The organism is Paracoccus laeviglucosivorans (assembly GCF_900182695.1).
Lineage (GTDB): Bacteria > Pseudomonadota > Alphaproteobacteria > Rhodobacterales > Rhodobacteraceae > Paracoccus > Paracoccus laeviglucosivorans.
In genome coordinates, this window is record NZ_FXTK01000023.1 from 1 (window position 1) to 54,926 (window position 54,926).

60 protein-coding genes, 1 tRNA gene and 1 riboswitch are annotated in these 54,926 nt (G+C 62.1%); of the genes, 28 read left to right on the forward strand and 33 right to left on the reverse strand.

What is annotated here, in order from left to right; all coding sequences use genetic code 11:
- The first annotated feature begins 238 nt into the window (after nucleotides 1-238).
- From FN835_RS17720 to FN835_RS17775, 12 genes are all read left to right on the forward strand, one after another.
- Nucleotides 239-1,405 (forward strand): nucleotide sugar dehydrogenase, encoded by a 1,167-nt coding sequence (locus FN835_RS17720; protein WP_142664573.1) that lies wholly within the window; start codon nucleotides 239-241, stop codon nucleotides 1,403-1,405.
- Complete coding sequence (locus FN835_RS17725) at nucleotides 1,402-2,400, forward strand: NAD-dependent epimerase/dehydratase family protein (RefSeq protein ID WP_142664574.1); 999 nt, start codon at nucleotides 1,402-1,404, stop codon at nucleotides 2,398-2,400. The genes FN835_RS17720 and FN835_RS17725 overlap by 4 nt, the downstream gene beginning before the upstream one ends.
- 44 nt (nucleotides 2,401-2,444) lie before the next feature.
- Nucleotides 2,445-2,548: riboswitch (TPP riboswitch) on the forward strand.
- 72 nt (nucleotides 2,549-2,620) lie between these two features.
- Entirely contained in the window at nucleotides 2,621-3,424 is an 804-nt protein-coding gene (gene thiD, locus FN835_RS17730) for a bifunctional hydroxymethylpyrimidine kinase/phosphomethylpyrimidine kinase (protein WP_142664575.1), read from the forward strand.
- Nucleotides 3,421-4,383 carry an FAD-dependent oxidoreductase gene (locus FN835_RS17735; RefSeq protein WP_142664576.1) on the forward strand — a complete coding sequence of 321 codons (963 nt, stop codon included), beginning with the start codon at nucleotides 3,421-3,423 and terminating at the stop codon, nucleotides 4,381-4,383. The genes thiD and FN835_RS17735 overlap by 4 nt, the downstream gene beginning before the upstream one ends.
- Nucleotides 4,367-4,561 carry a sulfur carrier protein ThiS gene (thiS, locus tag FN835_RS17740; RefSeq protein ID WP_142664577.1) on the forward strand — a complete coding sequence of 65 codons (195 nt, stop codon included), beginning with the start codon at nucleotides 4,367-4,369 and terminating at the stop codon, nucleotides 4,559-4,561. Before FN835_RS17735 ends, thiS begins: the two co-directional genes overlap by 17 nt.
- 1 nt (nucleotide 4,562) lies before the next feature.
- Nucleotides 4,563-5,327, forward strand: coding sequence for a thiazole synthase (locus tag FN835_RS17745; RefSeq protein ID WP_142664578.1), 765 nt, complete (start codon nucleotides 4,563-4,565; stop codon nucleotides 5,325-5,327).
- Entirely contained in the window at nucleotides 5,324-5,920 is a 597-nt protein-coding gene (locus tag FN835_RS17750; protein WP_142664579.1) for a thiamine phosphate synthase, read from the forward strand. The genes FN835_RS17745 and FN835_RS17750 overlap by 4 nt, the downstream gene beginning before the upstream one ends.
- Nucleotides 5,899-6,876 (forward strand): HesA/MoeB/ThiF family protein, encoded by a 978-nt coding sequence (locus FN835_RS17755; RefSeq protein WP_142664580.1) that lies wholly within the window; start codon nucleotides 5,899-5,901, stop codon nucleotides 6,874-6,876. Before FN835_RS17750 ends, FN835_RS17755 begins: the two co-directional genes overlap by 22 nt.
- The gene (locus FN835_RS17760; RefSeq protein ID WP_142664581.1) at nucleotides 6,873-7,808 is read left to right on the forward strand and encodes an ABC transporter substrate-binding protein; all 936 of its coding nucleotides are present in this window, start codon (nucleotides 6,873-6,875) and stop codon (nucleotides 7,806-7,808) included. Before FN835_RS17755 ends, FN835_RS17760 begins: the two co-directional genes overlap by 4 nt.
- On the forward strand, nucleotides 7,805-8,476 hold the full coding sequence (tenA, locus tag FN835_RS17765; RefSeq protein WP_142664582.1) for a thiaminase II: 672 nt from the start codon (nucleotides 7,805-7,807) through the stop codon (nucleotides 8,474-8,476). The genes FN835_RS17760 and tenA overlap by 4 nt, the downstream gene beginning before the upstream one ends.
- On the forward strand, nucleotides 8,473-9,171 hold the full coding sequence (locus FN835_RS17770) for an ABC transporter ATP-binding protein (RefSeq protein WP_185958740.1): 699 nt from the start codon (nucleotides 8,473-8,475) through the stop codon (nucleotides 9,169-9,171). The genes tenA and FN835_RS17770 overlap by 4 nt, the downstream gene beginning before the upstream one ends.
- A complete protein-coding gene (locus FN835_RS17775) occupies nucleotides 9,168-9,899 on the forward strand; it encodes an ABC transporter permease (protein ID WP_142664584.1) in 732 nt (243 codons plus the stop codon). Before FN835_RS17770 ends, FN835_RS17775 begins: the two co-directional genes overlap by 4 nt.
- Before the next feature lie 38 nt (nucleotides 9,900-9,937).
- On the opposite strand, the gene FN835_RS17780 is transcribed toward FN835_RS17775, so the two are convergent.
- From FN835_RS17780 to FN835_RS17815, 9 genes are all read right to left on the reverse strand, one after another.
- Nucleotides 9,938-11,197, reverse strand: a complete 1,260-nt coding sequence (locus FN835_RS17780) for an Nramp family divalent metal transporter (RefSeq protein WP_142664585.1) — start codon at nucleotides 11,195-11,197, stop codon at nucleotides 9,938-9,940.
- 140 nt (nucleotides 11,198-11,337) lie between these two features.
- The gene (gene mobA / locus FN835_RS17785) at nucleotides 11,338-11,940 is read right to left on the reverse strand and encodes a molybdenum cofactor guanylyltransferase MobA (protein ID WP_142664586.1); all 603 of its coding nucleotides are present in this window, start codon (nucleotides 11,938-11,940) and stop codon (nucleotides 11,338-11,340) included.
- The gene (locus FN835_RS17790) at nucleotides 11,937-12,527 is read right to left on the reverse strand and encodes a hypothetical protein (RefSeq protein WP_142664587.1); all 591 of its coding nucleotides are present in this window, start codon (nucleotides 12,525-12,527) and stop codon (nucleotides 11,937-11,939) included. The genes mobA and FN835_RS17790 overlap by 4 nt, the downstream gene beginning before the upstream one ends.
- On the reverse strand, nucleotides 12,524-13,330 hold the full coding sequence (locus FN835_RS17795; RefSeq protein WP_142664588.1) for an ABC transporter permease: 807 nt from the start codon (nucleotides 13,328-13,330) through the stop codon (nucleotides 12,524-12,526). The genes FN835_RS17790 and FN835_RS17795 overlap by 4 nt, the downstream gene beginning before the upstream one ends.
- Complete coding sequence (locus FN835_RS17800) at nucleotides 13,327-14,040, reverse strand: ABC transporter ATP-binding protein (protein ID WP_142664589.1); 714 nt, start codon at nucleotides 14,038-14,040, stop codon at nucleotides 13,327-13,329. Before FN835_RS17800 ends, FN835_RS17795 begins: the two co-directional genes overlap by 4 nt.
- 40 nt (nucleotides 14,041-14,080) lie before the next feature.
- Nucleotides 14,081-14,233: a hypothetical protein gene (locus tag FN835_RS21330; protein ID WP_185958741.1), complete on the reverse strand. Its 153-nt coding sequence runs from the start codon at nucleotides 14,231-14,233 to the stop codon at nucleotides 14,081-14,083.
- Nucleotides 14,234-14,276: 43 nt separating this feature from the next.
- Complete coding sequence (locus FN835_RS17805) at nucleotides 14,277-14,843, reverse strand: cupredoxin domain-containing protein (RefSeq protein ID WP_142664590.1); 567 nt, start codon at nucleotides 14,841-14,843, stop codon at nucleotides 14,277-14,279.
- 23 nt (nucleotides 14,844-14,866) lie between these two features.
- Complete coding sequence (locus FN835_RS17810) at nucleotides 14,867-15,838, reverse strand: YVTN family beta-propeller repeat protein (protein WP_142664591.1); 972 nt, start codon at nucleotides 15,836-15,838, stop codon at nucleotides 14,867-14,869.
- Nucleotides 15,839-15,849: 11 nt separating this feature from the next.
- Nucleotides 15,850-17,043 (reverse strand): ABC transporter substrate-binding protein, encoded by a 1,194-nt coding sequence (locus FN835_RS17815; protein WP_142664592.1) that lies wholly within the window; start codon nucleotides 17,041-17,043, stop codon nucleotides 15,850-15,852.
- 180 nt (nucleotides 17,044-17,223) lie between these two features.
- Here FN835_RS17815 and FN835_RS17820 point away from each other — a divergent pair, with 180 nt between their 5' ends.
- Together FN835_RS17820 and FN835_RS17825 are read left to right on the forward strand one after the other, a co-directional pair.
- Nucleotides 17,224-17,772, forward strand: a complete 549-nt coding sequence (locus tag FN835_RS17820) for an SRPBCC family protein (protein WP_142664593.1) — start codon at nucleotides 17,224-17,226, stop codon at nucleotides 17,770-17,772.
- Complete coding sequence (locus FN835_RS17825) at nucleotides 17,769-18,683, forward strand: YncE family protein (RefSeq protein ID WP_142664594.1); 915 nt, start codon at nucleotides 17,769-17,771, stop codon at nucleotides 18,681-18,683. Before FN835_RS17820 ends, FN835_RS17825 begins: the two co-directional genes overlap by 4 nt.
- Here the strand turns inward: FN835_RS17825 and FN835_RS17830 are convergent.
- The 14 genes from FN835_RS17830 to rph all read right to left on the reverse strand — a co-directional run bounded on the left by FN835_RS17830 (nucleotide 18,664) and on the right by rph (nucleotide 30,563).
- Complete coding sequence (locus FN835_RS17830; protein WP_142664595.1) at nucleotides 18,664-19,194, reverse strand: PQQ-dependent catabolism-associated CXXCW motif protein; 531 nt, start codon at nucleotides 19,192-19,194, stop codon at nucleotides 18,664-18,666. The two genes, FN835_RS17825 and FN835_RS17830, sit on opposite strands and share 20 nt — an antisense overlap.
- Complete coding sequence (locus FN835_RS17835; RefSeq protein ID WP_142664596.1) at nucleotides 19,191-20,003, reverse strand: substrate-binding domain-containing protein; 813 nt, start codon at nucleotides 20,001-20,003, stop codon at nucleotides 19,191-19,193. The genes FN835_RS17830 and FN835_RS17835 overlap by 4 nt, the downstream gene beginning before the upstream one ends.
- On the reverse strand, nucleotides 20,003-20,773 hold the full coding sequence (locus FN835_RS21855; RefSeq protein ID WP_142664597.1) for a c-type cytochrome, methanol metabolism-related: 771 nt from the start codon (nucleotides 20,771-20,773) through the stop codon (nucleotides 20,003-20,005). Before FN835_RS21855 ends, FN835_RS17835 begins: the two co-directional genes overlap by 1 nt.
- A 110-nt stretch (nucleotides 20,774-20,883) precedes the next feature.
- Nucleotides 20,884-22,686 (reverse strand): methanol/ethanol family PQQ-dependent dehydrogenase, encoded by a 1,803-nt coding sequence (locus FN835_RS17845; protein ID WP_142664598.1) that lies wholly within the window; start codon nucleotides 22,684-22,686, stop codon nucleotides 20,884-20,886.
- A 186-nt stretch (nucleotides 22,687-22,872) separates the two neighbouring features.
- The gene (gene fghA, locus FN835_RS17850) at nucleotides 22,873-23,712 is read right to left on the reverse strand and encodes an S-formylglutathione hydrolase (protein ID WP_142664599.1); all 840 of its coding nucleotides are present in this window, start codon (nucleotides 23,710-23,712) and stop codon (nucleotides 22,873-22,875) included.
- The gene (locus tag FN835_RS17855; RefSeq protein ID WP_142664600.1) at nucleotides 23,709-24,224 is read right to left on the reverse strand and encodes a GNAT family N-acetyltransferase; all 516 of its coding nucleotides are present in this window, start codon (nucleotides 24,222-24,224) and stop codon (nucleotides 23,709-23,711) included. The genes fghA and FN835_RS17855 overlap by 4 nt, the downstream gene beginning before the upstream one ends.
- Complete coding sequence (locus FN835_RS17860; protein ID WP_142664601.1) at nucleotides 24,221-24,850, reverse strand: ATP-dependent Clp protease proteolytic subunit; 630 nt, start codon at nucleotides 24,848-24,850, stop codon at nucleotides 24,221-24,223. The genes FN835_RS17855 and FN835_RS17860 overlap by 4 nt, the downstream gene beginning before the upstream one ends.
- Nucleotides 24,851-24,925: 75 nt before the next feature.
- On the reverse strand, nucleotides 24,926-26,056 hold the full coding sequence (locus FN835_RS17865; protein ID WP_142664602.1) for an S-(hydroxymethyl)glutathione dehydrogenase/class III alcohol dehydrogenase: 1,131 nt from the start codon (nucleotides 26,054-26,056) through the stop codon (nucleotides 24,926-24,928).
- A gap of 126 nt (nucleotides 26,057-26,182) precedes the next feature.
- The gene (gene gfa / locus FN835_RS17870; protein ID WP_142664603.1) at nucleotides 26,183-26,767 is read right to left on the reverse strand and encodes an S-(hydroxymethyl)glutathione synthase; all 585 of its coding nucleotides are present in this window, start codon (nucleotides 26,765-26,767) and stop codon (nucleotides 26,183-26,185) included.
- A 570-nt stretch (nucleotides 26,768-27,337) separates the two neighbouring features.
- Entirely contained in the window at nucleotides 27,338-27,691 is a 354-nt protein-coding gene (locus FN835_RS17875; RefSeq protein ID WP_142664604.1) for a YbaN family protein, read from the reverse strand.
- A complete protein-coding gene (hemW, locus tag FN835_RS17880; protein WP_425467485.1) occupies nucleotides 27,691-28,884 on the reverse strand; it encodes a radical SAM family heme chaperone HemW in 1,194 nt (397 codons plus the stop codon). The genes FN835_RS17875 and hemW overlap by 1 nt, the downstream gene beginning before the upstream one ends.
- Nucleotides 28,881-29,255 carry a RidA family protein gene (locus FN835_RS17885; RefSeq protein ID WP_142664606.1) on the reverse strand — a complete coding sequence of 125 codons (375 nt, stop codon included), beginning with the start codon at nucleotides 29,253-29,255 and terminating at the stop codon, nucleotides 28,881-28,883. The genes hemW and FN835_RS17885 overlap by 4 nt, the downstream gene beginning before the upstream one ends.
- On the reverse strand, nucleotides 29,248-29,853 hold the full coding sequence (rdgB, locus tag FN835_RS17890) for an RdgB/HAM1 family non-canonical purine NTP pyrophosphatase (RefSeq protein WP_142664607.1): 606 nt from the start codon (nucleotides 29,851-29,853) through the stop codon (nucleotides 29,248-29,250). The genes FN835_RS17885 and rdgB overlap by 8 nt, the downstream gene beginning before the upstream one ends.
- Nucleotides 29,850-30,563 carry a ribonuclease PH gene (rph, locus tag FN835_RS17895; RefSeq protein ID WP_142664608.1) on the reverse strand — a complete coding sequence of 238 codons (714 nt, stop codon included), beginning with the start codon at nucleotides 30,561-30,563 and terminating at the stop codon, nucleotides 29,850-29,852. Before rph ends, rdgB begins: the two co-directional genes overlap by 4 nt.
- Nucleotides 30,564-30,642: 79 nt before the next feature.
- On the opposite strand from rph, the gene hrcA reads away from it, so the two are divergent.
- Together hrcA and FN835_RS17905 are read left to right on the forward strand one after the other, a co-directional pair.
- A complete protein-coding gene (gene hrcA, locus FN835_RS17900) occupies nucleotides 30,643-31,692 on the forward strand; it encodes a heat-inducible transcriptional repressor HrcA (RefSeq protein ID WP_142664609.1) in 1,050 nt (349 codons plus the stop codon).
- Between the two features lie 4 nt (nucleotides 31,693-31,696).
- A complete protein-coding gene (locus FN835_RS17905; protein WP_142664610.1) occupies nucleotides 31,697-32,236 on the forward strand; it encodes a nucleotide exchange factor GrpE in 540 nt (179 codons plus the stop codon).
- A 96-nt stretch (nucleotides 32,237-32,332) separates the two neighbouring features.
- On the opposite strand, the gene FN835_RS17910 is transcribed toward FN835_RS17905, so the two are convergent.
- The 9 genes from FN835_RS17910 to FN835_RS17950 form a co-directional block, all read right to left on the reverse strand.
- Complete coding sequence (locus FN835_RS17910) at nucleotides 32,333-33,205, reverse strand: ParB/RepB/Spo0J family partition protein (RefSeq protein WP_142664611.1); 873 nt, start codon at nucleotides 33,203-33,205, stop codon at nucleotides 32,333-32,335.
- A 12-nt stretch (nucleotides 33,206-33,217) separates the two neighbouring features.
- Nucleotides 33,218-33,994, reverse strand: coding sequence for a ParA family protein (locus FN835_RS17915; protein WP_142664612.1), 777 nt, complete (start codon nucleotides 33,992-33,994; stop codon nucleotides 33,218-33,220).
- Nucleotides 33,987-34,565, reverse strand: coding sequence for a 16S rRNA (guanine(527)-N(7))-methyltransferase RsmG (gene rsmG, locus FN835_RS17920; RefSeq protein WP_142664613.1), 579 nt, complete (start codon nucleotides 34,563-34,565; stop codon nucleotides 33,987-33,989). Before rsmG ends, FN835_RS17915 begins: the two co-directional genes overlap by 8 nt.
- Nucleotides 34,562-36,430: a tRNA uridine-5-carboxymethylaminomethyl(34) synthesis enzyme MnmG gene (gene mnmG / locus FN835_RS17925; protein ID WP_185958742.1), complete on the reverse strand. Its 1,869-nt coding sequence runs from the start codon at nucleotides 36,428-36,430 to the stop codon at nucleotides 34,562-34,564. Before mnmG ends, rsmG begins: the two co-directional genes overlap by 4 nt.
- A gap of 1 nt (nucleotide 36,431) precedes the next feature.
- Complete coding sequence (gene mnmE / locus FN835_RS17930) at nucleotides 36,432-37,691, reverse strand: tRNA uridine-5-carboxymethylaminomethyl(34) synthesis GTPase MnmE (protein WP_142664615.1); 1,260 nt, start codon at nucleotides 37,689-37,691, stop codon at nucleotides 36,432-36,434.
- 17 nt (nucleotides 37,692-37,708) lie between these two features.
- Entirely contained in the window at nucleotides 37,709-38,980 is a 1,272-nt protein-coding gene (rho, locus tag FN835_RS17935) for a transcription termination factor Rho (protein ID WP_142664616.1), read from the reverse strand.
- Between the two features lie 121 nt (nucleotides 38,981-39,101).
- Nucleotides 39,102-39,548: a CopD family protein gene (locus tag FN835_RS17940; protein WP_142664617.1), complete on the reverse strand. Its 447-nt coding sequence runs from the start codon at nucleotides 39,546-39,548 to the stop codon at nucleotides 39,102-39,104.
- A 402-nt stretch (nucleotides 39,549-39,950) separates the two neighbouring features.
- A complete protein-coding gene (locus tag FN835_RS17945; RefSeq protein ID WP_246098792.1) occupies nucleotides 39,951-40,931 on the reverse strand; it encodes a TAXI family TRAP transporter solute-binding subunit in 981 nt (326 codons plus the stop codon).
- A 20-nt stretch (nucleotides 40,932-40,951) separates the two neighbouring features.
- Entirely contained in the window at nucleotides 40,952-41,137 is a 186-nt protein-coding gene (locus FN835_RS17950; protein ID WP_142664619.1) for a hypothetical protein, read from the reverse strand.
- A gap of 60 nt (nucleotides 41,138-41,197) precedes the next feature.
- On the opposite strand from FN835_RS17950, the gene FN835_RS17955 reads away from it, so the two are divergent.
- The 12 genes from FN835_RS17955 to FN835_RS18000 all read left to right on the forward strand — a co-directional run bounded on the left by FN835_RS17955 (nucleotide 41,198) and on the right by FN835_RS18000 (nucleotide 54,735).
- Entirely contained in the window at nucleotides 41,198-42,436 is a 1,239-nt protein-coding gene (locus tag FN835_RS17955; RefSeq protein ID WP_142664620.1) for an aromatic ring-hydroxylating oxygenase subunit alpha, read from the forward strand.
- Entirely contained in the window at nucleotides 42,436-43,512 is a 1,077-nt protein-coding gene (locus tag FN835_RS17960) for an FAD-binding oxidoreductase (protein ID WP_142664621.1), read from the forward strand. The genes FN835_RS17955 and FN835_RS17960 overlap by 1 nt, the downstream gene beginning before the upstream one ends.
- A 147-nt stretch (nucleotides 43,513-43,659) precedes the next feature.
- On the forward strand, nucleotides 43,660-44,259 hold the full coding sequence (locus tag FN835_RS21945) for a molybdopterin-dependent oxidoreductase (RefSeq protein ID WP_221930469.1): 600 nt from the start codon (nucleotides 43,660-43,662) through the stop codon (nucleotides 44,257-44,259).
- Nucleotides 44,260-44,271: 12 nt separating this feature from the next.
- Nucleotides 44,272-46,743 carry a formate dehydrogenase-N subunit alpha gene (fdnG, locus tag FN835_RS17965; protein ID WP_484217489.1) on the forward strand — a complete coding sequence of 824 codons (2,472 nt, stop codon included), beginning with the start codon at nucleotides 44,272-44,274 and terminating at the stop codon, nucleotides 46,741-46,743.
- Nucleotides 46,740-47,717, forward strand: coding sequence for a formate dehydrogenase subunit beta (gene fdxH / locus FN835_RS17970; protein WP_142664623.1), 978 nt, complete (start codon nucleotides 46,740-46,742; stop codon nucleotides 47,715-47,717). The genes fdnG and fdxH overlap by 4 nt, the downstream gene beginning before the upstream one ends.
- A complete protein-coding gene (locus FN835_RS17975; protein WP_142664624.1) occupies nucleotides 47,717-48,403 on the forward strand; it encodes a formate dehydrogenase subunit gamma in 687 nt (228 codons plus the stop codon). Before fdxH ends, FN835_RS17975 begins: the two co-directional genes overlap by 1 nt.
- 34 nt (nucleotides 48,404-48,437) lie before the next feature.
- Complete coding sequence (gene fdhE / locus FN835_RS17980) at nucleotides 48,438-49,334, forward strand: formate dehydrogenase accessory protein FdhE (RefSeq protein WP_142664625.1); 897 nt, start codon at nucleotides 48,438-48,440, stop codon at nucleotides 49,332-49,334.
- Entirely contained in the window at nucleotides 49,334-50,665 is a 1,332-nt protein-coding gene (selA, locus tag FN835_RS17985) for an L-seryl-tRNA(Sec) selenium transferase (RefSeq protein ID WP_142664626.1), read from the forward strand. The genes fdhE and selA overlap by 1 nt, the downstream gene beginning before the upstream one ends.
- Nucleotides 50,662-52,539, forward strand: a complete 1,878-nt coding sequence (selB, locus tag FN835_RS17990; protein ID WP_142664627.1) for a selenocysteine-specific translation elongation factor — start codon at nucleotides 50,662-50,664, stop codon at nucleotides 52,537-52,539. The genes selA and selB overlap by 4 nt, the downstream gene beginning before the upstream one ends.
- Before the next feature lie 7 nt (nucleotides 52,540-52,546).
- A tRNA-Sec gene (locus tag FN835_RS21335) sits at nucleotides 52,547-52,642 on the forward strand.
- 14 nt (nucleotides 52,643-52,656) lie between these two features.
- On the forward strand, nucleotides 52,657-53,712 hold the full coding sequence (locus FN835_RS17995; protein ID WP_142664628.1) for an aldo/keto reductase: 1,056 nt from the start codon (nucleotides 52,657-52,659) through the stop codon (nucleotides 53,710-53,712).
- A gap of 66 nt (nucleotides 53,713-53,778) precedes the next feature.
- Nucleotides 53,779-54,735, forward strand: a complete 957-nt coding sequence (locus FN835_RS18000; protein ID WP_142664629.1) for an NAD(P)H-dependent flavin oxidoreductase — start codon at nucleotides 53,779-53,781, stop codon at nucleotides 54,733-54,735.
- On the opposite strand, the gene FN835_RS18005 is transcribed toward FN835_RS18000, so the two are convergent.
- A partial coding sequence (locus FN835_RS18005; protein ID WP_281285422.1) for a glycerol-3-phosphate dehydrogenase C-terminal domain-containing protein occupies nucleotides 54,732-54,926 on the reverse strand: 195 nt, incomplete at its 5' end. The genes FN835_RS18000 and FN835_RS18005 overlap by 4 nt on opposite strands.

Consider the following 54,926-nt stretch of genomic DNA (forward strand, 5'->3'; position numbering starts at 1 on the left):
GGGTGCGATGGGCCAGAGGCCGGCTCAGACGCAAATGTCGCGCCGCCCCCAACCCAGGAACCCGCGATCAGATGCTTGCCGTGCGGGGTGTATGTCATGGCGGGCTCCTCTCCCATAATGTGATCGGGTGTTTGATGGCAGATTGATATATCAGTTACAAGACCGCTTGCCGAAACGGCCTTTCTGCTGGTGCCCCGGCTGTGCTAGGTCTTGCCCAAACAACAGGCGGATGCCTCAGATGAAGATTGCCGTAGCAGGGCTTGGTTACGTCGGCATGTCGATTGCCGTGCTTTTGTCCCAAGCCAACAAGGTTGTGGCGCTGGACGTGAATGCGGCAAGGGTCGCACAGGTCAACGAACGCCGCTCTCCCATCGAAGATGCCGAAATCTCGGACTGGCTGGCCAGCAAGACGCTGGACCTGACCGCCACCACCGACCCCGCCGAGGCGTTGGAGGGGGCAAGCTTCGTCATCGTGGCGACGCCCACGAATTACGACGCCCGTTCGCACCACTTCGACACCTCTAGCGTCGAACAGGTCATCGCTCTGGCGCGCACCTACGCCCCCGAGGCGACGATCGTCGTCAAATCTACCGTCCCCGTCGGCTTCGTCACCGAGATGCGCGGGCTGACCGGCTATGACGGCATCCTGTTTTCGCCCGAGTTCCTGCGCGAAGGCCGGGCGCTTTACGACAACCTGCACCCCTCGCGCATCGTGGTCGGCGACCACGGCCCTGCTGCGCATCAACTGGCCGATCTGCTGGTCGAAGGCGCGATCCGCAAGGACATGCCCGTCTTGTTCACCGGCGCGGTCGAGGCCGAGGCGATCAAGCTGTTCTCCAACACCTATCTTGCGCTGCGCGTGGCCTATTTCAACGAGCTGGACAGCTATTCCATGTCGCGCGAACTGAACACGCGCGAGATCATCGAAGGCGTCAGTCTGGACCCGCGCATCGGCGATCACTACAACAATCCCAGCTTTGGTTATGGCGGCTATTGCCTGCCCAAGGACACCAAGCAGCTTTTGGCGAACTATGATCAGGTACCGCAGAACCTGATTGCGGCGGTCGTGGAATCGAACCGCACCCGCAAGGATTTCATCGCCGACCAGATCATCGCGCGTCAGCCCCGGCTGGTGGGTGTGCATCGGCTGGTGATGAAGGCAGGATCCGACAATTTCCGCGACAGCTCGATCCAAGGCATCATGAAGCGGATCAAGGCCAAGGGCATCCAGTGCATCGTCTATGAGCCGGTGCTTCAGGATGACCATTTCTTTCACAGCCCCGTCATCCGCGACCTTGCCGAATTCAAGGAAAAGGCCGATCTGATCATCGCGAACCGCCTGACCAGCGAACTGATGGATGTGCGCGACAAGGTCTATACCCGCGACCTGTTCGGGATCGACTGATGCGTGTGCTGATTACCGGATCGGCGGGTTTCATCGGCTATCATCTGGCCGAACTGCTGCTGGACGAAGGCGCGCAGGTGATCGGTCTTGATGCCCATGAAGCCTATTACGACACCGCGCTGAAAGCCGCGCGCGAAGACCGCCTGACGTGTCGCCCCGGCTTCACCCCGATCCACGCCCGGATCGAGGAGCCGGGGCTTCTGGCCGACATCTTCGCCACGCATCGTCCCGACATGGTGGTGCATCTGGCGGCGCAGGCGGGCGTGCGCCATTCCATCGACAATCCGCGCGCCTATCTGCAATCGAACATCATCGGCACGTTCGAACTGCTTGAGGCAGCGCGGGCGCATCCGCCGCGGCATATGCTGCTGGCCTCAACCAGTTCGGCATATGGCGCGAATACGCAGATGCCTTATCGCGAAACCGACAAGGCCGATGCGCAGATGTCGTTCTATGCGGCATCCAAGAAATCGACCGAGGCCTTTGCCCACAGCTATGCCCATCTGTTCGGCTTGCCGGTCACGATGTTTCGGTTCTTTACCGTCTATGGGCCGTGGGGTCGCCCGGATATGGCGCCCTGGCTGTTCACCAGCGCGATCATGGCTGGCAAGCCGATCAAGGTCTTCAACCACGGCGACATGCGGCGCGATTTTACCTTTGTCACCGATCTGGTCCGCGCGATCCGCCTGCTGATGGATGCGGTTCCCGGCAATGCGCCCGTCGGTCCCGAAGACAGCCTGTCGCCGGTCGCGCCCTTCCGCGTCGTGAATATCGGCAATGGCAGCCCGGTTGAGCTTCTGGACTTCATCGCCGCAATCGAGGATGCGACCGGGCGCAAGGCCATTCGCGATCTGTTGCCCATGCAGCCCGGCGACGTGCCTGCGACCTGGGCCGATACGACGCTTTTGCGCCGCCTGACCGGCTATGCGCCGCAGACGCCCATCGGCAAGGGCGTCGCGGCCTATGTCGAATGGTTCCGCAGCTATTACCGCTGACCCCCTTGCGCCCGTCCTGCGGGATGCTTAGGCTCATGTCACGATTTCTACACTTGGGGGGCCTTGAACGAGGCTGAGAGGTGCTTGGCACCGACCCATCGAACCTGATCCGGGTCATGCCGGCGTAGGGAAGGGTAGAGCCGCACCGGAGCCCAAAGGGGCCAGCACGCGCGCGCATCCCCCCTTTTTGCCACATGGTCCGGCGCGTGAAAGGCGGGCCATGACTGCGACTGCATATCCCATCGCCCTGACGATCGCCGGGTCGGACAGCGGCGGCGGCGCGGGGATTCAGGCTGATCTGAAGGCGTTTTCGGCGCTGGGTGTCTATGGCGCGTCTGTGATCACAGCCCTGACCGCGCAGAACACGCGCGCCGTGACTGCGGTTCAGGCTGTCAGCCCCGACATGGTTCTGGCCCAGCTGGACGCGGTTTTCGACGATCTGGACGTGGCTGCCATCAAGATCGGGATGCTGGGTGGCGCGGATGTGATCACAGCCGTCGCGGCGCGCCTGCGTGGCATCGATATTCCCATCGTGCTGGATCCGGTGATGATCGCGAAATCTGGCGATGCGCTGTTGCCTGACGACGCGGTGGGCGCGCTGCGCGACCAGCTGCTGCCCTTGGCCACCGTCCTGACCCCGAACCTGCCCGAAGCCGCGCGTCTGCTGGACACCTCCGCCGCAAGCGATGACCAGATGGCCGCGCAAGGTCAGGCGCTGCGCGCACTTGGCCCCTTGCATGTGCTGATGAAGGGCGGTCACGCGGCGGGCGGCACCTGCACCGACCTGCTGATCGGCCCGGAAACCCTGACCCTGACCGCGCCGCGCCATGCCACGAACAACACCCATGGCACGGGGTGTTCGTTGTCCTCGGCCATTGCGGCAGGGTTGGCGCGGGGGCTGGCGGTTGCGGACGCCGTGACGCAGGCACATGACTGGTTGCAAGGCGCAATCGCGGGCGCAGACAGATTGCGCGTCGGCCAGGGCCACGGCCCGGTGCATCACTTCCACAGGCAATGGCCATGAGCGACGTCACCATCCTTGGCGCGGGCGTCCTTGGCCTTGCCATCGCGACCGAGTTGCGGGACCGGGGCATCACCCCGCGCATCATCGACCCGAACGGCGCCCCCGGACCCCATGGCTGTTCGTGGTGGGCGGGCGGCATGTTGGCCCCCCATTGCGAAAGCGAAAGCGCCGAGCCTGCGGTGGTGCGCCTTGGCGCAGATGCCGCCGAATGGTGGCAGGCGCATGGCGCGCAGGTCACGCATCGCGGCACGCTGGTTCTGGCCATGTCGCGCGACCGGGCCGAACTGGACCGTTTCGCCCGCATGACCGACGCGCATCGCACCGTCAGCGCAGATGACATCGCGGCCTTGGAACCCGAACTGGGCACGCGCATCTCGCGCGGGTTGTTCTATGAAACCGAAGGCCACCTGAACCCGCGTCAGGCGCTTGCCGCGCTGCGCGACGGCTTGCACATCGAAACCCAAGGTCAGCCCAGCGGCCTGATCGTCGATGCGCGCGGCCTGTCTGCCCGCGACGCCCTGCCCGATCTGCGCGGCGTCCGCGGTGAGATGATGGTGATCCGCTGCCCCGAGGTCCAACTTACCCGCACCATCCGCCTGCTGCATCCGCGCATCCCGCTATATATCGTGCCGCGCGGCGACGGCATCTACATGCTGGGTGCCACCATGCTGGAGACGGGCGCGAAATCCCGCGTCACCGCCCGCGCGGCGGTCGAATTGCTGTCAGCCGCCTATGCCCTGCATTCCGCCTTTGCCGAGGCCGAAATCCTTGAGCTTGGCGCCGATGCCCGCCCCGCATTCCCCGACAACCTGCCGCGTCTGCGCAGGCGCGGGAACACGCTTTATGCAAACGGCCTTTATCGCCACGGCTATCTTCTGGCCCCCGCCGTGGCCCGCATGGCTGCCGATCACATCACCCTTGGGACCAGACCGGAGTTCATGGATGAAGATCACCCTTAACGGAGAGACGCGCGAGTTGACCGGCCCGACCGTGCAGGACGCCTTGGCCGAAATCGGGCTGGCCGGGGCCAAGGTCGCCACCGCCCTGAACGGTGCGTTTCTGCCTGCGGGCCTGCGCGGCGAAATCCTGAAAGACGGCGACGCGCTGGAAGTGGTCGCGCCCATGCAAGGGGGCTAAGATGCCGGTATTCTATGGAACCGAAGTCGCAAACCCGCTGATGCTGGGCACAGCGCTTTACCCCTCGCCCGCGATCATGGCGGATGCGTTTCGCGCATCTGGCGCGGGCATCGCCACGGTCAGCCTGCGGCGCGAAGGCGGCGGGGGCCAGGATTTCCATGCGCTGATCCGGGGGCTTTCGATCCCCGTTCTGCCCAACACCGCCGGTTGCCATTCCGTGCGCGAGGCAGTGACCACCGCCCAGATGGCCCGCGAATTGTTCGACACGCCATGGATCAAGCTTGAGGTGATCCGCGACGACGACACGCTTTGCCCCGACGTGATCGCGCTGGTCGAAGCCGCGCGCATCCTGTCCGATGACGGCTTTCAGGTCTTTCCCTATTGCACCGAGGATCTGTCGGTCTGCGGCCGTCTGCTGGATGCGGGCTGTCAGGTGCTGATGCCTTGGGGCGCGCCCATCGGCTCGGGTCGTGGGCTGAACAACCCTTACGGTCTGCGCAGCCTGCGGGCGCATTTCCCTGATGTGCCGCTGGTCGTGGATGCGGGCATCGGCCTGCCCAGCCACGCGGCGCAGGCGATGGAACTGGGCTATGACGCGGTGCTTTTGAACACCGCAGTCGCCAAGGCGGGCGATTCGGTCGCGATGGCCCGCGCGATGGCGCTGGCGATACAGGCGGGGCAATTGGCCCATGCTGCAAATCCCATCGAGGCGCGGGATATGGCCGCGCCCTCGACCCCTCTTTTCGGCATGGCGGTGCTTTCGTGAAACTCCCCCGGTTCTACCCGATTTTCGACAGTTCGGACTGGCTGCGCCTTGCGCTGCCTTTGGGCGTCAAGCTGGTGCAGATCCGCATCAAGGATCAGGCGCCGGCCAGGCTGCTGGGCGAACTGGCGCTGTGCCATGAACTTTGCCGCGAACACGGTGCCACGCTGGTCGTCAACGACCATTGGCGCGAAGCGATAGATCTGGGCTGTGATTTCCTGCATCTGGGGCAGGAAGATCTGGACGTGGCCGATCTGCCTGCGATCCGCCGTGCCGGATTGCGGCTGGGCATTTCGACCCATGACCATGCCGAACTGGACCGGGCGCTGGCCTTGCGGCCCGATTATATCGCGCTGGGTCCGGTCTGGCCCACGATCCTGAAAAAGATGAAATGGGAAAAACAGGGGCTGGACCGGGTTCGCGAATGGCGCAAGCTGGTCGGACAGACACCGCTGATAGCCATCGGCGGCGTGACCCCGGAACGCGCGCTTGAGGCGTTTGCGGCGGGGGCGGATGTAGCATCCGCCGTGACCGACATCACCCTGAACCCCGATCCCAAGGGACGTATCCGCGAATGGCTGACGGCAACGCGATGAACCGCTATCTTCGCCAGATGGTCCTGCCCGAAGTCGGCGCAGGCGGACAGGACCGGATCGAGGCCGCCCATGTGCTGATCGTGGGCGCGGGCGGGCTTGGCGTGCCGGCGTTGCAATATCTGGCCGGGGCGGGCATCGGGCGGATCACCCTGATCGACGCCGATACGGTCGAGGAAACGAACCTGCACCGCCAGCCGCTTTACCGCATGAAGGATGTCGGCCTGCCGAAAGCCCGCGCCGCAGCGCAGGCGGTGGCACGGCTGAACCCCTTGGTCAGGGTTCATGCGCTGATTGACCGGCTGACACCCGCAAACGCGCCCGCGCTGGTGACGGCTGCGGACATCGTGCTGGATTGCGCCGACAGCTATGCCGCCAGCTACACGCTGTCGGATGCCTGTCTGGCTTTGGGTCGGCCGCTGATCTCGGCCTCGGCTCTGGGTTTGTCAGGCTATGTCGGGGGCTTCTGTGGGGGCGCACCCAGCCTGCGCGCGGTTTTTCCCGATGCCCCCGACAGCGGCCAGACCTGCGCCACGGCGGGCGTGCTTGGCCCCGTGGTGGGGATGCTGGGCGCGATGCAGGCGCAGATGGCGCTGGGGGTGATGCTTGGGCTGGCCCCTTCGCCGCTGGGTCAGATGACGCGGCTGGACAATGGCCGCATCACGCAATTCCGTTTCGACAACGCGCCGGAAACACCCGGCCCCCGCTTTGTCGCGCTGGAGGATCTGCGCGAAACCGATCTGGTCATCGACCTGCGCCCCAAGGACGAGGCGCCGAGAAAAGCCACCCCCGACGCCCTGCGCATTCCCGGCTATGGCGCGACCGGCCCCCTGCCCGACCCGGATCAGCGCGTCGTGCTGGCCTGCCGTTCCGGGCTGCGGTCATGGCGTGCCGCCGATCAGCTTGCCCGCCGTTGGCCGGGCGAAATCACCCTTTTGGCCCTAGGAGATTCCGAATGAAGCAATTCACCCTTGCCGCCCTGCTGGCCACCCTTGCGAACCCCGCACTGGCGCAGGACAAGGTCACGCTGATGCTGGACTGGTTCGTGAACCCCGACCACGCCCCGATCATCGTGGCGCAGGAAAAGGGCTTCTTCACCGATGAGGGCCTTGAGGTCGAGGTCGTGGCCCCCGCCGACCCTGCAGACCCGCCGAAACTGGTCGCCGCCGGTCGCGCCGATTACGCCATCAGCTATCAGCCGCAACTGCATCTGCAGGTCCATGAAGGGCTGCCGCTGAAACGCATCGGAACGCTGATCGCCACCCCCCTGAACTGCCTGATGGTGCGCGATAACGGGCCGCAGACCATCGCCGAGCTGAAGGGCAAGAAGATTGGCTATTCCGTCTCGGGCGTCGAGGAGGCGCTGGTGGGTGCCATCCTGAAGACCGCCGACCTGACCTTGGACGACGTGGAAATGATCAACGTCAACTGGTCGCTGTCACCCGCCCTGATCGCAGGTCAGGTGGACGCGACCATCGGCGCCTATCGCAATTTCGAACTGACCCAGATGCGTCTGGAAGGCGCGACCGGCCGTTGCTTCTTTGTCGAGGAACAGGGCGTGCCGACTTATGACGAGCTGATCTTTGTCGCCAATCCCGCCAATCTGGATGTGGACCGAACCCGCCGCTTCCTGCACGCGGTCGAGCGCGGCGCACAATACATGGTCAACCACCCCGACGAGGCGTGGGAGCTGTTTTCCGCCACCGCGCCCGACCTCAAGGATGAGCTGAATGCCCAGGCGTGGAAGGACACCCTGCCCCGCTTTTCGCAAAGCCCCGCCGCGCTGGATCATGGCCGCTATGCCCGGTTCGAGGCGTTCCTCAAGGACGCGGGACTGGTTCCCGACATCTTGCCCGTCAGCGATCTGGCGATCGATGTAGGTGTCGAATGAAATACGGACGCACGTTCACTCTGTGGCGCGAAAACGCGCGGCCCGATTGGGACAGCTATACCCGCCACAGCTTTGTCGAGCGGCTCAAGGACGGTTCGCTGCCGCAATCTGCGTTCCTGAACTATCTGGCGCAGGACTACCTGTTCCTTAAGCACTTCGCACGGGCATGGGCGCTGGCGGTGGTCAAGGCCGACGATCTGGACGAGATGCGGGCCTGTTCCGCCACGGTCGCGACCCTGCTGGATCACGAGATGTCGCTGCATGTCCAGACCTGCGCCAAGGCCGGCATCAGCGCCGACGCGCTGGAAAACGCGCAAGAGGCCACGACGACCATCGCCTATACCCGCTTCGTGATGGATGCGGGCTTTTCGGGCAGCTTTCTGGAACTGCTGGCCGCGCTGATGCCCTGCGTGCTGGGATACGGCGAAATCGGGCTGCGACTGGCGCGCGAAGCGTCCCACAAAACGCCCTATCGCGCGTGGATCGATACCTATTCGGGCGCCGAATATCAGACGGCCTGCGCGCAGGCGGGTGCGCTTTTGGACCGGGCCATCGCCAAGCGGCTGGGTGACGATCCCGAAGCGACGCCGCTTTGGCACATGCTCTCGGACCGCTTTGGCACTGCCACCCGGCTTGAAGCGGACTTCTGGGAACTGGGCCGGCCATGACGGTATCGCTGCGCGGTCAGGCATGGGTGGGCGATGCAGTGCTGTTCGCGCCGGTCGATCTGGTGTTGGAAACGGGTGGCTGGACCTGCCTGCTTGGCCCGTCGGGCGTGGGCAAGTCCACCATCCTGCGCCTGATCGCGGGGCTGGAGACCGGCGTGCGGTTTCAGGGGCAGGTCAGCCACGACCTGCCCGTCGCGCTGATGGCGCAGGATGCGGGGCTGATCCCGTGGCTGGATGTGCCGGGCAATGTCACGCTGGGCGCAAGGCTGCGGGGCGATGCCGTGGATCTGGACCGGGCACGGGATCTGATCGCCCTTGTCGGATTGGCGGATCGGGCGGACAGCCTGCCTGCGAACCTGTCCGGCGGCCAGCGCCAGCGTGTGGCACTGGCACGCACCCTGTTCGAAGACCGCCCGCTGGTTCTGCTGGACGAACCCTTCTCGGCGCTGGATGCGCGGACACGGGCGCAGATGCAGGATCTGGCGGCGCGGTTGCTGGCGGGACGCACCGTCCTTCTGGTCACGCATGACCCGCCCGAGGCAGCGCGGCTGGGCGACCGCATCCTGCTTTTACGCGAAACCGGGCTGACGGAATGGAACGCCCCCGCCGCCCGCATTCCGGGGACCGCCCGCCCCTATGACGCGCCCGAGGTGCTGGCGCTGCAAGCCGAATTGATGCGGGGGATGATGGCATGAAGACGGTGCTGGCGCTGATTCTGACCGTTCTGGTGCTGTGGCAGGGGATGATCTGGGCGTTGGGGCTGCCGCCCTTTCTGCTGCCTTCGCCCCAGTCGGTCGCGCAGGCGCTTTGGCTGAACCGGGCCGAGATCGCGCGACATGCAGGCTATACCCTGACCGAGGTGGTGCTGGGCTTTGTCATCGGTTCCGCCCTTGGCGCGGCGCTGGCGGTGGCGATGGGGTTTTCCGCGCGGCTGACCAGCCTTCTGCGCCCTTTGCTGACATTTTCGCAAACGATCCCAGTCTTTGCCCTGGCCCCGATCCTGACCTTGTGGCTGGGCTTCGACATGGCGCCAAAGATCGCGATGACCGTGCTGATCGTGTTTTTCCCGGTCTGCTCGGCCTTTCTGGACGGGCTGGGCCGCACGCCGCAGGCCGCGCTGGATCTGGCGCAAGTCATGGGCGCGTCCCGCGGGCGGATCATGCGCCACCTGCGCATCCCGGCGGCGCTGCCGCAACTGGCGACGGGGCTGCGGCTGGCGGCGGTCTATGCCCCCATCGGTGCCGTCATCGGCGAATGGGTCGGCGGCGCGCGTGGGCTTGGCGCGCTGATGATCCATGCCAATGGCCGGATGAAGACCGATCTGGTCTTTGCGGCCCTGCTGGTTCTGTCGGTGCTGACGGTGATCTTTGCGCGGTCTGTCGCGCTGGCCGTGGCGCGCATCTGGCGGCGCTACGGCGTATGATCTGTGGCGCCCCGGCCGAAACCGGGGCACCCAAGGCATCAGAAGAACTTTGCCAGTCGCGTATGCACTTCATTCAAGGCCAACGCGGCGAATGCCAGCGTGCAAAGCCCCATCATGATGTTGACGAACAGCCCGTTGCGCCATTCGCGCGGCACGCGGTCAGTGTTCAGGATCCACATCAACGTGACCGACATGAAGGGCATGAACAGCGATCCCAGCACGCCGTAAGCCAGGATCAGATAGACGGGCTGGCCCAGGAACAGCATGATCATCGGCGGGAAGGTCAGCCACAGGACATAGGCCTTGTAGAACTTGCCGCCCGCCAGACGGTCCGGGTCATCATGCGCCTTTTTCAGCGTATGGCCGGCAAAGTCGGCAAACATCATGCTGACGCCGTTCCACACCCCGATCAGCGATGACATCGAGGCCGCCCAGAACCCGATCAGGAACAGCTTGGACATCCATGTGCCGTAACGCTCGCCCAGGACACGCGCCAAATCGACCATGCCCTGATCGCCCGAACCGATGGCGATGCCCGCCGAATACAAAAGCTCGGCCCCGACGATCAGCGTGGCGATGACAAAGATGCCGGTGACGCCGTAGGCCACGCTGTTGTCCAGCCGCATGACGCGCATGAAACGCGGCGTTTCCCAGCCTTTTTCGCGCAGCCAATAACCATAGGCAGCCAGCGTGATCGTGCCGCCAACACCACCCGCGACGCTAAGGACGTTGATCATCGCGCCTTCGGGGATCATCGGCACGAGGCCCGCCACGACCTCGCCCAGATTGGGCAGGGTGAAAGCTGCGGCGATGATCACGGTGATGAACATCAGGATGACAAAGGCGGTCAACACCTTCTCGAACAGGTCGTAACGCCCGCTCCAGACCAGCGCGAGGCCCAGAAGCCCCGAGATGATCCCCCACACCGCCACGCTGAGAAACGGGAACAGCGAATAAAGCGCAAGCCCTGTCCCGGCCATCGCCGCCGCGCCGTAAACGAAGCCCCAGATCACGATATAGGGGCCGAAATACCAATGCGTCCAACGGCCAAGGCTGCTCCAGCCTTCGAAGATGGTGCGCCCGGTGGCAAGGCTATAGCGGCCCGCGCCTTCGACCAGAATGACTTTCATGATGCAGCCTGCGACGACCGCCCAAAGCAGCGCATAGCCGTATTTGCTGCCCGCCACCGTCGTTGCGATCAGGTCCGCCGCGCCAACGCCCGTCGCCGCCACGACAAGTCCCGGCCCGACAAGGCTCCATTTCGGTTCAGCAGTCTGCTGGTTGGTCTGATTGCTCATCCCGCCCCTCCTCATGTTTCCAGAAATCCTGGCCCGGCTTGGACCGAAGCAAGCGAGCCTCGGCAAGTGGCAGGGCCACTGGCAAAAAGGCTAACGGAAACAGAGGTAAGATTGAACCCCAACCGGTCCGCGCCTTCGCGTCACAGATGCCGGGCGGCCTGTGCCAGATCGTCGGGGGTGTTCAGGTTCAGGAAAGGATCGATCGGGCGGCTGTCGAAAACCGCGCGTCCGGGGTTATAGGCTGCGGCGAACTGGCCGATGCGGTGCTGCCCGGATTCCAGCGCGTCGCGCAATTCATCCCGCAGGGCCACGGGCCACAGGCCGCAGGTCGGATGGTCGCGCAACCGCCCCGTGTCGTCCGGGCTGGCTGCGATGGCGATGCCGGTGCGGCCCTTCGCCTCCAGCAGACGATGCACCAGATCTTCGGGCAGGAAAGGCGTATCGACGCTGGTGCTGACGACGGCATCGGCGCCTTGGGCCGCGGCCCATTCCATCCCTGCAAGCACGCCCGCCAAAGGACCGGCGAAGCCCGAAAAGCTGTCGGCGATCACCGGAAGCTCGTAATCCTCGAACTGTTCGGGTTCGCCATTCGCGTTGATCGCCAGCGCCGCGCATTGCGGCGCAAGGCGGGCGATGACGCGGGCCAGCAAGGTCTCTCCGCCCAGCATCCGCAGGCCCTTGTTGCCGCCGCCCATCCGGGTCGACAGCCCTCCGGCAAGGATGACGGCGGGGGGGCGCTTCATTTCAGACCGGCCTGTATCGCGCGCGAAAGCGCAAAGATGCGCTGTTCAAGGATGACGGGCGTTTCGCAGACATAAGTCAATGCCTGCTGGCGGTCCTGAAAGATGCGCATGTCCCAGTCAAGTTCCTTTTCCGCCTCGTCGATGGCATCGAAATCGGGCTTTTCTGCCTTTTCCAGTTCGGCCATCGACTTGCGATGTTCCTCGATCCGGGCAGCAAGGTCCACCTGCTTGTGGCCATAACGCGCGATGCCCGCGATCAATGCGGTGCGATTGGGATCGATCCGGTCGAAAATGGCGACCATCAGGGCAGTCAGGTGCTGGTTGTCGGTGGTTTTGGCATATTCGGCGATCTCGGCCGTCGCATCTTCGATCGACAGGCGGCGCTGTTCCAGCCGGTCGGCCATGGCGGCGATGTCGGGCGTCTCGGCCAGTGCGTTGATGGCATCGTCCGGCTGCGGGCCCGACCACATCTGGCCCAAGGACAGGTGCGGCTGCTTGCGCTGGACACAGGGCCAGTCGGGATCGGTGCTGCTGGCCGCATGGGCCGCGCCCGCGGTCAGACAGAATGCCAGGATCAGGTATTTCATGTTCCCCCCTTTCGCCGGGCCCACAGGCCCTTTGCCGGATCATACATGATGACGGCCCCTGCGAAGAACAGGATCAGGCAACCCGACACCACCAAGAAGGACAGAAGATCGAAACGCTGGTAAAGGGCGAACCGGATCAACTCAACCGCATGGCTGAAGGGGTTCACCGCGCAGATGTCATGCAGCAGGGTCGAGCTTTCGCGCATCCGCCACAGCGGGTACAGCGCGGTCGAGGCGAAGAACATCGGAAAGATCACGAAGTTCATCACGCCCGCGAAGTTTTCCAATTGCTTGATCGCCGAGGAGATGAACAGCCCCATCGCCCCCAGCATCAGCCCCGACAAAACCAGCGCGGGCAGCAGCGTCAGATAGCCCGCGACCGGCGGCCGCACGTCCCAGAACCACGCGATGGCAAGGAAGGTATAGACCTGAATGATCGACACGATCACCCCCGCGACCAGCTTGCTGGCCAGCAGGAACCAACGCGGGAACGGGCTGACCAACAGCGTCCGCATCGCCCCGGTTTCGCGGTCATAGACCATCGACAGCGACGATTGCATCCCATTGAACAGCTGGATCATCGCGCAAAGGCCGGGGGTCACATAGACTTCGTACAGGACATAAGTCTGGTAAGGCGGCGTGATCGACAGGCCCAGCACGGCGCGGAACCCGGCAGCAAAGATGAACAACCAGACCAAAGGCCGCACCAGCGCCGCCAAGAAACGCCCGCGCTGATTGACGAAGCGGAGCGTTTCGCGGCGGGAAATGCCCAGAAATGCGGTTAGCCACATGCGGGGGGTCATGCCTGTTCCCCCGTCAATTGCAGGAACTTTGCCGTGAGGTCGCAACCAAGATCACCGGCGCGGCCATCGGCCAAAACCTGTCCCTTGTGCAAAATGACCAGCCCGTCATCGGGGCGGATTTCGTCAAGGATATGCGTGGCCCACAGCGCCGAGACGCCGGTTGTGGTCAGGCTGCGGGTCAGGGCCACCACCTCGGCACGGGATTTCACGTCCAGCCCCACGGTTGCTTCGTCCAGCAGCAGGATCTGGGGGCGGTGGATCAGGGCGCGGGCGATTTCCGCGCGGCGTTGCTGCCCGCCCGAGAGCGCGGACACCTTGGCGTCCAGCCGGTCCGACAGGCCGACCTGCGCCAGCACCTCAAGGCTGCGGGCCCGCGCCTCGCGCCGTCCGATGCCGTGCAGGGCCGCGTGATAGGCAAGGTTCTGCGCCACGGTCAGGTCGGCATCCAGCGCGCGGGACTGAAACACCACGCCCAGCCGCGCCAAGGCCGCGCCGGGTTGGCGGCGCAGATCATGCCCGGCCACCTCGATCCGGCCCGAGGCATTGTCGTAAAGCCGCGTGATCAGCGAAAACAGCGTCGTCTTGCCCGCGCCGTTGACGCCCAGCAGCGCGGTAAAGCCGCCGCGCGGCACGTTCAGCGTCACATCCTTCAGCGCCTGAAACCGGCCAAAGCTGTGACTGACATTCTGGATCGAAAGCGCGTCGGTCATTGTGCAAGGGCGCGGGGATCGGACCCGCTCCCGCCTTTCCTTAATCCAGCGTCATACTGGTGATGATGAAATCGGCGTTCAGCTTGATGTCATACTGCCCGATCTCGCAAACCGCGTCATCGACCTCGTAAAGATCGTCACGTTCATTTTCGACGCTGGCCTCGGGATCGGGCTTGCAGCTGATCCGTGCCAAGGCCTCAACCACCTTCGCACGGGTTTCAGCATGGTGAACCCCGCTATTGGATATTGAACACGGCCTGCTGGGTCTCGCCATGCGAGCCGGGGATGGACAGCGTGTAGCGTCCCGGCACCATGGCAACGAAACTGATCGTCGCCGTGCCCGCATCATCGAATTCAAGGCTATGGACACCCAGAGGCCGGATCTCGATGTCGTTGATGACGATCTCGTTGATCCAGACCGCGCGGAAGAAATCGCCGCCGGAAAGCGCCAGTTCCTGCGTGCCATCCGCATTGATGTCGATGCGGTAATAGCCACCCGCTTTCAGCTTGTATTCGCCCGTGGCGACTGGCTTGCCCGATCCCAGCGTCAAGGGCGCAAGCTGCGTGCGGTTGTCGCGTGCCAGCATCCCTGAAAAGCCGTAATCGAATTTGCCCGCTGCCTCCAGCACGCCTTCGTCGGCTGCCGGTGCTTCGGCTTCGTCGTCATCATCGTCTTCGCCCTCGGCCTCGGCGGCAGGCATTTCGCTGGCGGCGGTATCGGGCTTGGGCGCGGGGGCTTCCTGCGCCATGGCGGGCGCGGACAGCCCGGCCATCAGCAGGATGATGGTCAGAAGTCTGGTCATGTCTCTCTCCTCCCTCAAGAAAATCAGTTGGGTGCGACGATCACGCCCCAAGGTTGCTGGCCCACGGGCACGGATTTGACGACGGTATTGGCCGCCACGTCGATCACCGAGACATCGTTGGAATTGCCATTCGTCGTGAACAGGTATTTTTCGTCCGGCGTGAAGGCCATCTGCCAGACGCGCTGGCCGACCAGCAGATAATCCTCGACCTCATCGGTTTCACCGTTGATGACGGCGACGCGGTTTGCGGGGCCAAGCGCCACGAAGACCTTGCTGCCGTCCTTGGTCACGCGCACGCCGACAGGCTGGATCGCCTCGGGCAGGACGCCGGGAATCTCGAAGGTGATCTTCTTGGTGATTTCCTGCGTGACGGGGTCAATGACGCTGACCGTGCCGCCGATCTCGGCGCTGACGTAAAGTTTGGTCCCGGCGTCGTTATATTGCGCAAAGCGCGGGCGGCTATCGACCAGCACGTTCGCCACGATCTCGAACGTGTCGGTGTCGATGAAATGCGCCATGTTCGTGGTTTCGGAGGTGTTGATGACGATCTTGCCATCCGGGCTGACACCCATGCCTTCTGGCTCGACCCCCACCGGAATCTCGGCCAGCACCTTATGCGTCTTGGTATCGACCACGGTGACAAGGTTGTCGTCTTCGTTGGCGATATAAAGCGGGTTGCCCGAGGGGTGCAGCACGAACAGTTCCGGGTCCGGGCCGGATGGCAGCGTGTGCGTCTCCTCCATCGTTTCGGGGTTGAAGACGCGGACCAGATCGTCATCCGAGGCGCAGACGTAAAGTTCCTTGCCGTCCGGGCTGATGGTGATGCCGCGCGGACGCGCGCCGACCGGATACGTCCCGATCACCTCAAGCGTTTCGCTGTCCAGCACGGTAACGTCATTGCCCTTTTCATTGCTGACGAACACGCGGTTCGCATAAGCGGGCATGGCAATCCCAAGGCACAGGGCCAAGGTCGGAATGGCGGTGGTTGCTTTCATCGTCTTCGGCCTCAGAATTTGCATTGGGTTTCGGGACGGTCGATGCCCAGCGTATCCAGCGCCGAGCTTTGGTGCAGATATTGGTCCTGCGGGCTGACCGATGCGGTCACGCTGTCGGTCGCCAGCAGGATCGGCTGGCGCAACTGGTGGTCCCAGTCGCGCATGGTCAGTTTCTGACCCTTGAAGCCCGCCACCTCGAACTTGTCGGACAGCATGAATTCCTTCAGCGCGGGGGCGTCGGTGCTTTGGGTCCGCGTCGCCGCTTCGCCGATCATGCGCAGCGCCAGCCAGACTTGATAATCTTCGTCCCGCATCGTGCGGCCCGCCAGCTTTTCGAAGCGGTTCTGGAATTGCAGCGCGCCCCATGCCTCAAGGTTGGGGGACCATGCGCGCGGCACCAGCCCCGCCGATCCCGCAACTGGGCGCGGATCCCATGTCTGATAGGGCAGCCAGTCGCCAAAGACGCTGTTTTCATCCGCCGCGATCACCACGTCGTGGCGCGCCGCGTCCTGCGTGAATACCGGCATCTGTTGCTGGACCTGCACATAGCCGGAATCGCTGCGGCGGCTGCCTCCCGTATCCTCATATGTGCGTTCCTCGACGATCTTGGCACCGAACTTGGTCGCGGCACGGCGATAGGCGTCGGCCAGCGCGATGTCGTCGGGATGGCTGCCCGCGATCAGGAACCATTCGTCCCATTTCTTCCACATCAGGAATTGCGCCAGCCCGTCGGCCAGCATCGCATAGCTGGGCGCGGTGTGGATGGTGTTCACGCGGCAATCGGCGCCGCGCAGATTGTCGCCCCGCGCACGCGCGTTGAAGATCAGCGCGCGGTCGCCCACCTGATCGGCCAGCGCCACGGTCTGCGCGTCATCGGCCAGCGTGACGATAAAGGGGATACCTTCGGCCAGCAGCTTGTCCAGTTCGGCCGCGGCGGTTTCGGGCGTGGCGGTGATCTCCAGCGCCTGGAAATCCTGGTTCATGAAGCGGCCGGTGGTGTCGTTGTCGTTGATCGCCAGTTTTGCGCCCGCAAATCCCAGATCGCCGGGCGGCGTGTCCAGCCGGGAAATCGGCAGAAGCGTCGGCGCATCGACACGCAGCACGGCAGCACGCACCGTCTGCATGGGTTTTGGCGCAGCCTGCTGCGCGATAACCGGGGTGCTGACGCTCAACCCCGCCAAAAGTATGATGATTCTGCCTTTCATGCCCTTCCTCCCCATATCATCATGGCGGGTGAATGCCCCGGCGTGAACCCGCCAAACTCCCCGGTTCGATCCGGGGAAAATCACCCGATACGTTTGTCTTATGGACGGGCGGGGATCGGGCGGGCATCGTCGCCCCATAGGCGCGTCGCCAGTCGTCGCGCCGTGGGAGGAGACGACAAGATGATGCGAATGCTGGCCCTGACAGCGGGGGCCGTGATGGCGCTTGCGCCCATGGCACAGGCCCACGGCCCGGTGCGGCTGAAACTTGAGCTTGACCAGAAACTGAACGCCACACCCGATGAGGTCTGGACCGCCATCGGCAAGTTTCAGGATATGAGCTGGCACCCGGCGGTTGAAAAGACCGAACTGACTGGCGACGGTTCTGTCGATCAGCCCGACAAATCCGAACGTGTGCTGACCCTGAAAGCCGAAGATGCGCCGACCATTACCGAGGTGCTGTCGAAATGGCAGCCCGAAAAGCGCTGCTATGCCTACCGCATTGAAAAGGTGGACATCGCGGTGCTGCCGGTCACCAATTACGCCTCGACGCTATGCGTCAAGGATGAGGGCGGAAAGGCCATGGTAAGCTGGAAGGCGGGCTTTTATCGCGGTTTCCCGAACAACAACCCACCCCCCGATCAGAATGACGAGGCCGCGACCAAGGCCGTTACCGGCATGTATCAGGCGGGTCTGGATGCGCTGGCCGAAAGGTTCGGCAAGGCCGAATGATCCGGCTTTTCGCCGCATTGCTGCTGGCCGGATCGGCGCAGGCCGCCGATCTGGCCTTTGTCACCTCGCAAAACGCCGAGGCGCTGAGCGTGGTGGACCTGTCCTCGGGGAAGGTGCTGGCATCGGTTGCGGTGCCGGGTGCCCCCGCCCCGGTCGCCTATGATCCCGAACATCGCCGCGCCTATGTCATCGCCGCCAAGACCGGGCGGCTGTCGGTCTTTGACGAGGCGGGCGGGGAGTTGCGCGGGCTGGACCTGCCTGAAGGTGCGTTCGGCGTGGCGGTCGCACCCGAGGGCGGGGTCTTCATCACCGAATGGTATCAGGGGCGGCTGATCCGGCTGGACGGCGATCTGCGCCAGATTTGGTCGGTGCCCACGGGCCGCGCACCTGCCGGCGTCGCGACGGATGGCAGGCTGGTCGCCGTGGCGGATCGCGATGACGACCGGGTGTCGATCTATGACGCGGCAACCGGCGCAAGGACGGCTCAGGTCGTGGTCGGCAAGCATCCCTATGCGGTGGCATTCCATGACGGGCGGTTGTGGACGGCAGATGTGCAAAGCAACACAGTCAGCGTCGTCGATCCGGTCGCGGGGCGTCTGCTGGGTCAGGTGCCCACCGGCAGCCACCCTTATGGCGTGGCGTTTGCGGGCGGGCGCGGCTTTGTCACCGACCAATATGCAGGCACGGTGACGGTCTTCGATCCCGGCACTCTGGCTGTGACAGATACGCTTGAGACAGGTGATTATCCCGAAGGCATCGCCGCCCTGCCCGATGGATCGGGCGTCGTCGTGGCGCATTGGGACAGCAACACGCTGGTCTGGATCGACGCGGCATCCCTGCAAATCACGCGCGAGGTCGAGATGCCGGACGGTCCCCGCGCCTTTGGCAGCTTTACGGGTCGTCAACGCTAGCTGGGACCAATGTGCCCCCGGCCTGCGTCCAGCCATCCGCGCCCAGCGGGAACCAGATGATGCCGCTGTAACCCAGCCCCACGGCACGCTTGGCGGCATTCCAGCTCATCCAGCAGTCGGATTTGCAGAACATTACGACTGGCGCGGCCTTGTCGCCCTTGGTCGCGGTGACAAGGCCCTGTTCAAGCCGCCGTTCCTCGGCCGTGGCCAGCCGGTCATAGCCGGTATCGTAAAGCCAGACCGCACCGGGGATGGTCATATGCGGCGGCTCGTTCCAGATCGTGCCTTCTGGCAGACCTTCGGGGCGTTTCTTGCGCGGCATGGTGTCGATAAAGGGCACGCCCTGCGCCAGCAGCGTCTTGGCCTGCACCGGGGTGATGACCCGCGCCCCGGTCAGCGTCGCAGGCACTTCGGAACGGTAAGGCTCGCCGTGATAGCCGTCAGGCTCGGCGACCTGCGCCTGCGCCATGCCCGCGAACAGAAGCAGCAGCAGGGCGGCAAGGCGCGTCATGGCTTCAGCGCCTTGCCGTAATCGTCCAGGATCGGCACGCCCGCGTCCCGCAGCAGCGCGTCTATTTCGTCCTGATTGCGGCGGATCAGGCTGTTCAGCTCGCGCTTCCATTCATCCTCGCCCAGACGGACGCCCATGGTGATGCGATAAAACATCTTGGGCCCGGTGGTTTCCTTCAGCAGCGGGGTGAATTGCAGATCCGGGTCGGCTTTGACCAAGGGACCGGCTAGCGGCCCCCACAGCACGGCGGCGGCCAGTTCGCCCGATTTGACCTGCGCCAGCATATCGCCCACCGGGTCTTCGACCCGTCGATCGACGAACAGATCCCAGCCACGCATATTCTTGGCCAGCCCCGCCTGCGCCAGATTGGTGGCGGGTGGCGTGCCTGCGACGACACCGATGGGATGATCCTTCAGCGCCGGATCCTCCAACAGATCGACCGAAGCCAGCGGACTGTCCTTGCGCGTCACGATGCCGTAAGCCGAGGTGTAGTAATGGTTCGTGTTCAGGACCATCTCATCGCCCTGGGCATAGCCCATGACCACATCGCACAGCCCCGCGCGCAGGGTCTTGCGGATGAAGCCCGGCCCCTGCGGGAACCAGGTATAGGCAACGGGAACACCCAGCTTTTCACCGACCAGCGTTGCGAGCTTGTTTTCGAACCCCGCGCCGTCTTCGGATGACATTGGGACAGCCGCCGGATCGGCGCAGACCCGCAGCGCCTCGTGCGAACGCAGATCGGCGACCTGCGCTTGGGCCGAGACCCCAAGGCAGGCCGCCAGAAGCGCGGCGGATAGCAGCGCGCGCATCACCCGTTCATGCAGGAATCTTCCTGCGCGGTGAAATCATCGGATTTGCTTTCCTTTTTCGCCGGACGCCCGCGCGGAATGGCATCCGTGCCGCGCGCCAACAGGTAAACATAGATGTCATCGACATAGCACCAGACGTTCTTGTTGGTGCCGAATGCGGGCATGACAAGGTTCGCGGCCTTGTTCACCTCTTGTTTGCCCGAGGCGACGATTTCCTGATAGGCGTAGTAATCCATCTTCAGCACCGAATTCTTCAGCGCAGGCGCATAGGTCGAACCTTCGCCGTCAGGGCCGTGGCAGACATGGCATTCCGCCGAATAACGCCGATAACCCGAGAATGTGGCGTAATCCAGCGTGCCATCCGCCTCGATCTTGAAGGTGGGGATGCCTTCGGCGTTATACCAGCGGCCGTTTTCCTGACTGACAGGCGTGATGTCCTGACCATTGGGCAGAACCGTCTTGCCGCCTTCGGTCTTGACCTCCAGATCTTCCTCGGCCGCGCCAGCGGCGGTTTCAGCGCCTGCTGCGGGGGCTGCGGGCTGCGCCTCGCCTGACGTGGCGGCGGCGGCACCTGCGCCGCCTTCGGGCGCGGTCGGGGCGGCGGCACCCGCTGCGGGGGCATCCCCCGACGTGGCGGCAGCAGCGCCCGCCCCGGCTGCAGCGGGGGGTGGCTGTGTCGTGCTATCTTGGGCAACGGCCGTCTGGGCCAAGGCTGTCATCGCGCAGGCGACGGTGATCGCCAGCCGTCTGGCAGTCGTCGAGATGGTCATCAGTAATTCCTCCCTAGCACCATCTTCCTCAAAGACAGGGCCGTTCCAAGTTACCCCTGGAACGGCCCGTTACTACTTCACAGTTCGACTTGCTGAACCAAAGTATGAGTTCAGCCCGGCAGTTCGAACACGGTCAGCTGGCCGCCCAGCTCGGTATATTGCGACAGAGAGGCATAGCCGCCGACCGCGCCCAGACCTTCGTTCGGGTTGGTCAGACCGGCTGCAAGGCCGATGCCCGCCCAGCCGCCAACGCCCGAAAGCACGCCGACATATTGCTTGCCGCCATGTTCATAGGTCATGACGTTGCCGATGATGCCCGAGGGGGTCTTGAACTTGTAAAGCTCCTTGCCCGTCTCGGCGTCCACCGCCTTCAGATAGCCCTCAAGCGTGCCATAGAAGACAACGCCGCCAGCGGTTGCCAAAGCACCCGACCAGACCGAGAACTGTTCCGGCAGCGACCACTTGATTTCGCCCTTGGTGTTGTCCCAGGCGATGAAGTTGCCCATGCCGCCATGGCTGTTCGGGGCCGGATACATCGACAGCGTTGCGCCGACATAGGGCTGGCCCGCAGTATAGGCGACGCGGAACGGTTCGTAATCCATGCAGACGTGGTTCGTCGGCACATAGAACAGGTTCGTCTGCGGCGAGAAGCTGGCCGGCTGCTGGTCCTTGGTGCCAAGTGCGGCAGGGCAGACGCCGGTGGTATTCTCATCCTCGCCGTTCTGGGCGGTCGAGTATTCCGCGACCACGGCCGGACGGCCATAGGTTTCGGAATTCTTGTCCATATCGACGCCGGTGGTCCAGTTCACGACCGGGTCGTATTTCTCGGCCACCAGCAGCTCACCCGACTCGCGGTCCATGGTATAGGCCAGACCGTTGCGGTCGAAATGGGTCAGCAGCTTGCGGTCCTGACCGTCGATCTGCTGGTTGGTCAGGATCATTTCGTTGACGCCGTCAAAGTCCCATTCGTCATGGGGCGTCATCTGATAGAACCACTTGGCCATGCCGGTATCGGCATCACGCGCCATGATGGTCATCGACCACTTGTTGTCGCCCGGACGCTGGCTGGGGTTCCACGTCGAGGGGTTGCCGGTCCCGTAATAGATCAGGTTCAGTTCGGGATCATAGGAATACCAGCCCCAGGTCGTGCCGCCGCCGATTTTCCATTGATCACCTTCCCAGCTGTCGATCGAGCTGTTGGCACCGATCGGCTTGCCCAGAACGGTGGTCTTTTCGGGATCGACCAGCATTTCTTCGTCGGGGCCGGTCGAATAGGCTTTCCACACTTCCTTACCATCGGCGAGGTTATAGGCCGTCACGCGACCGCGCACGCCGTATTCACCGCCCGACACGCCGACGATGACCTTGTCCTTGACCGGCAGAACGGTCGCGGTGTTGGTTTCGCCCAATGCCGGATCGCCGGTCTTGACCGACCATTTGACTTCGCCGGTTTTGCTGTCCAGCGCGACCAGCGTGGTGTCGGCCTGATGCAGCAGCACCATGCCATCGGCATAGGCCAGACCGCGATAGACGGTATCGCAGCACATGACCGCGATCACGTTCGGATCCTGTTGCGGCTCATAGCGCCAGATGATCTTGCCGCCATCGTTCAGGTCCAGCGCGATGACGTTGTTGGGGAACGGCGTGTGGACATACATGATGTCGCCGATCACCAGCGGCGAGCCTTCATGCCCGCGCAGCACCCCGGTCGAAAAGGTCCATGCGACGCGCAGGTCCTTGACGTTGTCCTTGTTGATCTTGTCCAGCGTCGAATAGCGCGTGTTCGCATAATCGCCGGTCTGGATGGCCCATTGTTCTGGCTTGGCAATTTCAGCCAGCACGCTGTCATTGGCGAATACCGAGGTACCAGACAGCAAGAGCGCCATGGCGGCGCCCGTCATCAGTTTTCTCATGATTTCCCTCCGCTAGCTGGCCAAGCCGCGACTCCTCAACCGCAGGGTGGCCATATGTTGCCAGTGTTCGGGCGGCTCACGGTTGCGTCAACAAACCAAGCGGCAGTCGCGACCAAAGTATTAGGGAAAATCGGCAATTGGTATGGCAAATCCCCCCGTTTGCAGGCGGAGGGATTTGCCAGTTTTTCAGGCCAGACGTTCGGCGTGCCAGCGGATGTGTTCGGACATGAAGGTCTGCACGAAGAAATAGCTGTGGTCATAGCCTTTTTGCAGACGGAATTCGCCGGGCTGACGGCGCGCCGCCATGGCATGGGCCAGCGATTCCGGCTTGAGCAGATCCAGAAACTGGTCCGACGCGCCCTGATCGATCAGGATTTCGCCCGGATAGCCCTTTTCGCGCATCAGCGCGGTCGCATCATGCTTCAGCCATGCCGCCTTGTCATCGCCCAGATAGGCGGTGAACTGTTTCTTGCCCCAGTCGGATTCCGACGGGTTGGCGATGGGCGAAAACGCCGAAACGGATTTGTAACGCTCGGGCAGGGTCATCGCGATGGTCAGCGCGCCGTGGCCACCCATTGAATGGCCGGTGATGCCCTGTGCATCGCGGTCCAGCGGGAAATTGGAAAAGACCAGCTCGGGCAGCTCGTGGGTGATGTAATGCCACATCTTGAAATGCGGTGCCCAGGGTTCCTGCGTCGCATCGACGTAAAAGCCTGCGCCCTGCCCCAGATCATAGGCATCATCATTCGCCACGCCTTCGCCGCGCGGCGAGGTGTCGGGAAAGATCAGCGCGATGCCGAATTCGGCGGCCCATTCCTGCGCACCGGCCTTGGTCATGGCATTTTCATGCGTGCAGGTCAGGCCGGACAGATACCACAGCACCGGCACCTTGCCGTGCTGGGCGGCGGGCGGCAGATAGACGGCAAAAGTCATCTCGGTGCCGGTGGCTTGCGATTTATGGCGATAGACGCCCTGCGTGCCGCCGAAGCTGCGATTTTCCGAAACGGTTTCATAGGTCAGAGTCATGCATCGGCTCCTGTCAGATCGTGGAACATGACCAGCGCATCGACATAGCCATGTTGCGGGTGAAGAAACGCGCCCGGCAGGCGGCCGACAATATCGAAACCGGCCTTCTGCCACGAATGAACGGCATCGGCATTGGTCGAAACGACAAAGTTGAACTGCATCGCCCGAAAGCCCTGCCCCCGCGCCCAATCCTTGGCATGGGTCACAAGCGCGCGGGCAATGCCGCGTCCGCGCGCATCGGGATGGGTGGCAAAGCTGGCATTGGCGACATGGGCAGCCGGGCCGGGACGGTTGCGCCCGACATGGCTGATGCCCAACACGCGTCCGTCCTGTTCGGCGACAAAGGCGGTGAAAGGCGCGGCGAACCAGTCCGCCAGCGCCGCCTCGCGCGAAATGTCGGGCGGGATGCAGTAAGTCTCGCCCGCGCGATAGACCGGCTCCAGGATCGTCCAGATCGCCGGATGGTCGTCAGGCGTGGCGGGACGGATAACGGTCGTCCCGCCCACGCTCATTTCAACTCGTCCACGCTGCGGATGACCTTGCCCAGCAGACCGTAATCCAGCGCTTCCTGCGTGTTCAGCCAGAAGTCGCGCTGGGTGTCCTTCTCGATCCGTTCGACCGACTGGCCGGTGGCCTCGGCAAAGATCTGGTTCAGGCGGTCGCGCATCAGGCGGACCTGTTCGGCCTGGATCATCATGTCGGACGATGTGCCGCCGATCCCGCCGGAAGGTTGGTGGATCAGGAAGCGGGTGTTGGGCAGGCAGTAGCGGTTTTCGTTTTTCGCCGCGACAAAGATCAGCGCGCCCGCCGAAGCCACCCAGCCCGAGCCGATGGTGCGCACGGTCGGACGGATGAACTTGATCACGTCATGGATCATGTCGCCCGATTCGACATGCCCACCCGGCGAGGAGATCAGCATGTTGATCGGCGCGTCGCTGTCTTCGGCCAAGGCCAGCAGATGCGCGACGGTGCGCTGCGCCAGCTTGTCGTTGATCGGACCGGCGACAATGACCGTGCGCGACTTGAAATACAGTTTGCCGATCTTGTCGCCTTCCGGCAGGCCCAGACCTTCATCCTTCTGGCCTTCTTGCGGGCGGTCGTCGTCGTCTTCGTCGTCCAGATGGAAGTGTCGTGCCATGATCGGTCCTTTCATGTTGACGGCGGGACCGGTCGCCCGTCCCCGCCGTCCTTTTAACTAAGCAGCCCTTGACGATCAGTAAAGGACGACCGAGCGGATCGATTCACCGCGATGCGCCAGTTCGAAACCTTCGTTGATGTCTTCCAGCGGCATGGTGTGGGTGATCATCGGGTCGATCTCGATCTTGCCGTCCATATACCAGTCAACGATCTTCGGAACGTCCGTCCGCCCGCGCGCTCCGCCGAATGCCGTGCCCTTCCAGACGCGGCCCGTGACCAGCTGGAACGGGCGGGTGCTGATTTCCGCGCCCGCAGCCGCCACGCCGATGATGACCGACTGACCCCAGCCGCGATGGGTGCATTCCAGCGCGTCGCGCATCACCTTGGTGCTGCCGGTCGCGTCAAAGGAATAATCCGCGCCGCCGATCTGGTCGAACGGGGTCTTCGTCATGTTGACGATTTCCTGCACGACCGTGCCGTCGATTTCCGAGGGGTTGATGAAATGCGTCATGCCGAAATGCTCGGCCATGGCTTTCTTGCCGTTGTTCAGATCGACACCGATGATCTTGTCGGCCCCTGCCAGACGCAGGCCCTGAATGACGTTCAGACCGATGCCGCCCAGACCGAAAACCACGGCAGAGGCGCCGATTTCGACCTTGGCCGTGTTGATGACCGCGCCGATGCCGGTGGTCACGCCGCAGCCGATATAGCAGATCTTGTCGAAGGGCGCGTCTTCACGAACCTTGGCAACCGCGATTTCCGGCAGCACGGTGTAGTTCGAAAAGGTCGAGCAGCCCATGTAGTGATAGATCGGCGTGCCATCCAGCATCGAAAAGCGCGTGGTGCCATCGGGCATCAGGCCCTGCCCCTGGGTCGCGCGGATCGCGGTGCACAGGTTGGTCTTGCCCGACAGGCAGGACGCGCATTGGCGGCATTCGGGGGTGTAAAGCGGGATGACGTGATCACCCGGCTTCACGCTGGTCACGCCGGGACCGACCTCGACCACGATGCCTGCGCCCTCATGGCCCAGGATCGAAGGAAAGATGCCTTCCGGGTCCGCGCCCGAGCGGGTGAATTCGTCGGTGTGGCAGATGCCGGTCGCCTTGATTTCGACCATGACCTCGCCGGCCTTCGGGCCTTCAAGGTTGACCTCCATCACTTCAAGCGGCTTTCCGGCTTCCAGCGCGACGGCTGCACGTGTTCTCATGGTAGTTCTCCTTGCGTGTTGGCCGGATGGCCCGTGGTAAAACGGTCTAGCGCCCCGGCTTGGCATTTTCATGGCATCGGGGGCCGGCATGACCGACCCCCTGCTTTCCTGCCAAAGCGGGTTTCGTCAAGCCGCCAGAGCGCCCGATTTTTTGGCGATATGCGTCGCGATGGCGTCCATCAGCGGCGGCGACAGCGCGTCATAGGGTTCAAGCCCCAGTTCGCGCAGCCGGGCACGGATGCCGTCCATGCGCGAGGGATCGACCCCGGATTCGATGATCGAGCTGACGAAGGCCGCGAATTGCGGTTCGGCCCAGCCGTCCTGATCGGACAATTCGGTATGGACGAAATCCAGGCCATAGAACGGATGTTCGGTATTCTCGATGCGGCCATACATGTGGACGCCGCAGCCGGTGCAGCGATGGCGCTGGATCGGGGCGTCCTTGTTGACGATTTCCAGCTTTTCGGCGCCGGACAAAACCTCGATGGCATCGCGGCCTACCACGGCAACCTGCGAGAAGATGGCGCCTTCGGGTTTCCAGCACTTGGTGCAGCCGCAGACGTGGTTGTGGGCGGTCTGGGCCTTGACCGCGACGCGAACCGGATTGCTGGCGCATTTGCAGTGAAGTTCGCCGCCCGAGAAACCGGCGGCGGCGTGCTTGATGCCGTTGTCAACGGCGGGGTGGATCTTCACCCCGGAAGTGTCGGTCATGGTCATCCCCCTCCGAATGGACCTTAGGTGCGAGGAGGTTCGCGCCGGGGGGGGTGATGAGCAAGTTAGCAAAAGGTTGTAGCGGGGGCATGCGGTCGGATGGCGCGTTTAGGGCCCGTGCGGAACTTCGCAATCAAAGAGCTGCCGGAGTTTCTGTTACAATGTTTCTTCTTCGTCCCAAGACGCACCAACGGCCTGTCGAGAGAATGTCTGACCCAGCTTTATCGAAGATGGATGCAAAAGCGTTTCATCCCAATCCGCAAGATGTCCGAAACCCACTGCCCGTCCATCTTTGTATGAATAGTGATCGTCCTCGCCGCACATATAGACAGCGCAAGGGTTCTGATCACCCGCATCCTTATCATCTCTGTATGCAAGTAGGACTGGACGTTGATGCTCAAAAATATGAACGCAGCATATGCAAAGGGTATGATCACATTCGGTATCGTCGTCCGCCATAACTGATCCCCTGTGCCCTAAAACATGGTGCAAGTTAGGTGATCTTATACAAGCAGCTGGTGCGTTCGCAAAGATAGCCAGTCCTATTTTACCACCACCGCGCTCCGCCCCTCACCCCTCAGGCCGCGAACACAACCACACCGCCACGCTGCCACAAATCAACGCCTGCACCGCCACGATCCGCGCATCCAGTCCGAAATAAAGCGACCAGCCCACGCCACAGGCCATGGCCACGGTCGCGAAAACCTTGGCGCGGCGGCTGACGATGCCGCGTTTGCGCCATGCACGGATCGGCGGGCCGAAGGTCGGATGGCGCATGATCCGCGCGCCCAGACGCGGCGAGGAACGCGCGAAGGCCCAGACGGCCACCAGCAGAAACGGCACCGTGGGCATGACCGGCAGCAGAACGCCGATGGCCCCCAACCCCAGCGCCAGCCAGCCGAGCGCAAGCCAGACCAGCCGCATCAGGCCGCAAGCTCGCGCAGGATGCCATTCAGGACGGGGCGGCCAGTCTCGGTCGCGATGATGCGGTCCGGGGTCTGGGTGATCAGGCCAAGGTCGATCAGATGCGCGATACGATCCTGCGGCAGGGTCGCGCCGTGGGCCAGATAGCGGGCGGTTTCCATGCCTTCGGACAGACGCATGGACATCAGCAGATATTCCAGCGCCATGTCGTCACGCGATAGCGGGTCACGCAGGCTGTCGCCATTGCCACGGGCTTCGACCGCTTCCAGCCATGCACCGGGGGCGCGGTGGGCCTCGGTCGCCCAGCGACCCGATGGCAGCGTCAGGCGGCCATGCGCGCCGGGGCCGATGGCGGCCCAGTCGCCCTGTCGCCAATAGATCAGATTGTGGCGGCTTTCGGCACCGGGGCGGGCGTGGTTTGAAATCTCATAGGTGGGCATACCCGCCGCGGCGCAAATTTCCTGCGTGTCCAGATACATGTCGGCAGACAGGTCGTCATCGGGCAGGCCCTTCAGGCCCCCTTTGGCATGGCGCGCGCCAAAGGCAGTGCCGGGTTCGATGGTCAGCTGATAGGCCGACAGGTGATCGACGGCCATGGACAGCGCTTGGGTCAGCTCACGCCGCCAATGGGCACGGTCCTGATCCTGACGGGCATAGATCAGATCGAAGCTGACGCGGGTGAAGCAATCACGCGCAATGTCGAATGCCGCGCGACCTTCGGCGACGGAATGCATCCGGCCCAGCTTGCGCAAGTCGTCATCGTTCAGCGCCTGCATCCCCATCGAGACGCGGTTGACGCCCGCATCGGCATAAGCGCGGAAACGGCCCATCTCGACGCTGGTGGGGTTTGCCTCCAGCGTGATCTCAATGTCATTGGCAAAGGGCCAATGACTGCGCGCGGCGTCGATGATGCCCTGCACCGTTTCAGGGGCCATCAGGCTGGGGGTGCCGCCGCCGAAAAAGATGCTGTTCAGCACCCGACCCGAGGTTTCCGCGCCAAGCCGCGCCAGCTCGGTCCGGTAAGCGGCGAGCCAGCGGCTTTGGTCGATGCTGGCCGAAACATGGCTGTTGAAATCGCAATAAGGGCATTTCGCGGCGCAAAAGGGCCAATGCACATACAAGCCAAAGCCGCCCGCCCTCCAATCGTCGGAAGGCGGGTTCGTGCTGGCAAGGGCTGGCATGGGCTGGGTCATTCCCGGAATGCGGTCACTTCGATTTCTATCTTCATTTCGGGTCTGATCAGGCCCGCGACAACCATCGTGGCCGCAGGTAACGCATCTTTCATAGCCTCACCCAGAACCGGGGTGATTTCGTCCACCAGGGCGGCGTCGGTGATGGTGTATTGCACGCGAACGATGTCGTCCGGCGCGAAACCCGCCTGCCCCAGCGTCGCGAAGATGGTGGCGAAGGCGTTGCGCGCCTGATCGGCGGCGCTTTCGGGCATTTCCATCGCGGCGTAGTCATAGCCGGTGGTGCCCGAAACGAAACACCACGGACCCTTGACGACCGCGCGGCTGTAACCCAGCGCGACCTCGAACGGCGATCCGGTCGAGATCCTATGCAAAGGCCGCCTCCAGCTTGCGGAAGGCATCGGCGCGGTGGCTGATGCGGTTCTTTTCGTCAGGCGTCATCTCGGCGAAGGTCACATCGTAACCTTGCGGAATGAAGATCGGGTCATAGCCATGACCCTGCGCGCCGCGCGGCGGCCATGTCAGACGACCGGGGGCCACGCCCTCAAATATCTCTTCATGGCCATCCGGCCACATGAGGATCAGGGTAGCGCGAAACTGGGCCGTGCGCGGTTCGGGCGTGCCCTTGGCGTCCAGTTCGTTCCACGTCCGCGTCATCGCTTGCATGAAGTCGCGCCCGTTGGGGGTTTCCGCCCAGTCGGCGGTATAGACGCCCGGTGCGCCGCCCAGCCCGTCCACCGTGATGCCGCTGTCATCGGCCAGAACCGGCAGACCCGTCGCCTGCATCGCGGCGCAGGCCTTGATGCGGGCGTTGCCGATAAAGCTGTCCTCGGTCTCGGCGGGTTCGGGCAGGCCCATTTCGCCCGCACTGGTCACCTCGATGCCGTGCGGTGCCATCATCGCGCGGATTTCGTCCAGCTTGCCCGCGTTATGGGTGGCGACAAGGATCTTTTTCTCGGTCAGCTTTCTCATGCGGTGGCGGCCTTTTGTGCGGCAACCAACGAGGTGATCCCCGCCTCGGCAAGGTCCAGAAGCTGGTTCATCTCGGAGCGCGAGAAAGTCGCGCCTTCGGCAGACATCTGAATTTCGATCAGGCGACCCGAGCCGGTCATGATGAAATTGCCGTCAGTGCCTGCCTCGCTATCCTCGGCATAGTCCAGATCAAGCAGCGGCTGACCCGCATAGATGCCGCAGGACACGGCTGCGACATGATCCACGATCGGATCTGTGGTGATGATCCCGGCTTTCAGCAGCTTGTTCACCGCCAGACGCAGCGCGACCCACCCCCCGGTGATCGAGGCGCAGCGGGTGCCACCGTCGGCCTGGATCACATCGCAGTCGATGACGATCTGACGTTCGCCAAGCGCCCGGCGATCCACACCCGCGCGCAAGGCGCGACCGATCAGGCGCTGGATTTCCTGCGTGCGGCCGGATTGCTTGCCCGCAGCCGCCTCGCGCCGGTTGCGGGAATTGGTGGCGCGCGGCAGCATACCGTATTCCGCCGTCACCCAGCCCTGCCCCGACCCCTTCAGGAAAGGCGGTGCCTTGTCCTCGATCGTGGCGGAGCACAGCACTTTGGTATCCCCGCACGAGATGAGGCACGAGCCCTCGGCGTGGCGCATCACGCCCGTCTCGATTGAAATCGGGCGCATATCACTTAAATTTCGACCAGAGGGGCGCATCTGTCATTCCTTTCGGGGGTTTTGCTGTTCAAATACAGTTCCAGAACCCCTGACCGCAACCCGTGAACTGTTCGCTGCCATGCCTGACACCGCCCTGCTTTCAGATCTGAACGACCGATCCCGCGAGGTGTTTCGGCGCGTAGTCGAATCTTACCTTGCGACCGGCGAACCCGTCGGGTCACGCACCCTGACCCGTGACATGACGGTCAGCGCCGCTACGATCCGCAATGTGATGCAGGATCTTGAGCATCTTGGCCTGCTGGACCACCCCCATGTCTCAGCCGGGCGGATGCCGACGCAATTGGGGCTGCGGCTGTTCGTCGATGGGCTGATGGAGGCAGGACCGGTTTCAGCGACCGACCGCGAGATGATCGAGGAGACGCTGGGCAATGACAGTAGCGACACGGGCGCGATGATGGACCGCGTCAGTATGGCGCTGTCATCGCTGACCCATGGCGCATCGCTGGTTCTGATGCCCAAGCAAGAAGCGCCGGTGCGTCATATCGAATTCGTCAGCCTTGCCCCCGACCGCGCGCTGGTGGTTCTGGTCTTTGCCGATGGGCGGGTCGAAAACCGGGTCTTCACCCCCCCACCCGGCCATACCGCCAGCGCGATGCGTGAAGCAGCGAATTTTCTCAATGCCTTCGCAGAAGGACGCACATTGGGCGACCTGCGCCACGGCATTTCGCGCGAAATCGAGGCGAGCCGTCAGAAGCTGGACCAGATGGCGGCGGCGCTGATCGCCTCGGGTCTGGCGATGTGGGACGGTGACGGGGCGGATCCAAGGTTGATCGTGCGCGGGCGCGCCAATCTGCTGGCGCATGAACTGGCCGATCTGGACCGTGTGCGCGTGCTGTTCGATGATCTGGAGCGCAAGCGCGACATTGCCGATTTTCTCGAATTGGCCGAACAGGGTGAGGGCGTGCGCATTTTCATTGGCTCGGAGAACAAGCTTTTTTCACTTTCCGGTTCATCTCTGGTCGTTTCGCCCTATATGAATGCCGACCGGAAGATTGTCGGGGCGGTGGGCGTCATTGGGCCCACGCGGCTGAATTATGGCCGCATCGTTCCGATCGTCGATTATACTGCGCAGCTCGTCGGGCGGATGATCTCCGGCCGGAAAGGATAAGGACATGACCAACGAGAACCTGAACGGAAGCCCGCTTGACGAGGGAGACCTTGTCGATCCCCTGCTGGAGGAAAGCGCCGAGATCGAAGCCCTGATCGCCGAGCGCGACAGCTTCCGCGACCGTTTCATGCGTGCGCTGGCCGATGCAGAAAACGCACGTAAGCGTGCCGACAAAGACCGCCGCGAAGCCGAACAGTATGGTGGATCGCGTCTGGCCCGCGATTTGCTGCCCGTCTATGATGCGCTTTCGCGTGCGCTGGAGGCTGCGGGCGACGAGCAGCGGGAAGCCGCCTCGGCGCTGATTGAAGGCGTTGAGCTGACCTTGCGCGAATTGAACAACGTTTTTGCCAAGCACGGCATTCACGTCATCACGCCGCAGGTCGGCGAAAAATTCGACCCGCAACAGCATGAAGCGATGTTCGAAGCGCCCGTGCCGGGCACCGTGTCTGGCAATATCATTCAGGTGATGGGGAATGGTTTCATGCTGCATGATCGATTGCTGCGTCCGGCAAAAGTCGGCGTAAGTTCGATGCCAGCGAACTGAGCTCATTTTTTCTGCGGAAAAGCAAAAGCCCCGAGTTATTGCTCGGGGCTTTCTATTTATAGTAGATGGCTTCGTCAAAAAGACTAGATATTGTAGCTATTGGCCCGCCAGAACCTGGCAAAGGCGGTCCAGCTGATCAAGATCCTTGTAATTGATCACCATTTGACCGCCATCCTGTCCCGCATGTTTGATCGTCACGCGCATTTTCAAGTGCGCTGACAGATCCCCCTCCAATGCGCGCGTATCTGCGTCTTTTTCCTGCGCGGCCTTCTTAGGCTTGGAATTCGCATTCTCCGCCTGACGCCGGACGAGCTCTTCCGTCTCGCGAACGGAAAGATTCTTTTCGATAACCTTGCGGGCAAGCTCAACGGCGTTGGGTGCGGTAATCAGTGCGCGCGCATGGCCGGTCGTCAGCTTGCCTTCCTTAAGCCAAACCTGAACCTGATCGGGTAGGTTCAGCAGCCGAAGCAAGTTCGCGATATGACTGCGGCTTTTATTCAGCGCCTCGGCCAATTTCTCCTGCGTATGGCCAAATCGATCCATGAGCTGCCGATAAGATGCCGCCTCTTCGATCGAGTTGAGGTCCGCACGCTGGATATTTTCAACAATCGCGACCTCAAGGACTTCGGTGTCACTGAGTTCACGAACGATGACAGGAACTTCATGCAACTGAGCGATTTGGGCGGCACGCCAGCGCCGTTCGCCCGCCACGATCTGGAAAAGCCCGCGATCATCGGGATGTGGCCTGACGATCAGCGGCTGCAGCATTCCCTTGCTGCGCAGCGAATCCGCAAGCTCTTGTAACGCTTCGGGTGCGAAACTCCGGCGAGGCTGGTCTGGATTGGGTGTCAACTGCTCGACCGGCATGACCTGACGCGGCGCAGGACGCTCGGACGGGATCAAGTCAACATCTGCCATAAGTGCCGACAAACCGCGTCCCAAGCCCCGTTTTTCAAGCTTATCCGACATGTCTATCTCTCCTTAGGCGGTCGCAAGTTGTCGTGATAGGAATTCCTGAGCCAATTCACGATAGGCAACACTGCCCTTTGAATTGGGATCATATTGCAAAACAGGCATCGCATGGGAGGGCGCTTCGGATAGCCGCACATTCCGCGGGATTACAGTTTTATAGACAAGCCCGGATAATGTATTGCGAGCGTCGGCTTCAACCTGCTGCGAGAGATTGTTGCGGTTATCCGACATCGTCAGCAGCACACCTTCGATACGGAGATCTGGATTCGCAGTTTGCCGAACCTCTCGGACCGTCATGAGCAACTGAGACAGTCCCTCAAGCGCATAAAATTCAGCCTGCAATGGCACTAATATGCTTTGCGCGGCGACCATTGCATTCACTGTCAGCAGCCCCAGCGCAGGGGGGCAATCGATCAAGACATATTCCGTGTCAATTCGCGTCGCCAGTTTTCGGCGCAGGAGCTGCGTCCTGCCTGGTCGGTTGGAAATCTCAAAATCTACCGAGGCAAGATCCCTGCTGGATGGCACCAGAGACAGGTTGGGAATATCCGTGGGGATAACACAATCGACAATCTCCAGATCGTCAATGATCAAATCATAAGAGCTGCGTTCGCGCGCTTCCGGTGGCACACCCAAACCTGTGGATGCGTTTCCTTGAGGGTCCAAGTCTACTACGGTGACTCGCTTACCAAGCTCGGCAAGCGCAGCGCCCAGATTTATCGCAGTCGTCGTTTTACCCACGCCACCTTTTTGGTTGGCTACGGCGATAACCCTAGTTTCAGACATGTTTAATACCCGCAATCTTCAGGATAACCGCATCAGGGTCAGTTTTGCTTGGATAGCTCTCAACATCAAAGACCCAGTCAACCCGCGCCTGTTCAACCTCGGGTGCCCAGTTTTTCCCCTTCATAAGCCAAGCTGTCCCTGCAGGATCAAGATGCCTTACAGCATATGACAACAGAAGCGGCAGAGGGGCAAGTGCTCTGGCACTGAGATTAGCGGCACCTAAAGGATCAACGGCTTCGATCCGGTCACAGATCACCCGCACGTTGTTTAATCCCAACTCTCTTATGGCGGTCCGTAGAAAAGCTGATTTTCGTTGATCACTCTCAACAAGCGTCACTGCTAATGCCGGTCTGGAAATTGCAAGAACCAAACCCGGAAGACCGCCCCCGCTTCCGATGTCCGTCCAATCCGATGCACCGGCTGCAAATGCAGAAATCTGAAGACTATCTTCTATATGGCGTGATTCAATTTCCGAAACCGTGTTGGGCGACACCAAATTAATTGCGGGGTTCCACTTCCGAAGCAGAACAGCAAACTGCTGCAGCAACTGTGTTTCACGTGAAACATTCATGCCGAACGACGGGCTCCGGCCTTGATGATTGAGATCAGCAGCGTTAGGGCCGCGGGCGTCATACCCTCAATAACCGCTGCCGCCGCAATAGTGGTAGGTCGATTCCGATTGAGCTTGTCTTTCAACTCATTCGACAATCCTGAGACAGCGCTATAGTCGAAACGCTCCGGGATGTGCGTTGCCTCCTCTTTGCGAAGCAATTCCGCATCCCTGTCCTGCCGTTCCGTATACTGATGATACAGCGCGTCTGTAGCAACTTGATCGAGGGTTTTAGCGTCAAATGACGCAAGTGCTTCGTCCAGCCCAAGGACTTGCTCGCGAGCAATAACCTGCTGGCTCAGCAACGAAAAAAGACTACGCCTTGCGCCGTCTTGCCGAACCTCCATCCCCAGTCTGCCGAGTTCAGTGGGCGTATATGTGACGGCTTGCGCGCGTTGTCGTGCAGCATGATATTGCGTCATTTTATCAGAGAAATACGCTTTTCGACGGTCGCCGACACAGCCCAGATCAATACCTAACTGTGTCAGGCGTTGGTCTGCATTATCAGCGCGCAAGCTGAGTCGGAACTCCGCTCGTGAGGTGAACATCCTGTAGGGCTCACTAACGCCTCGATTAATTAGGTCGTCGATCATCACGCCAATATAGCTTTGCGATCTGCTGAAATGCAAAGGTGCCCGGTTCTGCGCACGTAGTGCTGCGTTCAATCCCGCGACAAGCCCTTGTGCCGCAGCCTCCTCATAGCCTGTCGTTCCATTGATTTGACCGGCCAAGAATAAACCAGCAAGCTTTTTCACCTCAAGCGACGGCTTCAGCGCCCTCGGGTCAACATAATCGTATTCAACAGCATAGCCAGGCTGAACGATAACCGCTTCCGATAGTCCGTCAATGGACCTGACATAGTCCAACTGGACATCTTCGGGCAAGGATGTTGAGATACCGTTGGGATACACCAACTCACTGTCCAAGCCTTCCGGTTCCAGAAAGATCTGATGCGAGGACTTATCCGCAAATCTCACGATCTTATCTTCGATAGAAGGACAATAGCGCGGCCCTACCCCATCTATCCGGCCGCCATACATTGCAGATCGCGACAAGTTATTTCTGATGATCTCATGCGTTTTCAAGTTTGTGTGCGTTATCGCGCAACTGATCTGACGCGCCACCGGCAGTTCATTCAGATATGAGAACATGACCGGCACTTCATCGCCCGGCTGTTTTTCAAGGCTATCCCAGTCGATGCTGCTTTTTTCTATTCGGGGCGGTGTGCCTGTTTTAAGCCGCCCCAGCGGCAGGCCAAGCGGATAGATAGATGTCGCCAGCGAAACAGCGGCTTTGTCGCCCCAACGGCCCGCCTGGCGTTTTTCGTCACCAATATGAATGAGCCCGTTCAGAAACGTCCCGGTCGTAATGACCACTTGACCAGCTACAAGCTCGCGGCCGTCAGAAAGAGTAATGCCCTGAACATGTCCGCGATCATGGGAAAGTGCGGCAACCTCGCCAATGACGATCTCAAGTTGATGTTGTGCCTCGGCGGCGGCGCGTGCCTCTGCCCGATACAGCTTCCGGTCAGCTTGGGCGCGCGGCCCCTGCACTGCCGGACCCTTTCGCCGATTCAACAAGCGAAACTGTATCCCGGCCGCATCCGCCAACCGACCCATAACGCCATCCAGCGCATCGATTTCACGTACCAGATGGCCCTTCCCCAAACCACCTATGGCGGGGTTGCACGACATCGTTCCTATGTCTTCGATCCGCATCGTCACCAATGCGGTGCTCGCACCCATGCGCGCCGATGCCATTGCCGCCTCAAGTCCGGCATGACCTCCACCCACTACGACGACGTCAAACTGTTTCACGTGAAACATCCTATTTCCCAATGCAGAACGAAGAGAAAATCTCGTCGAGATAATCCTCCGCATCCACACGCCCAACCATAGCCGCCAAAGAGAATGCGGCCTGACGAAGCGACTCGGCCAAGAACTCCGGCGGCATATTCCTGTTAACCCGCAACTCGTAAAGCGCCTTGGACAACGCTTCGGCTTGGCGCTTATGGCCAACCAACCCCGAGTCAGCGGCTTTCACGCGAAGTCTATCATATACCAGATCCAGAAGTTCTGCGACTCCTGCTCCGGTCATTGCAGATATAGCTAAGCCATCGACCTGAACTACATCTGCCTTTGAGCGGACGATCAGGTCGATATCGGCCACATCGGTGATAGGCTCGCCGTTCTCAGATAAATGAATCCGCAGATCGCAGCTTTTCGCACGTTCTTCGGCACGGGCAACACCCATTGCTTCGATTGGATCGCTACTTTGCCTTAGTCCTGCAGTATCTAGAAATGTGACTGGCAATCCCCGAAGATCGGTCCGAAGCTCGATTATGTCTCTTGTCGTACCTGCAATATCCGACACCAGCGCAATATCACGCTGTGCGATCTTGTTCAGCAAAGTCGATTTTCCAGCGTTGGGAGGTCCTACAATAGCGACTTCATAGCCCTGCCGCAGACGTTCGGTTGCTGGATACCCATCCAGCATCTGCTCGATCTCGCTCCGCACAAGGCTTATAAGATCAAAAACTTCGGCTGGAACTTCTTCTGGAACCTCTTCATCAGCGAAATCGATGCTCGCTTCGATAAGTGCGCCCGCCCGGATCAGCGAACTGCGCAGCTTATCCACCTGCCGCCCCAGTTCACCATCTGCCGACCGCATAGCCAATTTGCGTTGAGCTTCGGTTTCTGCGGCTAGCAGATCAGCCAGACCTTCGGCCTCGGCAAGGTCCATGCGTCCGTTCAAAAAGGCTCGACGACTGAATTCGCCCGCTTCGGCACGCCTCAATCCGCGTAAGATAAGTGCCTTCGCAAGCCGATCACCGATAACAGGTGCACCGTGCAGGTGCAGCTCGACCACCTGCTCCCCCGTGAAGCTGGCGCCTTCCTCGAACCACAATACCAAGGCTCGATCAATCAGATCGGCATCATCGCGCAATGCCCGAAAATAGGCATGCCGGGGCTGCGCCATTGGCCCTGCCAAGGACTCAGCCACTGCAAGCGCATCAGGTCCGCTCAAGCGGATTACAGAGACACCACCACGGCCGGGCGGTGTGGCCTCGGCAAAGATCGTGTCCATATCATGCCTCGGCCTGTCTAGGCGTTCATCGAATCGAAGAATTCGCCGTTTGTCTTTGTCTGCTTCAGCTTCGAGATCAAGAACTCGATCGCATCCGTCGTCCCCATCGGGTTCAGAATCCGGCGCAGCAGGTAGGTCTTCTGCAAGTCCTTGGAATCAACCAACAATTCTTCTTTCCTGGTGCCGGACTTCAGAATATCCATTGCCGGGAACACCCGTTTGTCGGCGACCTTGCGGTCAAGGACGATCTCGCTGTTGCCGGTGCCTTTGAATTCTTCAAAGATCACCTCGTCCATGCGCGATCCGGTATCGATCAGCGCGGTCGCAATGATGGTCAGCGACCCGCCCTCTTCGATATTTCGCGCGGCGCCGAAGAAACGCTTCGGACGTTGCAAAGCATTCGCGTCAACACCACCTGTAAGCACCTTGCCCGAGCTTGGCACCACAGTATTGAACGCCCTGCCAAGTCTGGTAATCGAGTCAAGAAGGATGACAACATCTCGTTTGTGCTCGACCAGCCGCTTGGCCTTTTCGATGACCATTTCCGAAACGGCCACGTGGCGGCTTGCAGGCTCATCGAAGGTCGATGAGATCACTTCACCCCGAACCGAGCGCTGCATGTCCGTAACCTCTTCCGGGCGCTCGTCGATCAGCAGAACGATCAGATAGCACTCGGGATGGTTCTTCTCGATCGAATGGGCAATGTTTTGCAGCAGGACCGTCTTACCGGTCCGCGGCGGTGCCACGATCAGCGAACGCTGGCCCTTCCCGATTGGTGCCACCAGGTCGATGATGCGTGCCGAGCGATCCTTGATGGTCGGATCTTCAATTTCCATCTTCAGCCGCTCATTCGGGTAAAGCGGTGTCAGGTTGTCAAAGGCGACCTTGTGGCGCGCCTTCTCGGGATCTTCAAAGTTGATCTTCTCGACACGGGTCAGCGCGAAATAACGTTCGTTCTCGCCGGGCGCGCGGATGACGCCTTCAACCGTGTCGCCGGTGCGCAGCGAATGCTGGCGGATCATATCGGGGCTGACATAGATGTCGTCCGGTCCCGGCAGATAGTTCGCCTCGGTCGAGCGAAGGAAGCCGAAGCCGTCCTGCACGACCTCCAGAACGCCGTCCCCGCCGATCTCATAGCCTTCCTCGGCATGCTCCTTCAGGATCGAGAACATCATCTCGCCCTTACGCATGGTCGAGGCGTTCTCGATCTCCCACTCTTCCGCCATGGAAAGAAGGTCGGCCGGGCTCTTGGCCTTCAGATCGGACAGATTAAGACGTTCTTCGCTCATTTCGGGCCCATAATGGCGACGCACCGACGGGTCGGGTCGCTCAGGAAATATTCGATGGAAAGCATCGCGCCGGACGGCGGATGCGGCTCAGATAGGGATTCTTGTCGTCTGAGTCAATTCTTCAGAACTTCACGATCACGGAAAGAACGATCACCACCATCAGCAAAGTCGGCAACTCGTTCATCATCCGATAGCTGCGGCCTGACAGCCCTTGCCCCGCAAGCAATGCCTTGCGTTGCACTGCAAGCCACATGTGAAACCCCGTCATCGCGATAACTGCGGTGGCTTTGGTCCAAGGCCAAACCATTGACCAGCTTACGATTCCCGGCGTTGCAACAAGCATCAATCCTGCAGTCCAGGCCATGATCATTGCCGGGCTCATGATCAGCCGAAGCAGCTTTTCTTCCATTATGATCAAGGATGCTGCCGGCTCGGCGCCGTTCTGACCGCGCTCGGCGTGATAGACGAACAGCCGTGGCAAATAAAACAGACCCGCCATCCAGGCGATCACCGCCATGACATGAAGTGCTTTCACCCAAGGATAAGCCGAAGCGAGGAAATCGATCATGTTGCGCCTCCAGAGCCGTCTCCTTTCTTAAATAAAAGGAAAGATAAAGAAGGATGATGTAGTTATAGGCCCTGAGGATAACTGGAAATCCTTGTTCCACGCCGAAAATCCCCAGTTGATCCGGATGGGGAAAACTAGCGCCCCTGATTTGACAGAGGTATTTTTTCATTATAAATCATATTACTAGAAAGTGTTAACTTGTGGATAAGTTTGTGAAGATTTTTCTTGTCCACAATCTGTGGAAGATGCCTACGGAGTTTTCGACATGTGGAGAAGTTGCGGTCGTTCGCCTGACGTTCTGCATGGTGATCCACAGGCTCAAACGCGCCTCAAAGATTCCCACATCTCCCAGCCCCTGAGTCGCCCCGATTCCTCCACAGGGTTGTCCCCGTTGGCCGGATTTCAGCGGATCAGGTGGTTTTCGCGATAGTAACGTGCAGCGCCATCATGCAGCGGAATGGTAATGCCCATCAGCGCATTTGCGGGTTGGATAGATTCGCCGCGGCGATGTCCGGCATCGAACATGCGCCGATGGATGGGACTCCAAAGGGCGCGGGTGATGTCATGGATCAGTTCTTCGGGCTGATCAGCCGATGTGACCCATTGCGCACCAACCGAGATGGTTTCGACCGGCATTTCCTGCTGGCGATAGCTGCCTGCCACGATCCGATCGGTTGCAAAGAAGGGATTTTCCGCGACGATCCTGTCACGTAGGGCGCCGGAAATCGGAATGAAGTCAAGATCGGCGCGGCTTGCCAGCACGGCGATCGCCGGGACCGGGGGGCCGCCAGTAAAGAACAGCGCATCGACCTTGCCGTCCTGCAACGCGATGGCGGCGGTTTCCAGCGGCAGATAAGACGCCTCGATCTGGTCTGGGGCGATCCCCGCAGCCGAAAGGATCAATCCGGCATCGACCAGCGTGCCCGAATCCTTTTCGCCCCACGCGACGCGTTTGCCGATCAGGTCGCCGATTGCGGTGATCTGCGACGCACGGGACGCAACCAGATGCACTGTTTCGGGATAAAGATTGGCGATGGCGCGCAGAAGCTTTGCGGGTGGCTTGCCCTGCCAGATGCCTGAACCCGAATGCGCAAACGTCGCGACATCCGCCTGAACCAGCCCGGATTCCAGGCGTCCCGCCTCGATGGCATGGACATTTGCGACCGATCCACCCGTTGCGATGGCAGACGCCACCAGCCCCGGAACGCCGCAATCGCCCGGATTGTCGCAAACCGGGGTCCCTGGCGGGGCCGAGACGGCATTGGCGATCAGGCTGCCGATGGGGAAATAGGTGCCGCCTGTGCTGCCGGTCCCGATTCTGAAAAAGCGTGGAGCCTGCGCGTTCAGCCGCCCTGCGCTCAGCAGAAAGGCCAATCCGGTCAATCCAATGTTCCGTCGTGAAATCATCTGGGCCTTCCCAAAAGATCATGCGCCATGCGCGGCGCCGCAGCATCGCAAAGACGTGAGAACATGCCGGATATTGCAGCATCTTCCCCCGTGGTCAGCGAAAAATCTGCCGCGCAGCGCAGCGTCGTTTTCCCTGCGTCAAATTCCGCCGTCAAAATGTCGTATTTGGTAAAATACGACATCCAAATTACATGCAGGTTCGCCCCATAGGACGCCACTGCTCCAGCCACCGGAATCGAGCCATGTTGAACAACGCTGAAATTCTGTCCCACCTCGCCAATCGGCAAAAGAACTTTTCGCTGTCGCGCGAACTTTACAGCGACGCGGGCGTGCTTCAGGCCGATCTGGAAAACATCTGGTATAAGGAATGGCTGTTCGCCGTTCCCGCCTGCGAACTGCCGAAAACCGGCAACTACGCCACGCTGCAGATCGGTGCCTATCCGGTGCTGATCATTCGCGGCGGCGACGGCAAGGTGCGCGCCTTCCACAACGTCTGTCGCCACCGGGGGCAGCGCCTTTGCTCCAAGCCCAATGGCTCTACGGCCAAACTGGTTTGCCCCTATCACCAGTGGACCTATGAGCTTGACGGCAAGCTGCTATATGCCCGTGATATGGGCGACGATTTCGAGCCTTCGAAATTCGGTCTGAAAGCGATCCATTGCGTCGACATCAACGGAATGGTCTTCATCTGTCTGGCCGAGGTGCCGCCCGCAATCGGTGATCTGGCCAAGCAGCTGATGACCTATCTGGCGCCCTCGGCGCTTGCTGATTCCAAGATCGCCTTCTCCTCGACCATCGTGGAAAATGGCAACTGGAAGCTGGTCATCGAAAACAACCGCGAATGCTATCACTGCGGCGGTTCGCACCCCTCGCTGTGCCGGACCTATTCGGACAACCCCTCCATGACCGCGATGGAAGGGCCGGACAGCGCCAGCCCCGACATTCTGGACCACTGGAAGCGTTGCGAAGAGGTCGGCCTGCCCTCGCGTTTCGTCAACCATCCCAAGATGCAGTGGCGTCTGGCGCGTATTCCGCTGCTGAACAACGCTGAAAGCTATACGCTTTCGGGTAAGGCGGCGTCGGCCAAGCGCATGGGCCAGATGCCGTTCAACGACGCGGGCAGCTTGCTGTTCTTCCACTATCCGAACACCTGGAACCATTTCCTGGCCGACCATGCCATCGTGTTCCGCATTCTGCCGATTAGCCCGACCGAAACGCAGGTCACCACCAACTGGCTGGTTCACAAGGATGCCGTCGAAGGCGTCGATTACGATATCGAAACCTTGACCCGTGTCTGGCTGAACACCAATGACGAAGACCGTCAGGTCGTCGAGGAAAACCAGAAGGGCATCCTGTCCCCGGCCTATGAGCCCGGCCCCTATTCGATGATCCAGGAAGAGGGCGTGGTCCAGTTCGTGGACTGGTATTGCGACAAGATGACTGAGCGTCTGACGCCCAGCCCGGCGATGGCGGCGGAATAATGGCGGTCCACATCAAGGCTTTCGGCGACAGGCCGTGGCGTGACGACGAGCCGCTGGAATGTGCGATGGTGGTGCCCGAAACCTCGGACACGGCCACCTTTACCTTCCGCTCGCCCTCGGGGGCGTGGTTCGATTATCACCCTGGCCAGTTCGTCACGCTGGATCTTCCGGTCCCCGGCGGGAACGTGCAGCGCACCTATACGATCAGTTCCAGCCCGTCGCGGCCTCTGTCGATCTCGGTCACGGTCAAGGCGCAGTTTGACAGCATCGGGACGCGCTGGATGCTGGATCACCTGCGTCCGGGCATGAAGCTGAAGGCATTCGGGCCTGCCGGGATCTTCAGTTTCGTCCGGCACGAAGCCCCGAAATACCTGATGATCTCGGCGGGATCGGGCATCACGCCGATGATGTCGATGACGACATGGGCTTGGGACTCCGGTGAAATGCCGGACATCGTTTTCGTCCACGCAGCGAAAGCCCCCAGCGAAATCATCTTTCGCCAGCGGCTTGAACAGATGGCCGACCGCGTGCCTGGCCTGCAACTGCGCTTCACGGTCGAGGAGAACGACCCCTTCCGCGCATGGCACGGTTATCGCGGGCGTCTGAACCAGATCATGCTGGGCCTGATGGCACCGGATTATCTGGAGCGCGAGGTGTTCTGCTGCGGCCCCGAACCGTTCATGCAGGCCGTGCGTGACATGCTGGTCGCCCTTGGCTTCGACATGGATCGCTATCATCAGGAAAGCTTCGGCGCGCCGGTCCGCAACGAAGCCGAAGCGCCCGAGATCGACGATGTGGTCCCCGATGAGGCAAGTCAGGCGCAGGTCACCTTCTCGGCTTCGGGCGTTACGGCGAAATGCCACGAGACGGATACCGTGCTGGCTGTCGCCAAGGCCAATGGCCTGAACATCCCGTCGGGCTGCACCTTTGGCCTTTGCGGCACCTGCAAGGTGCGCAAGACGGCGGGCGATGTGCACATGGTCCATAACGGCGGCATCACCGATGAGGACATCGAAGAGGGCTATATCCTTGCCTGCTGTTCCAACCCGATCGGGTCAGTGACTGTCGAAGTCTGACCGATGTGTTCTAAAAAACATATCGAATAACAAACACTTGAGGGCGCGCCAATTCGGTGCGCCCTTTGCCGTCGCGGTTGACAGAACGGCTGGCCCAGAGTCATCCTTTCCCCGTACCTATCTATATGACAGGCAAAGGAGGGCACGATGAACATCGACCTCTCACGGCGCGGCTTTATGAAGCTGGCCGGTGCGGGTGTCGCGGCAACCTCGCTTGGGGCTATGGGTTTTGGTGAAGCAGAGGCGGCAGAGGCGGCGCATGTGCGTGCCTTCAAGCTGGCCTCGACGACCGAAGTGCGCAACACCTGCACCTATTGCTCGGTCGCCTGCGGCATCCTGATCTATTCCAAGGGCGATGTGGCTGCCGGCGAAAAGGCCGAGATCGTCCATATCGAAGGCGATGCCGACCACCCGACGAACCGTGGCACGCTTTGCCCGAAAGGTGCGGCGCTGAAGGATACGGTTCACGCCCAGACCCGGCTGACCGAACCCCGCATCCGCCGCCCCGGCGCGGATCGGTTCGAATCGATCAGCTGGGATGAGGCACTGGACAAGATCGCCCGCGCGTTGAAGGACGACCGCGACACCAACATGATCCTGCAAAACGATGCGGGCGTGACGGTGAACCGCTGGACGACCACAGGATTTCTGGCCGCTTCGGCCACCACGAACGAAACCGCATGGCTGACCTACAAGACGGTACGCGCCATGGGGATCGTAGGATTCGATAATCAGGCGCGCGTCTGACACGGCCCCACGGTGTCCAGTTTGGGCCCGACATTCGGCCGCGGAGCGATGACCAATCCCTGGACCGACATCAAGAACACCGATCTGGTGATCGTGATGGGCGGGAATGCCGCCGAAGCCCATCCCTGCGGCTTCAAATGGGTGACCGAGGCAAAGGCGCATCGTGGCGCCAAGCTGATCGTGGTCGATCCGCGCTTTACCCGCACCGCGTCGGTTGCGGATTACTATGCCCCCATCCGGCCCGGATCGGACATCGTGTTCCTGATGGCCGCGATCAACTGGATGATCCAGAACGACAAGGTGCAGTGGGAATACGTCCGCAACTACACCAATGCCGCGCTGATCGTGAAAGATGAGTTCGGCTGGCAGGACGGGCTTTTTTCCGGCTACGACCCGGAAAAACGCGACTACGACAAATCAAGCTGGGATTACGTCATCGGCGATGACGGCTTTGCCGCGATCGACATGACGCTGGAAAACCCGCGCTGCGTCTGGAACCTGCTGAAAGATCACGTCTCGCGCTATACGCCCGAACTCGTCGAACAGGTCTGCGGCACGCCCAAGGACCGGTTCCTGAAGATCGTGCAGATGATCGGGGAATGCTCGGCCACCGACAAGGCCATGACCTCGATGTATGCCCTTGGCTGGACCCAGCATTCCAAGGGGGCGCAGAACATCCGCGGCATGGCGATGTTGCAGCTGATCCTTGGCAATATCGGCGTCCGGGGCGGCGGCATGAACGCGCTGCGCGGCCATTCGAACATTCAGGGGCTGACCGACATTGGCCTGATGTCGAACCTGATCCCCGGCTACCTGAACATCCCGACCGAGAAGGAGGCGGACTGGACGACCTACATGTCCAGCCGCCAGTTCAAGCCCTTGCGTCCGGGCCAGACCAGCTATTGGCAGAACTATCCCAAGTTCATGGTCAGCTTCATGAAGTCCATGTGGGGAAGTGCTGCGACTGCGGAAAACGACTGGGCCTATGACTGGCTGCCCAAGCTGGACGTGCCCGCCTATGACGTGCTGCGCATGTTCGAGCTGATGAATGCCGGGCAGATCACCAATTACTTCTGCCAGGGCTTCAACCCGATCCTTGCCTTCCCGAACCGGGGCAAGGTGACGGCGGCGCTGAGCAAACTGAAACTGCTGGTCACCATGGACCCGCTGGAAACCGAGACGGCGCATTTCTGGGAAAACCACGGCGAATATAACGACGTGGACACCGCCTCGATCCAGACCGAGGTGATCGAACTGCCCACGACCAGCTTTGCCGAGGATGACGGCTCACTGGTCAATTCCGGGCGTTGGCTGCAATGGCACTGGGCGGCGGGCACGCCCCCCGGTCAGGCGCAGCGCGACACCTGGATCATGGCGCAGATCTTCCAGCGGGTGCGCAAGCTGTATCAGGACGAAGGCGGCGTGCTGCCCGAACCGATTCTGAACCTGACATGGGACTATGCCGACCCGCTTGATCCGACAGCCGAGGAACTGGCGAAGGAGATGAACGGCCGCGCGCTGGCCGATGTCTATGACCTGACCGACAAGACCAAGCTGGTCGCCGCTCAGGGCAAGCAGCTGGCGAATTTCGGACAGTATCGCGACGACGGCTCGACCATGGGTGGCTGCTGGATCTTTGCCGGCTGCTGGACCGAGGACGGCAATATCATGGCGCGGCGCGACAACAGCGACCCCGATGATACCGGGACTTATCTGAACTGGTCCTTCTCATGGCCGATGAACCGGCGGATCCTGTATAACCGCGCCTCGGCCGATCTGGAGGGCAAGGCGTGGGATCCCGCCCGCAAGCTGATCGAGTGGAACGGCGAGAAGTGGGAGGGTTACGACGTGCCCGACATCTCGCCCACGGCCAAGCCCGGCGATGTCGGCCCCTTCATCATGAATCAGGAAGGCATGTCCCGCCTGTTCACGCGCGGGCTGATGCGGGATGGGCCGTTCCCCACCCATATGGAGCCGTTCGAAAGCCCCATCCCCAACGTCTTCAACGAAAAGATGGTCGGCAATCCGGTGGCGCGGGTCTTCGTCAGCGATGCCGAGCAGTTCGGGACCAGTGACGAATTCCCGTTCGTCGCGACCTCGTATCGCCTGACCGAACATTTCCACTATTGGACCAAGCACAACCGCATCAACGCGGCCCTTCAACCCGAATTCTTCGTCGAGATCAGCCCCGAACTCGCCGCCGAAAAGGGCATCGCGAAAGGCGGCACGGTGCGGGTCTGGTCCAAGCGCGGCTCGATCACGGCCAAGGCACTGGTCAGCCGCCGCCTGCGGCCGCTGCAATGCGGGGACAAGCTGGTGCATGTCATCGGCATCCCGCTGCATTGGGGCTTCATGGGCGCCGCCCGCAAGGGCTTTGGGCCGAACAGCCTGACCCCCTTCGTCGGCGACGCCAATATCGAGACGCCGGAATACAAGGCGTTCCTTGTGAATATTGAGCCAGCGACGACGGAGGCGGTGTCATGACCACAGACCCGAATGTCGACAGCCCACGGACGGCGGTATCCAATCCGCCGATCCAGCCGATGAAGGCGAACCTTGGCGCGGGGGATGTGATGCGCGCCTCGGCCATGCCCGATCTTGCGCCGCCGGAACGCGAACTGACCCCTGTGGCCAAGCTGATCGACGTGTCGAAATGCATCGGCTGCAAGGCCTGCCAGTCGGCCTGCGCCGAATGGAACGATACCGTCCCCGAGATCGAACATAACGTCGGCATGTATGAAAACCCGCATGACCTGACGCCCGACATGTTCACGCTGATGCGGTTCACCGAATACGACAACCCGGATACCGGCGAATTCGAATGGCTGATCCGCAAGGACGGCTGCATGCATTGCGCAGACCCCGGCTGCCTCAAGGCCTGCCCCGCCCCCGGCGCTATCGTGCAATACACGAACGGTATCGTGGACTTCATCCACGACAACTGCATCGGTTGCGGCTATTGCGTGACCGGCTGTCCGTTCAACATCCCGCGCGTCAGCAAGGCCGACCACAAAAGCTATAAATGCACCCTGTGTTCGGACCGGGTGGCCGTGGGTCAGGGTCCGGCCTGCGCCAAGGCCTGCCCGACGCAAGCCATCGTCTTCGGCACCAAGGAGGATATGCTGACCCATGCCGAGGCGCGGGTCGAGGATCTGAAATCCCGCGGCTATGACAATGCGGGCATCTATGACCCCGAAGGCGTCGGCGGCACGCATGTGTTTTACGTGCTGCACCATGCCGACAAGCCCGCGCTGTATTCCAACCTGCCCGAGGCGCCCCGCATCTCGCCTGTGGTCGAGGGCTGGAAGGGCGCAACCAAGACCGTCGGTCTAGCAGCCATCGGTCTGGCGGCGGTCGGCTCGATCCTGCACGGGCTGCTGGGCCGCGCCAATCAGGTCAGCGCCGCCGAGGAGCATGAGGCCGAGGAACTGGTCGAACGCAGCGAAAGGGATGCATGATGGCACGGCGCATCTATTCCCAGTCGGGCGACCATATCGAAACCACCGCCCCCGTCACGGTCAGCCGCTATCGCGGCTTCACCCGCGCGAACCATTGGGTCACGGCCGCCAGCCTGATCGTGTTGCTGCTGTCGGGTATGGCGCTGTTCCACCCCTCGCTTTATTTTCTGACCGCGCTGTTCGGCGGCGGGCAGGTCACGCGCTGGCTGCACCCCTTTGTGGGCATCCTGCTGTTTCTCAGCTTCCTGATCCTGTTCCTGCAACTGTGGCGGCTGAACCTGCCCCGCCCCGAAGATGCCACATGGGTCAGCCATATCGGCGATGTCGTGCGCGGCGAGGAAGAAAAGCTGCCCGAGCTTGGCAAGTATAATGCCGGGCAGAAATTCATCTTCTGGGGCATGTCGGCGCTGATCGTGGTGCTGATCGGCTCGGGCGTGATGATCTGGGAACAGTATTTCCCGCAGCTCGTTTCGATCCCGGTGCGCCGGGTGGCCGTGCTGGTGCATTCGCTGGCGGCGGTGGCGATCATCCTGATCTTCATCCTGCATGTCTATGCCGCGATCTGGACGCGTGGCACGCTGCGGGCCATGACGCGTGGCACCGTGACCGGCGGCTGGGCATGGCGGCACCACCGCAAATGGCTGCGTGAACTGGCTGGACGCGAAAAGCGCGACCCGGCAGAATAATTGAAACAGGTGGCCGGTCCGGCCTGGGAATGCCATGAATACCAAACCCGACCCCTCGATGATCGGTGGCGTGGCCAAGGTGCCTCTGGCCCGCCTGCCCGACCCGGTGGCACTGTTCACCACCCGAGCCGAGCGTTTCGGATTTCTGGCGCGGCACAATCCCAATCTTGCGGGCTATCTGCGCTTTCTGGGCGGCATCGCCCGCGCGCAGGCTGCGGTCGCAGGCAGTCTGCCCGAACCGCCCGCGCCCGAAGGGATCGAGCTTGCCCGCGCGAACCATATGCCGCCCTTGGATCGCAACCGGATGCATGCCGGTCTTTCCGCCGCGCTGGATGCGCTAATCGGCGAATTGACCGCGCTGGATATGCCCGCCCCCGCGCGATTGGCGCTGGATGCGCTGCGCGATGCCGGACCTGCCGATCGCGACTGGGTGCTGACCAATGTGCTGACCGACAGGATTCCCGAAGACAGCGTGGCCCCGCATCTTTTCGCCGCCGCTGCGCTTCAGGTCCATGCGGCGATGTTGGCTGCGATGCTTCACGTGGAACAACTGGTTGCGATCCGCACCGGAACCTGCCCCGCATGTGGGGGCAGGCCCGCCGTCAGCCTTGTGACCGAAAACATCGGGGCCGAGGGTGCGCGCTACTGCGCCTGCGCCACGTGTCAGACGCTTTGGAACGAAGTTCGCGTGAAATGCACCAGCTGCGGATCGACCAAGGGCATCACCTATCGCTCGGTCGAGACCGAAGACGCGACCGTCAAAGCCGAGTGCTGTCGCGAATGCGGCCATTGGGTCAAGATCATGTATCAGAACAAGAACCCCACGCTTGAGGCGATGGCCGATGACGTGGCCAGCCTTGGTCTGGATCTGATGATGCGCGACACGGAATGGGTACGCGGCGGGTTCAACCCTTTTCTGGTGGGGTATTGATGGACCTGCGCGCCCTGCCCTCGGTTGATCGTCTGCTGGCGGATGCGGCCCCGCTGATCGACGGGCATGGCCGCGCCACCGTCACCGATGCGCTGCGGGCGGAACTGGCGCGTATCCGCAATGATCGGCCCGATCCGCTGCCGGATACCGCAGCTATCCTGACCGCCGCCGCCGCCGCCCTGACGGCGCAGGCGCAATCCAATCTGCGCCCGGTCCTGAACCTGACCGGGACCGTCCTGCACACCAATCTGGGTCGCGCGCTTTTGGCCGATGCCGCCATCGATGCCGCAACCGCTGCAATGCGCGCGCCCGCCGCGCTGGAATTCGATCTTGATACCGGCGGGCGCGGCGAACGCGACAGCCATCTGCGCGCCCTGCTGTGCGAATTGACCGGGGCCGAGGATGCCACCGTCGTCAACAACAATGCCGCCGCCGTGCTGATCGTGCTGAACACGCTGGCGCTGGGGCGCGAGGTCGTGGTGTCGCGTGGCGAGCTGATCGAAATCGGCGGTGCTTTTCGGATGCCCGCGATCATGGAGCAGGCGGGCTGCAAACTGCGCGAGGTCGGCACGACGAACCGCACCCATACCAAGGACTACCGTGACGCGATCGGCCCCGATACCGGCCTGCTGATGAAGGTGCATACCTCGAATTACCGGATCGAGGGCTTCACCAAGGAAGTTCTTGCCCCCGAACTGGCCGAAATCGCGCATCAGGTCGGGCTGCCCTTGGTCAACGATCTTGGCTCGGGGACGCTGGTCGATCTGCGCCGCTGGGGTCTTGCGCCCGAACCCACGGTGGCCGACGCGGTGGCCGAGGGCGCGGATGTCGTCACCTTTTCGGGCGACAAGCTGCTGGGCGGGCCGCAGGCAGGTTTCATCGTCGGGCGGCGTGACATCATCGCGCGGATCAACAGGAACCCGCTGAAACGCGCCCTGCGTCTGGACAAGATGCGCATCGCCGCGACCGAGGCGACGCTGCGCCTTTACCGCGACCCCGACCGTCTGGCCGAGCGCCTGCCAACCCTGCGCATGTTGTCCCGTCCCGAGGCTGAGATCCGCGCGCAGGCCGAGCGCCTTGCCCCGCAGGTGGCGGCGGCGCTTGGCTGTCAGGTGCGCGTCACCCCTTGCCAAAGTCAGATCGGCTCGGGTGCATTGCCAACCAAGACGATCCCCAGCGCCGCCCTTGCCCTGACCCCCGACCCCGAAGGGCTGGCCGCCCACCTGCGTGTCCTGCAAACCCCGATTATCGGGCGCATCCATGACGGCGCGTTGATCCTAGACCTGCGTTGCCTGACCGACGACGCAGCGCTGCTTGACGCGCTGACATGATCGTCGGCACGGCGGGCCATATCGATCACGGCAAGACCGCGCTGGTCAAAGCCCTGACCGGCATCGACGCCGACCGTCTGGCCGAAGAAAAGGCACGTGGCATCACCATCGACCTTGGTTTTGCCTATGCCGACCTGGGTGCGGACGCGATCACCGGTTTCATCGACGTGCCGGGGCACGAGAAATTCGTCCATACCATGCTGGCCGGCGCGGGCGGCATCGATCTGGCGCTGCTGGTCATCGCCGCCGATGACGGCATCATGCCGCAAACGCGCGAACATCTGGCGATCCTTGACCTGCTGGGCATCAACCGCGGCATCGTCGCACTGACCAAGGCCGACCTTGCCGATGATGATGATCGGATTGCGCGACTGACGGTGGAAATCGACGATCTGCTGACGGGGACGACGCTGGCGGGCAGCCCCGTCATCCCGGTCTCGGCCCTGACCGGCGCAGGTGTGGACATACTGCGCAAGACCTTGGCTCAACAGGAAACCATGACGCTGGCCCGTGCAACCGATCACCGCTTTCGCATGGCCATCGACCGCAGCTTCACCATTTCCGGCGCGGGAACGATCGTCACCGGCACCGTGCTGTCGGGCCGTGTTACGGTGGGCGATCAGATTGCCATCAGCCCCTTGGGCCTGTCCGCTAGGGTGCGGGGCATCCATGCGCAAAACCGCAAGGCCGATGCCGGGTTGGCGGGGCAGCGTTGTGCCCTGAACCTGACCGGCCCCGCACATCACGACATCCGTCGCGGCGATGTGGCGCTGGACCCGGTGCTGCACGCGCCGACCCAGCGTATCGACGTGATGCTGCGCGTCCTGCCATCCGAGCCGAAGTCGCTGACGACATGGTTCCCTGCCCGCCTGCATCTGGGTGCCGCCGAAGTCGGTGCGCGGATCGTGCCGTTGCAGGGGCCGCTGCAACCCGGCGACAATGCCTTGGCGCAGATCGTGCTGGACCGCCCCGTCGCCGCGACCGCCGGGGAACGCTTCATCCTGCGAGACGTGTCGGCCCGCAGGACCATCGGCGGCGGTCACCTGATCGACCTGCGCCCGCCCGCCCGCCGCCGCGCCCGGCCCGAGCGACTGGCGATCCTGCACGCCATGCATTCTTTGCCTGTGTTGGCGAACCTGACGCTGGTGGATTTGGAAGCCTATGCCCGTGACCATGCGCGGGCAGCGCTGGATACAAGCGAAATCGCCTTGATCCCCGGAACACGTCAGGCGCTTGCTCCGGCCCGCCTCGACGCCTTGCGCCAGCGGATGCAGGACGAACTGGCAGCGTTCCATCTGGAATACCCCGATCTGCAAGGCATGGGCCGTGAACGCCTGCGCCTGATCCTGACGCCGCGCATCCCGAAAACCGATTTCACCGCCTTTATCCGGGCCGAAGCTGCGGTCCAGCGTATTGCACTGGACGGTGCCTTCGTCCGCCTGCCCGGTCACCTGCCCCGCCTGTCCGACGCGGATGAGGCGCTGCTGGCGCAGATCATGCCGCAGCTTGGCGGCGAAACGCGTTTCCGTCCGCCACGTGTGCGCGATTTCGCAGGAAGTCTGAACGCGGATGAGCCTGAAATCCGCCGTATCCTGCGCATGGCTGCGCGACAGGGCCGCGTCGATCAGATTGCACATGACCATTTCTTTGCCCGCGCCACCACGGTCGAAATGATCACGATCCTTTGCAACCTTCCCGTGGATGACGGCTGGTTCACCGCCCCTGCCTTTCGCGACTGCATGCAGAACGGGCGCAAGGTGGCGATCCAGATTCTCGACTTTTTCGACAGGCTCGGTCTAACCTTGCGTCGCGGCGATCTGCGGCGCATCAATCCACACCGTATCGACATGTTCACACCGGACAGGTCGGACTGAAGGAATTGGAAGGGAATCGTCCCCGGTGGGGCGGCCGGACTTCAAATCCGGTTGAGGCAGCGAGCCTGTCTCGGGTGGGTTCGACTCCCATTCCCCTCCGCCAATAAAGGGATAGTGATGCAACGTATGACGCTAGGAAGCAGCGGTGTCGCGGTCAGCGCGGTATCGTTGGGAACCATGACATTTGGCAACCAAACCGATCTGGCCGACGCACAGATGCAGATGGACATGGCGCTGGATGCGGGGATCACGTTTCTTGATACCGCGGAAATGTATCCTGTAAATCCCGTGCGCCGCGAAACCGTTGGCCGCAGCGAGGAAATCATCGGCGAATGGCTGGCCAGCCGCGGCAATCGCGACCGGGTCGAGATCGCGACCAAGGTTTCGGGCCCCAGCGACAAGGTGCGGCGCGAGGGGTTCAATGGCGCGATCATCCGCCAGACCATCGACGCCTCGCTGAAGCGGCTGCAAACGGACCATATCGACATCTATCAGCTGCACTGGCCGGTGCGCGGCAGCTATTGCTTTCGGCAGAACTGGCGCTACGACCCCTCGAAGCAGGATCGCCAGGCTACGCTGGACCACATGGCCGATGTGCTTGGCGCAATCGCCGAGGCGCAGAAGGCTGGCAAGATCCGGGCCTTCGGCCTGTCGAACGAATCCGCCTGGGGCACGGCCCGCTGGATCGACGTGGCCGAACGCATCGGGGCGCCCCGCGTCGCGACCATCCAGAACGAATATTCATTGCTGGCAAGGCTTTATGATACCGATCTGGCCGAAACCGCGGTGAACGAGGACGTGACGCTTCTGGCCTATTCCTGCCTTGCAGCGGGTCTGCTGACCGGGAAATACGTGGGTGGCACCCCGCCCGAAGGCAGCCGCGCCGCCGTCGATCTGGCGACCGGCGGCCCCGGCGATCTGGGCGGCCGCCGCAGCAAACGCGCACCCGATGCGGTCGCGGCCTATCACGCGCTGGCCGGGCAGTTGGGGCTTGATCCGATCCATATGGCGATTGCCTTCACCCGGCAGCGGCCCTTCAAGTCGATCCCGATCATCGGCGCGACCTCGCGCGAACAGCTGGCCCACCTGATCGCCGGCATCGACCTGGTCCTGTCAGACGACGCGCTGCGCGAGATCGACCATGTGAACAAGGACCACCCGCTGCCCTTCTAACGCCACGGCACCATTGGCAGCGGGCCGCCCGCCGGGCAACCTGCTGCCAAACCACCGGAGGATCCCATGCTACCGCCCATCCTTGCCAATCTGCGCATTCCCGTCGTCGCCTCGCCCATGTTCATCGTCTCGGGGCCGGATCTGGTGATCGCGCAATGCAAGGCCGGGATCGTCGGCAGTTTCCCGGCGCTGAACGCCCGCGAAAAAGATGGTGAGCCGCCCTTGCTGGATGCATGGCTGACCCGCATCGCCGAGGAACTGGACCGCCACAACCAGTCCAATCCCGACCATCCCGCAGCACCCTTCGCGGTGAACCAGATCGTGCATCGCAGCAATGCGCGGCTGGAACGCGACATCGAGATCTGCCACCGCCACAAGGTGCCGATCTGGATCACCAGCCTTGGCGCCCGCCCCGAGGTGAACGCGGCAGCCCATGATTGCGGCGGCATCGCGCTGCATGACATCATCAACAACACCTTTGCCCGGAAGGCCATCGACAAGGGCGCAGACGGGCTGATCGCGGTGGCGGCGGGCGCGGGCGGCCATGCCGGGCCGCAATCGCCATTTGCGCTGATCCAGGAAATCCGCGCATGGTTCGATGGGCCTTTGCTGCTGTCGGGTGCGATCGCGACGGGGCGCGCGGTGCTGGCGGCTCAGGTGATGGGGGCGGATCTGGCCTATATCGGCAGTCCGTTCATTGCCACGTCCGAGGCGAATGCCGTCAATGATTACAAGCAGATGATCGTGTCGTCAGGGGCCGAGGACATCGTGAATTCGAACCTGTTCACCGGCATTCACGGCAATTACCTTGCGCCTTCGATCCGCAACGCCGGGCTGGACCCCACGGGTCTGGAAACCTCGGACCCGTCGGCCATGAACTTCAATTCGGCAAAGGCTTGGAGCCAGATCTGGGGGGCGGGCCAAGGGATCGGCGCGGTGTATGACGTGCAGCCAGCGGCGGCTATGATCGACCGGCTGGCTGCGGAATATGCGCAGGCGAAACAGGCGGTGGCCGCGCTTTAGGCCGCTTCGCGCCGCTGCGCCAGCCAGTCCTGCACCGCTTGGCGCTGTGCCACCGTCATCCTCAGGCCCAGCTTTGTTCTTCGCCACAGGACGTCTTCTGCGGTTGTTGCGAATTCGTGGGTTGTGAACCAGCGCAGCTCGGCCTCGGTCAGGCCGGCGCCGAAGTCGCGGCCAAGGTCGGTGGCGTCAGA

Coding starts and splice junctions, on each gene's coding strand:
- FN835_RS17975 (WP_142664624.1), top strand. CDS start 47,717: ATGGCACGGCGCATCTATTCCCAGTCGGGCGACCATATCGAAACCACC.
- FN835_RS17770 (WP_185958740.1), top strand. CDS start 8,473: ATGACGGTATCGCTGCGCGGTCAGGCATGGGTGGGCGATGCAGTGCTG.
- FN835_RS17950 (WP_142664619.1), bottom strand. CDS start 41,137: ATGTCGTATTTTACCAAATACGACATTTTGACGGCGGAATTTGACGCA.
- FN835_RS17815 (WP_142664592.1), bottom strand. CDS start 17,043: ATGAAAGGCAGAATCATCATACTTTTGGCGGGGTTGAGCGTCAGCACC.
- FN835_RS17875 (WP_142664604.1), bottom strand. CDS start 27,691: ATGCGGCTGGTCTGGCTTGCGCTCGGCTGGCTGGCGCTGGGGTTGGGG.
- rdgB (WP_142664607.1), bottom strand. CDS start 29,853: ATGAGAAAGCTGACCGAGAAAAAGATCCTTGTCGCCACCCATAACGCG.
- gfa (WP_142664603.1), bottom strand. CDS start 26,767: ATGACCGACACTTCCGGGGTGAAGATCCACCCCGCCGTTGACAACGGC.
- FN835_RS17910 (WP_142664611.1), bottom strand. CDS start 33,205: ATGTCGGATAAGCTTGAAAAACGGGGCTTGGGACGCGGTTTGTCGGCA.
- FN835_RS17830 (WP_142664595.1), bottom strand. CDS start 19,194: ATGACGCGCCTTGCCGCCCTGCTGCTGCTTCTGTTCGCGGGCATGGCG.
- rsmG (WP_142664613.1), bottom strand. CDS start 34,565: ATGAATGTTTCACGTGAAACACAGTTGCTGCAGCAGTTTGCTGTTCTG.
- rho (WP_142664616.1), bottom strand. CDS start 38,980: ATGAGCGAAGAACGTCTTAATCTGTCCGATCTGAAGGCCAAGAGCCCG.
- mnmG (WP_185958742.1), bottom strand. CDS start 36,430: ATGTTTCACGTGAAACAGTTTGACGTCGTCGTAGTGGGTGGAGGTCAT.
- FN835_RS17825 (WP_142664594.1), top strand. CDS start 17,769: ATGATCCGGCTTTTCGCCGCATTGCTGCTGGCCGGATCGGCGCAGGCC.
- FN835_RS17795 (WP_142664588.1), bottom strand. CDS start 13,330: ATGACCCCCCGCATGTGGCTAACCGCATTTCTGGGCATTTCCCGCCGC.
- rph (WP_142664608.1), bottom strand. CDS start 30,563: ATGCGCCCCTCTGGTCGAAATTTAAGTGATATGCGCCCGATTTCAATC.
- FN835_RS17805 (WP_142664590.1), bottom strand. CDS start 14,843: ATGACCAGACTTCTGACCATCATCCTGCTGATGGCCGGGCTGTCCGCG.
- selA (WP_142664626.1), top strand. CDS start 49,334: ATGGACCTGCGCGCCCTGCCCTCGGTTGATCGTCTGCTGGCGGATGCG.
- FN835_RS17905 (WP_142664610.1), top strand. CDS start 31,697: ATGACCAACGAGAACCTGAACGGAAGCCCGCTTGACGAGGGAGACCTT.
- FN835_RS17915 (WP_142664612.1), bottom strand. CDS start 33,994: ATGTCTGAAACTAGGGTTATCGCCGTAGCCAACCAAAAAGGTGGCGTG.
- FN835_RS17760 (WP_142664581.1), top strand. CDS start 6,873: ATGAAGCAATTCACCCTTGCCGCCCTGCTGGCCACCCTTGCGAACCCC.
- FN835_RS21855 (WP_142664597.1), bottom strand. CDS start 20,773: ATGACCATCTCGACGACTGCCAGACGGCTGGCGATCACCGTCGCCTGC.
- FN835_RS17860 (WP_142664601.1), bottom strand. CDS start 24,850: ATGGCACGACACTTCCATCTGGACGACGAAGACGACGACGACCGCCCG.
- FN835_RS17835 (WP_142664596.1), bottom strand. CDS start 20,003: ATGCGCGCGCTGCTATCCGCCGCGCTTCTGGCGGCCTGCCTTGGGGTC.
- FN835_RS17940 (WP_142664617.1), bottom strand. CDS start 39,548: ATGATCGATTTCCTCGCTTCGGCTTATCCTTGGGTGAAAGCACTTCAT.
- FN835_RS17745 (WP_142664578.1), top strand. CDS start 4,563: ATGCCGGTATTCTATGGAACCGAAGTCGCAAACCCGCTGATGCTGGGC.
- FN835_RS17820 (WP_142664593.1), top strand. CDS start 17,224: ATGATGCGAATGCTGGCCCTGACAGCGGGGGCCGTGATGGCGCTTGCG.
- fghA (WP_142664599.1), bottom strand. CDS start 23,712: ATGACTCTGACCTATGAAACCGTTTCGGAAAATCGCAGCTTCGGCGGC.
- tenA (WP_142664582.1), top strand. CDS start 7,805: ATGAAATACGGACGCACGTTCACTCTGTGGCGCGAAAACGCGCGGCCC.
- FN835_RS17960 (WP_142664621.1), top strand. CDS start 42,436: ATGGCGGTCCACATCAAGGCTTTCGGCGACAGGCCGTGGCGTGACGAC.
- hemW (WP_425467485.1), bottom strand. CDS start 28,884: ATGACCCAGCCCATGCCAGCCCTTGCCAGCACGAACCCGCCTTCCGAC.
- selB (WP_142664627.1), top strand. CDS start 50,662: ATGATCGTCGGCACGGCGGGCCATATCGATCACGGCAAGACCGCGCTG.
- FN835_RS21945 (WP_221930469.1), top strand. CDS start 43,660: ATGAACATCGACCTCTCACGGCGCGGCTTTATGAAGCTGGCCGGTGCG.
- thiD (WP_142664575.1), top strand. CDS start 2,621: ATGACTGCGACTGCATATCCCATCGCCCTGACGATCGCCGGGTCGGAC.
- mnmE (WP_142664615.1), bottom strand. CDS start 37,691: ATGGACACGATCTTTGCCGAGGCCACACCGCCCGGCCGTGGTGGTGTC.
- FN835_RS17955 (WP_142664620.1), top strand. CDS start 41,198: ATGTTGAACAACGCTGAAATTCTGTCCCACCTCGCCAATCGGCAAAAG.
- FN835_RS17780 (WP_142664585.1), bottom strand. CDS start 11,197: ATGAGCAATCAGACCAACCAGCAGACTGCTGAACCGAAATGGAGCCTT.
- thiS (WP_142664577.1), top strand. CDS start 4,367: ATGAAGATCACCCTTAACGGAGAGACGCGCGAGTTGACCGGCCCGACC.
- FN835_RS17800 (WP_142664589.1), bottom strand. CDS start 14,040: ATGACCGACGCGCTTTCGATCCAGAATGTCAGTCACAGCTTTGGCCGG.
- FN835_RS17810 (WP_142664591.1), bottom strand. CDS start 15,838: ATGAAAGCAACCACCGCCATTCCGACCTTGGCCCTGTGCCTTGGGATT.
- FN835_RS18000 (WP_142664629.1), top strand. CDS start 53,779: ATGCTACCGCCCATCCTTGCCAATCTGCGCATTCCCGTCGTCGCCTCG.
- FN835_RS17995 (WP_142664628.1), top strand. CDS start 52,657: ATGCAACGTATGACGCTAGGAAGCAGCGGTGTCGCGGTCAGCGCGGTA.
- FN835_RS17855 (WP_142664600.1), bottom strand. CDS start 24,224: ATGAGCGTGGGCGGGACGACCGTTATCCGTCCCGCCACGCCTGACGAC.
- fdxH (WP_142664623.1), top strand. CDS start 46,740: ATGACCACAGACCCGAATGTCGACAGCCCACGGACGGCGGTATCCAAT.
- FN835_RS17720 (WP_142664573.1), top strand. CDS start 239: ATGAAGATTGCCGTAGCAGGGCTTGGTTACGTCGGCATGTCGATTGCC.
- mobA (WP_142664586.1), bottom strand. CDS start 11,940: ATGAAGCGCCCCCCCGCCGTCATCCTTGCCGGAGGGCTGTCGACCCGG.
- FN835_RS17845 (WP_142664598.1), bottom strand. CDS start 22,686: ATGAGAAAACTGATGACGGGCGCCGCCATGGCGCTCTTGCTGTCTGGT.
- fdhE (WP_142664625.1), top strand. CDS start 48,438: ATGAATACCAAACCCGACCCCTCGATGATCGGTGGCGTGGCCAAGGTG.
- FN835_RS17775 (WP_142664584.1), top strand. CDS start 9,168: ATGAAGACGGTGCTGGCGCTGATTCTGACCGTTCTGGTGCTGTGGCAG.
- FN835_RS17735 (WP_142664576.1), top strand. CDS start 3,421: ATGAGCGACGTCACCATCCTTGGCGCGGGCGTCCTTGGCCTTGCCATC.
- FN835_RS17865 (WP_142664602.1), bottom strand. CDS start 26,056: ATGAGAACACGTGCAGCCGTCGCGCTGGAAGCCGGAAAGCCGCTTGAA.
- FN835_RS17755 (WP_142664580.1), top strand. CDS start 5,899: ATGGCTGACGGCAACGCGATGAACCGCTATCTTCGCCAGATGGTCCTG.
- hrcA (WP_142664609.1), top strand. CDS start 30,643: ATGCCTGACACCGCCCTGCTTTCAGATCTGAACGACCGATCCCGCGAG.
- FN835_RS17790 (WP_142664587.1), bottom strand. CDS start 12,527: ATGAAATACCTGATCCTGGCATTCTGTCTGACCGCGGGCGCGGCCCAT.